A 53,184-nucleotide genomic window follows, 5' to 3' on the forward strand; every position below is an offset into this window, starting at 1 on the left:
CTAGCCGCTCGGTCCCGTACGACAGGGACCAGGTCGTCACCGCGTAGAACACCGCGTATCCGATCGAGAGCGCTCCGGCGGTCAGCAGGACCAGCCGCCAGTGGCCGCGCACCACCTCGGCGAGCGGCACGCGCGCGTGGTCGTCGATTTCGAGGAACTGCGGGCTCTCCGTGAGCGACGAGCGCAGCCACAGCCCCGCCACGGCCAGCACGCCGGCCGCCCAGAACGGCACCCGCCACCCCCAGGCGGCGAACTGGGCCTCCGTCAGGCTCGCCGACAGCGCCAGCATCACACCGTTGGCCAGCAGGAACCCGACCGCGGGTCCGACCTGCGGGAAGCTCGACCACAGCCCGCGCCGCTCGGGCGGCGCGTGCTCCGCCGTCAGCAGCACCGCCCCGCCCCATTCCCCGCCGAGCCCGAGCCCCTGGAGGAAACGCAGCACGAGAAGGAGGACGGGGGCGGTCACCCCGATCGACTCGTACGTGGGTACGAAGCCGACGGCCACGGTCGCTCCCCCGGTCATCAGCAGTGAGGCGACGAGGACCGGTCGCCGGCCGCGCCGGTCCCCGATGTGTCCGAACAGCACCGAGCCGAGCGGCCGCGCCACGAACCCGACCCCGAAGGTCGCGAAGGCCGCGAGGGTGCCCGCCAGCGGCGAGAACGTCGGGAAGAACAGCGGCCCCAGGACGAGGGCCGCCGCCGTCCCGTAGACGAAGAAGTCGTAGAACTCGATGGCCGTCCCGGCGAGCGAGGCGGCCGCGAGCCTCAGCATGGAGGGCTGCTTCACGGTGCGTGCAGGTTGCATGCTGCGTCAACTACCCACGGTGACGGGCGGTTACGGGGGGCGTGCGGAGGCCCGTTCGACGTCAATGTGTCTCAGGAGGCGCGACGCACCTCAGTAGTGCACTGTGATGCGCCGGGCGGGACCGTCCACCCGGATCACGCCCCCGTAGGGGGTCGTTCGGCGGGCCTCAGCTCGTACGGCCCCGACGTGAACAGCGCCGCGCGCAGGGAGTCGGCGGTCATGGGATGCATGGCACCGGGCCTGCCCAACGCGGTCATCACGGTCCCGCCGTGGTAGCCGACGACGCCGCAGTTGTAGAGGAACGCCAGCAGGTTGGTGTTGTCGCTCAGGCCGAAGAACGGCTTGGGGTTGGCCCGCAGCAACCCCCGGTCCAGCAGCGGCAGCACGGTGATCTGGTCGTCGCCGCCGATGGAGGTGAAGACCGCCTTGACGGCCGGGTCGGCGAAGGCCGCGTGGATGTCGTCGGCCCGCTCCCGCGGCGTCGTGCCCATCTTCCGGGTCGTCGGGTACTCGACCGGTTCGAGGCCGTACTCGTCGCGGATCCGTTCCAGGCCCAGTTCGTACGGGCGTGGGAACAGCTCGGGCAGACCGGCGCCGGGTGAGATGACGGCGACGCGGTCGCCGGGGGAGGGCTTGGGAGGGTACGAGGGTGTCGTCATGCGGGGAGGGTACGGCGTCCTGCCCCGCGGTTTCACCGTGATAAACCGGGGTTGAGCAGCGGTCCCGACGGGCCGCCGACCCCGATGGACCGGAGGAACCGTGCCCCGCACCCTGGCCAACGCCCCGATCATGATCCTCAACGGCCCCAACCTGAACCTCCTGGGCCAGCGGCAGCCAGAGATCTACGGCTCCGACACGCTCGCCGACGTCGAGGCGATGTGCGCCAAGGCGGCGGCCGCGCACGGCGGCACGGTGGACTTCCGGCAGTCAAACCACGAGGGCGAACTGGTCGACTGGATCCACGAGGCACGGCTGGGCCACAGCGGGATCGTCATCAATCCCGGCGCCTACTCGCACACCTCCGTCGCGATCCTGGACGCCCTCAACACCTGCGACGGCCTGCCCGTACTGGAGGTCCACATCTCCAACATCCACAAGCGTGAGACGTTCCGGCACCACTCGTACGTCTCGCTGCGTGCCGACGGGGTCATCGCCGGCTGCGGGGTGCAGGGCTATGTGTTCGGCGTGGAGCGGGTCGCCGCGCTGGCCGGGGCGGGGAGGGCGGAGGCGTAAGCCCCGTCGTCCTGGTGCCCGCTCCTTACAGGCGGCCCGCCTCCACGATCCGGCGCAGGAAGCGCCGGGTGCGTTCCCGCTGCGGGTCACCGAAGATCTCCTCGGCGGTTCCGCGCTCCAGGACGACGCCTCCGTCCAGAAAACAAACCTGGTCGGCGACGTCACGGGCGAAGCCCATCTCGTGTGTGGCCAGCACCATCGTCATCCCGTCGGCCTTCAGGTCGCGGACGACGTTCAGGACTTCGCCCACCAGCTCGGGGTCGAGGGCCGCGGTGATCTCGTCGAGCAGCAGCAGCCGGGGCTTCACGGCCAGGGCGCGCACGATCGCCACCCGCTGCTGCTGACCGCCGCTGAGCCGGTCGGGGTACGCGCCCGCCTTCCCGCTCAACCCGAGGCGGTCCAACAACTCGTGGGCCCGCTGCTCGGCCTCCGCGCGCCCCATCCCGTGCACACGGCGCGGGGCCAGGGTGATGTTCTCCAACACCGTCATGTGCGGGAAAAGGTTGTACGACTGGAAGACCACGCCGATCCGCCGCCGTACCGCGTCCTGGTCGGCGCGTGGATCGGTGATCTCCTCGCCGTCCAGCCAGATCGCCCCGTCGTCGATGTCCTCCAGGAGGTTGGCGCAGCGCAGCAGCGTCGACTTGCCCGAACCGGAGGCGCCGATCAGGGCGGTCACGGTGTGCGGGGCGACCTCCAGCCCGACGTCCCGCAGGACGACGGAGCCGCCGAAGGTCTTGCGGACGGACTCCATCCGCAGCACCGGTGCGTCGCTCATATGGTCCCTCCCTGCGCCCGCTGACGGTCCATCCGCGCCGTCACCCAGTCCGTGAAGCGGGTCATCGGGATGGTCAGCGCCACGAACACCAGGCCCGCGACGATGTACGGCGTGTAGTTCAGGCTGCGGCCGGCGATGATGTCGGCGGCCCTGACGGCGTCGATCGCGCCGCCGATCGACACGAGCCCGGTGTCCTTCTGCAGGGACACCAGGTCGTTCAGCAAGGGCGGCACCTGGCGGCGGACCGCCTGTGGCAGCACCACGTGGCGCAGTGCCTGGCGGTTGGTGAGGCCCAGCGAGCGGGCCGCCGCGCGCTGCGAGGGGTGCACGGACTCGATGCCCGCGCGGAACACCTCGGCGACGTACGCCGAGTACGTGAGCGTCAGCGCGGTGCCGCCCAGAAGGACCGGGTCGACGGTCACCCCCTGGAGCCTGAGCGCCGGGACTCCCAGGACCACGATCATCAGGTTGATGATCAGCGGCAGCCCGCGGAAGAAGTCGGTGTACGCGGCGGCCAGCGCCCGCAGCGGAAAGAACACCGGGCCGCGCAGGGTCCGCGCGACGGCGATGAGCATGCCGAGGACGAGGACGGCGACGCCACACACCAGCAGCAGCCGGACGTTGAGCCAGAGCCCTTCGAGAACCTTGGGGAACGCCTCGCGCGCGTACTCCGCGCTGAAGAACGTCTCCTTGGTGCGCGGCCAGCCGGGCGCGTTGACGACGACGAGGTAGAGGACGATGCCCGTGGCCAGCGTCGACAGGGCGGCGATGCCCGTCGCGCGGCGGGCCCGGTCGCGCTTGTAGCGCTCCCGGTCGAGCCGTCGTCGTGAGGGGACGTAGCCGTCGTCCGCGCCGGGCAGGTCGCCGTTGTCGTCCGCGTCCTCCCGGCCGGACTCCTCCTTGGCGACCGTCACGTGAGCACCGGGGCGTCGACGGCGTCGGAGAGCCACTCCTGCTCGATCCTGGCCAGCGTGCCGTCCTCGCGCAGGGCGTCCACGGCGGCCGTCACACATGACGTGAGGGCGCTGCTCTTGTCGAGGACGAGTCCGAACTGCTCAGGCGTACCGCCCTGGTTCTCGAACTGACCGACGATCTCGGCTTCCGTCACCTCGGCCGAGGTGATGTAGAAGGCGGTCGGCAGGTCGACCACGATCGCGTCGATCTGGCCGTTCTTCAGCGCGGACTTGGCCTGGTCGTTCTTCGAGTACGCGGCGGCCTCCTGGGTCGGCTTCACCACGTCGTCGATGTAGTTCAGGCTGGTGGTGCCGACCTGGGCGCCCAGGTGCAGCTTCCGGAGGTCCGCGACGCTCGTCGCCTTCGCGGCCTCGGAGCCCTTGAGCGCGATGACGGCCTGGCGCACGTCGTAGTAGCCCGAGGAGAAGTCCACGGCCTTCTTGCGCTCGTCGCTGATCGACACCTGGTTGAGGTCGAAGTCGAAGGTCTTCACACCCGGTGCGAAGGCCTTGTTGAAGGGCACGCTCTGCCAGACGACATCCGCCTTGTCATAGCCGAGCTGCTTCGCCACCGCGTACGCGACCGCCGACTCGAAACCCTCGCCGTTCTTGGGGTCGTCGTCCTTGAACCAGGGCTCGTACGCCGGGGTGTCGGTGGCTATCGTCAGCTTGCCGGCGGCCTCCGTGTCCAACTCGCCCTTGGCGCAGGACGCCCCGGACGCCGAGGCGGAGGCCGAGTCGGAGGCGTCCTCCTCCGGCTGCGGGGCGCAGCCCACCGCGACGGTGGCGAGCAGGGCGGCAGTGGCTGCGGAAGCGGCACGGCGCACGGAGCGCGAGGTTCCAAGGGCAAGGCGCATGGCGTGAGATTGACAGCGCGACGTCCTGTTTGTCGAGGTCACAGGGGCAATTGTCCGCATACTGGGAACGCGTGTTGCATTTCTGTGAACCCTCGATCCGTGGCCCCTGTGGAGGTTCGCCGAGCAGTTCGGCAGGGGCCCGCAGGAGAGTGCGGGCGGGGCCGCCGGCCGAGGGCGGGGTTGGAGAGGCCGGCGGCCCATCCGCACAGAAGCCGTCATCCCGTGCGGATCCACTTCCAGTGGACTACGCCACGGCGTGCGCCGGGAGCGCGCGCGGGGCACCAGCGTGTGCGTTCGATTCACACGGGGCGTGTGAGGGCGGGCCCGCGAGCCCGCCCGGCCACCTCACCGACTGCCGTACGGCGCAGGGGAGTTCACCAGCCCCGACCTCACCAGCCCCGCGCGTGCCACTCCGGCAGGTGCGGGCGCTCCGCGCCGAGCGTCGTGTCGTTGCCGTGGCCCGGGTAGACCCAGGTCTCGTCGGGCAGCACGTCGAAGATCTTCGTCTCCACGTCGTGGATCAGACTGGCGAACGCCTCGGGATCCTTGCGGGTGTTGCCGACTCCGCCCGGGAAGAGGCAGTCCCCGGTGAACACATGCGGATGCCCGTGCGGGTCGTCGTAGACCAGGGCGATCGACCCCGGCGTGTGCCCGACCAGGTGGCGCGCGGTGAGCTCCACGCGCCCCACCCGGATCGTGTCCCCGTCGGCGACGGGCACATCGGTCGCCACCGGGATGCCCTCGGCGTCGTCCCGGCCCGCGTACGTACGGGCGCCGGTGGCCGCCACGACCTCGGCGAGCGCCTGCCAGTGGTCGCCGTGCTGATGGGTGGTGACGACGGACGCGATCCCGTCGTCGCCGATCAGCGTGAGCAGCGTGCCGGCGTCGTTCGCCGCGTCGATCAGCAGCTGCTCGTCGGTGGCCCGGCAGCGCAGCAGATACGCGTTGTTGTTCATCGGGCCGACCGCGACCTTGGAGATCATCAGGTCCGGCAGCTCGTGCACATCCGCAGGACCGCCGACCTTCACCGCTCCGCTGTACGTCATGACGGCAGCCTATAGCGGCGGCAGCGAGGGGAGCGCCCCTCCTTCGACGTGCAGGGCGGAGCCCTCGCGGCGGCCGAGGAGCCAGCCGAGGATGTCGGCCCGGCCGCCGCTGACGGTGAGGTCGGGAAGCGGTGGCCGGTAGCCGGCGTCGAGCTGCTCCCCGGTGACGCGCTCGACGACTCCGGTGGGGATCATGCGCCCGTCGTCCTGTCTGATCAGCAGTGCGGGGACGCCGGGGTGGTTACGGAACCGGTCGGAGAGGAAGTTGATCTCGCGCTGCGCGAACTCCTCCGGCAGATCCTCCAGCTCGTATCCGATCCCGAGGTCCACGTGGTGGATCTCCACCTCGATCCAGCGCCGGAACGGCACCCGGGACGCGGAGTCCGTCACGCCGTTGCGGAGCTCGACCGTGCGGGACCAGTCCCCGGCCATCGAGGCGGCGTCCTGGAAGCGGTCGGCGCTGCCGCGTACGTCGGCGAGCTGGACCTCCAGGGGCCGCGGCGCGTCCCGCTCGATGTCGGCGTCCCTGGCCTGCCCGGAGGCGTACATGGGGTGTCCTTCGAGGACGTTCACGAGCGCGTCCGCGTTGCGGGCGAGGTGGGCGAGGACGTGGCCGCGGGTCCAGCCCGGCAGCCGTGACGGTTGGGTCACAGCGGCGTTGTCCAGCCCGGCGGCTGCGGTGAGGAGCCGGTCCGTCGCTTCACGTACAGAGACCAGGTCACGCGCGTGATCCATCATGACGCCGACCCTAGCCCCGCCACACCTTCGGGTGAAGGTGGCTGACCAGGGCCGTAAATCGAATGCACGTGCTATAAGGTCGGCGGTGGCGTCGGGCATGCTGGAAGGGCCCGGGATTGTTGTGGAACGGGGAAACAGGACCGGCGCTGTCAGTGGCTCCCCCTAGTCTGTGGAAGACGGGGGCTCCGGCCCCTGTCACTTCACTCAAGAAAGGTGCGGACCGGCGTGGCCGACCGTCTCATCGTCCGTGGCGCGCGCGAGCACAACCTGAAGAACGTCTCGCTCGACCTGCCACGCGACTCGCTCATCGTCTTCACGGGCCTGTCGGGGTCGGGCAAGTCCTCGCTGGCCTTCGACACGATCTTCGCCGAGGGGCAGCGCCGGTACGTCGAGTCGCTCTCCTCCTACGCCCGGCAGTTCCTCGGACAGATGGACAAGCCGGACGTCGACTTCATCGAGGGCCTGTCCCCGGCGGTCTCCATCGACCAGAAGTCGACCTCGCGCAACCCGCGCTCGACGGTCGGCACCATCACCGAGGTCTACGACTACCTGCGCCTGCTCTTCGCGCGCATCGGCAAGCCGCACTGCCCCCAGTGCGGCCGGCCGATCTCCCGCCAGTCGCCGCAGGCCATCGTCGACCGGGTGCTCGAACTGCCGGAGGGCAGCCGCTTCCAGGTGCTGTCACCGCTGGTGCGTGAGCGCAAGGGCGAGTTCGTCGACCTCTTCGCGGACCTCCAGACCAAGGGTTACAGCCGCGCGCGGGTCGACGGCGAGACCGTCCAGCTTTCCAACCCGCCCACCCTGAAGAAGCAGGAGAAGCACACCATCGAGGTGGTCGTCGACCGCCTCACGGTGAAGGACACCGCCAAGCGCCGCCTCACCGACTCCGTGGAGACCGCCCTCGGCCTCTCCGGCGGCATGGTCGTGCTCGACTTCGTCGACCTCCCCGAGGACGACCCCGAGCGCGAGCGCATGTTCTCGGAGCACCTGTACTGCACGTACGACGACCTGTCCTTCGAGGAGCTGGAGCCCCGTTCCTTCTCCTTCAACTCGCCCTTCGGCGCCTGCCCCGACTGCACCGGCATCGGCACGCGCATGGAGGTCGACCCCGAGCTGATCGTCCCGGACGAGGACAAGTCACTCGACGAGGGTGCCATCCATCCCTGGTCGCACGGACACACCAAGGACTACTTCGGGCGTCTCATCGGCGCACTCGCGGACGCGCTGGGATTCCGGACCGACATCCCCTTCGCCGGTCTCCCGCAGCGCGCCAAGAAGGCCCTCCTGCACGGCCACAAGACCCAGATCGAGGTCCGCTACCGCAACCGGTACGGGCGCGAGCGGGTCTACACCACGGCCTTCGAAGGCGCTGTCCCCTTCGTGAAGCGGCGGCACAGCGAGGCCGAGAGCGACGCCAGCCGTGAGCGCTTCGAGGGCTATATGCGCGAGGTGCCCTGTCCCACCTGCCAGGGCACCCGGCTCAAGCCGATCGTCCTCGCGGTCACGATCATGGAGAAGTCGATCGCCGAGGTCGCCGCCATGTCGATCAGCGACTGCGCGGACTTCCTGGGCGAGCTGAAGCTCAACGCCCGCGACAAGCAGATCGCCGAGCGTGTGCTGAAGGAGGTCAACGAACGGCTGCGGTTCCTGGTCGACGTCGGCCTGGACTACCTCTCGCTGAACCGCGCGGCCGGCACGCTCTCCGGCGGCGAGGCCCAGCGCATCCGCCTGGCCACCCAGATCGGCTCCGGCCTCGTAGGCGTCCTCTACGTCCTCGACGAGCCCTCCATCGGCCTCCACCAGCGCGACAACCACCGGCTCATCGAGACCCTGGTCCGGCTGCGCGACATGGGCAACACGCTCATCGTCGTCGAGCACGACGAGGACACCATCAAGATCGCCGACTGGATCGTCGACATCGGCCCCGGCGCCGGCGAGCACGGCGGCAAGGTCGTGCACAGCGGCTCCCTGAAGGAGCTGCTCGACAACGCCGAGTCGCAGACCGGGCAGTACCTCTCGGGCAAGAAGGCCATCCCGCTGCCCGACATCCGCCGCCCGCTCGACCCGACCCGGCAGCTCACGGTGCACGGCGCTCGGGAGAACAACCTCCAGGACATCGACGTGTCCTTCCCGCTCGGCGTCTTCACGGCCGTCACCGGCGTGTCCGGCTCCGGCAAGTCCACACTCGTCAACGACATCCTGTACACGCACCTGGCCCGCGAGCTGAACGGCGCGAGGAGCGTACCGGGGCGGCACACGCGCGTGGACGGCGACGACCTCGTCGACAAGGTCGTGCACGTCGACCAGTCGCCCATCGGCCGCACCCCCCGCTCCAACCCGGCGACGTACACCGGTGTCTTCGACCATGTCCGCAAGCTGTTCGCCGAGACCACCGAGGCGAAGGTCCGCGGCTATCTGCCCGGCCGCTTCTCCTTCAACGTCAAGGGCGGCCGGTGCGAGAACTGCGCGGGCGACGGCACCATCAAGATCGAGATGAACTTCCTCCCGGACGTCTATGTCCCGTGCGAGGTCTGCCACGGTGCCCGGTACAACCGGGAGACCCTGGAGGTCCACTACAAGGGCAAGTCCGTCGCCGACGTGCTGAACATGCCGATCGAGGAGGCCACAGGCTTCTTCGAGGCGGTCCCGGCGATCGCCCGCCACCTCAACACCCTCAAGGACGTCGGCCTCGGCTACGTCCGCCTCGGCCAGGCCGCGACCACCCTGTCCGGTGGCGAGGCGCAGCGCGTGAAGCTTGCCAGCGAGCTGCAGAAGCGCTCCACCGGACGCACGGTCTACGTCCTGGACGAGCCGACCACCGGTCTGCACTTCGAGGACATCAGCAAGCTCCTCACGGTGCTGTCCGGCCTGGTCGACAAGGGCAACACGGTCATCGTCATCGAGCACAACCTCGAAGTCATCAAGACCGCCGACTGGGTCGTCGACATGGGCCCCGAGGGGGGCGGGGGCGGCGGTCTCGTCGTCGCCGAGGGCACGCCCGAGCAGGTGGCCGGGGTCCCGGCCAGCCACACGGGCAAGTTCCTGCGGGAGGTCCTCGGCGCCGACCGGATCAGCGACGCCGAACCGGTGAAGGCGCCGCGCAAGACCGCGGCCAGGAAGACGGTCGCCGCCGCCAGGTCGACGGCGAAGAAGACGACCGCAGCCGTCGGCGGCGCGGCGACCAAGAAGGCGGCGCCCGCGAAGAAGACCACGCGGGCGCGCAAGGCCTGAGGCCCCGGAGCGACAGGCGGTACCGGGTCCGGAAAGAGACGGTGGCTCGCGGGGACTCCCCGCAAGCCACCGTCTCTTCGCCGTCAGTCGCCCTGCCCCCGTGCCTGGATCTCGCCCACCTCCGCCGCGTACGGCGGTTCCGCGCCCGCCCGGGAACAGGTGATCGCCGCCGCGCGGGCGGCGAAGCGCAGGAGGTGGGCCCAGTCGTCGTCGCCGAGGGCCGCGAGGGCCTTCGCGGACAAGGCGTCCCAGGCCGAAAGACCGTGGAGGAGGGCCGCGTTGACCGTGTCGCCGGCGCCGATGGTGTCGACGACTTCGATCTGCTCGCCGGGTACGGAGTGTTCCGCACCGTCGCGGGTGTGGACCGTCAGGCCGTCGCCGCCATGGGTGACGACGACGGCCGAGGGACCGGCGGCCAGCCACAGGCGCGGCGTGCCGCCCAGCCACTCCGCGTCCTCCGCGGAGAGCTTGAGCAACGACACGGACGGCAGCCAGCTGCGGAACCGGGCCCGGTAGGCGTCGGCGTCGGGGATCAGGCCCGGCCGGATGTTCGGGTCGAGGGCGGTGAACACACCCTGGGCGGCCGTGCCGTGCAGCAGCTTCTCGTACGCGCCCGCCCCCGGTTCCAGGACGAGCGAGCAGGTGCCGAAGGATACGGCCCGGGTGCCGTCGGGGAGCCGGTCCGGGGCCTCGAACAGCCGGTCGGCGCTGCCCTCGACGTAGAACGAGTACGCGGCCGAGCCGCCCTCGCCGATCGAGGCCACGGCGAGCGTCGTCGGCTCATACCCGCGCTGCACCGGGGCCACGTCGACACCCGCGTCGCGCAACCCGTCCAGCAGGGCCTCACCGTAGGCGTCGTACGACACCCGGGAGCAGAAGGCGGTGGGGGAGCCGAGGCGGCCGAGCGCCACGGCCGTGTTGTAGGGGCCGCCACCGCGTGCCGGCCGCAGGTCCACGAGTGCGCCCGCGCCCCGGGGGACCAGGTCGATCAGGGCTTCACCGGCGACGACGATCACGAGGCGGGTCCTTTCTCGGGGTCCTCGGCCGGAAGGTACCGCAGACGTCCGCGCCCTGCGATGGGCGGGCCTGCCAGGTCGTGCGTGCTGTGACGGGGGGCTTCTTGGTCCGCGTGCTTGCCGTGACGGGGGCCCCGGGCGCACTGCGGTGACGGAGGGTCCTCCCGGGCGGGCGTCCAGCGACGGAGGGTCGCCCCCGCCGTGCGGGCCGTGAACGTCGGTCCTTCCCGGGCGGGCGTGCCCCGACGGAGGGTCGTCCCCGGGCCGTGCGGGCTCCGACGGAGGGTCCCCCCGGGCCGTGACGGTCGGTCCTTCCCAGGCGGGCGTGCCCCGATGGATGGTGGCCCCCGGTCCGTGCGTGCCGCGCCGGGGGAGGAGACCTCCCTGGGCGGGCGGGCGTCCAGCGACGGGGGGGCGTCCCCGGGGCCCGTGCGTGCCGCGCCCGTCGGTCCTCCCCGGGCGGGCGGCCCGCGACGGACGGCCCCCCTCGTGACCGGCCCTCGTGACCGGCCGCCGCTCACTCCCAGTCCCACCCGATTCCCACGATGCCCGTCCGTACCCGTGGTTCGACGAGATGGACCGACCGGTGGAGGCCGCTCAGGGGGAGGGTCTGTCTGCCGCTGCGGGGTGCGGCCGCCGAGGGCTGGGTGAAGCGGTGGCAGCGGGCCGGCAGGGCCCGTTCGTCGAAGCGCACCTGGAGGGCGTACTGGCCACCCGTGGAGTGGAAGCCGCGGACGTACTCGGTGCAGGCGCCGGCCGTGCCGTCGTCGAAGCCGTAGCGGAAGAGAAACGTGTCGCCGCTGTGCAGCCGGGTGTCGAAGAGGAGTTCGGCGACGAGGACGCCGGTGTCGTGGTCCCACCGCACCCGCCCGCTGCGGCAGTTCTCCAGCGCCCGGACGGCCATCCGCTCCGGGGCGCAGCCCGGGTCGCCGTGGTGGACGGCCACATAGCGGTCCACGCCGTCCTTGTGGGCGCGCACGATGTGCTGGGACTCGCGGCCCAGCAGCTCCCGGCGCGGGCCGACGCGGACCCGCTCGTGGTGGCCGACGGTGTGCACCCCGCCGTCGAGCGGCACCTCGAGTTCGGTGAGGAGCCGTTCCAGAACGCCGGAGGCCTCCACCACGGAACGGTAGGAGCGGCCGACGGGGCGCTCCGGGCCGGCCTGCTCGTCGGCCTCCGCGAGCAGCCGGATCAGCGACTCGTCCGGGAGCTGGAGGATCTCCTCCAGGGCCCGCACCGCGCGCAGCGACTCGGGGCGCTGCGGCCGCCGGGCGCCCTGCTGCCAGTAACTGAGGCTGGTGACACCGACCTTGACCCCGTAGCGCGACAGGTGGTGCTGCACGCGCTGCAGCGGCAGTCCGCGTGCGGCGATCGCGGCGCGCAGCGCGACATGGAAGGGGCCGCCCCGCAGGACCGACTCCAACTCCGCCGTGGCGACGTCTGTGACTGTCGCAACATTCGCAACATTCGCAACATTCGCGATATCCGCGACGCCCGCGTGCTCTGTGGCGTGCCGCATGCAGGGACCTTTCTGTGAGGAGTGCGCGACGGCTGGTCGGACCGCGCGGACCGGTCGGGGCGCCCGGTGAGCGCTCGGGGCGCTCGGCGGCCGTCCGACTTCCCGTCCCCTCCCGTCCCCGTCTGCGCATCCGCCTTCACTTCCGCCTTCACTTCCGCCTTCACTTCCGCCTTCACATTCGTCTTCACATCCGTACGACGGCGTTCCTTGCCCGGAGTTCCCCCGCATTGAAGCGTGTTGACCAAGTCCCGACAACACCTGGTGCGTGACATGGCCGGACACGACCGCCAAGATCCTCACTGTGCCGGGGACCCCGTATCCGGGCCCAGGAGGTCCCGCAACGCCTGTCCGGAGAGCTTCGACTTGTGGAGAAACCCCCGGGCAGGGCTGGCGGCGACCAGTTCCTGGATGTCGTCCAGTGGATGCGTGGAGGTGAGGATGATGACGGAGGAAGCGGTGCGCGCGAGCCTCGGGGCGAGCTCCAGTCCACTCTCACCGTCGAGGTCGATGTCCAACAGGACGAGATCCGGGGCCAGTTCCACGGCCCGCGCGAGAGCCTCCGCACCTGTGGAGGCCACACCGACGACATGGACGCCGTCGCGCTCCAGAACCGTGCGGGCAACCTCCAGGAACCGGGCACTGTCATCGACGAGGAGACAGCGCATGGACATGGTCACAGCCTCCCAACGCGCTCATGGGCCCACATTCCGGCTAGCGGGAAAGTGTCGGCGCCACCGGATTCCCGTTAGCGGGAATGTGCTGAAGTCCTGTGGATCAACGGGTTCGCTCTCACCCAGGGATTCGAACGTGACACGAGGAGTAGCATGTCGCTGCCCTGGGGACCGTGTTGTCCGGTCGAGTGGGGGTGCGCGATGAATACGCCGTACCGGGACCTCGGAAGATGCCGTGTCCGCCGTGCCCTGCTTGCGGGGCTGTCGGCGGCCGTCCTGCTGCTGGCCGGGTGCAGCGCGGGTGGGGACGGCGAGTCGACCGAGGGGGACAAAGCCGCGGGTGACACCACCTGCGACGGGAGGATCGACGGCACCGCCCACATCACGATGTGGTTCCACGCGGGGCAGAGCGGTGAACTGAGCACACTGAAGAGCCAGGTCAAGGAGTTCAACAGGGCCCAGCCGCAGGTGCGGGTCGAGCTGGTCACCCTGCCCGAGCAGCGCCCGTACACCGAACTCGTCCTGTCCGCGGCCGCCAGCGGCGACCTGCCCGACCTGCTCGACTTCGATGGCGCGAACCTCTACAGCTACGCCTGGTCCGGCACGCTCAAACCGATCGACTCCTGCGTACCCGCCAAGGTCCGCGGCGATCTGCTCCCCTCGATCCGCCGACAGGGCACCTATGACAAGCGGTTGTGGGGAGTCGGCACCTTCGACTCCGGGCTCGGCCTGTACGTACGGCCCTCGGTCCTCAAGAAGGCGGGCGTCCGCGTCCCGAAGGGCACCGGCGACGCCTGGACCGCCGACGAGCTGACGGAGATCCTGCGCAAGCTGCGCGCGGATGGCTACGAGGCGCCGCTGGACCTGAACTTCGCCGACTCGGCGCGCCCCGACGAGTGGAACACCTATGCCTACGCACCGGCCGTGTGGTCGGCGGGTGGCGACCTCATCGACCCCGAGGAGTTCCGCACGGCCGACGGGTTCCTCAACGGCCCCGAGTCCGTCGGGGCGCTCACCACCATGCAGAGCTGGGTCGAGGACGGATACGTCGACGAGAGCGTGGACAAGAGCGCGTTCGTGAAGGGCCGCAGCGTCATCTCCTGGATGGGGCACTGGAAGTACGGCGAGTACAGCGAGGCGCACCCAGGCGACGTGGCGATCGTGCCGCTGCCCGACTTCGGCAGGGGTACCGTCACGGGCATGGGTTCCTGGCAGTGGGGCATCCCCTCCGGGGGCGCCGACGGCGACGCGGTGTGGCGTTTCCTGGAGTACCTGTTGCAGCCGGAGCAGGTGGTCAGGATGAGCGAGGCCAACGGCGCCATCCCGGCGACGGAACGCGCGGTGAAGCTCTCCCCGCTGTACGACGAGGACGGCGCGGAGCGGCTGTTCATCGAGCAGCTGCGCAGCGGGGTCGCCCGGCCCCGGCCGCAGACACCGGCGTACCCGGCGGTCACCGATGCCTTCGCGCGCGCGGTCGCCGAGATCGTCTTCGCGGGCGCCCCCGCTCAGCGGACGCTGGACCGGGCGGTCGAGGCCATCGACCAGGACCTGGCCGCCCACGACGGATACCCGAAGAGCGGGCCGTGAGCCGCCCCGCCGAATCCCGGCGGAGCGCTCCGGGATTGCCCGGCCGGTCCACCGTGCCGGCGGCGTTCGGCGGGCCCACCGTGCCGGCGGCGTCCGGCCGGTCCACCGCGCTGGCGACACCCGACCCGCCCACCACTCGGCGAACACCTGATCGACCCACCGCTCCGCGAACACCCGGCCGTACCCTGTCGGCGCATCTGCTGCGCGCGGCCCCGCTCCTCTCGGGCCGCGACGTCGGTGAAGACGGCACCGAGGACACCCGGCGGGCCGCCGACGCGACCTGCGGCGGGCGGATCGACGCCCCCGCGCACCTCACGATGCGGTTCCACACACCGTCAACCCGAGGGGAACCGGCTGCCGTGCGCGCCCAGGTGCGGGCGTTCAACACATCCCAGGACGACGGCGAGGTCAGGCTCGTCAACGGCGGGATACCCGCCACCGGCACCGGGATCGAACGTACCGAGGCGTTCGTCGAGGGCGGCCCCGGGCGCCTCGACGTCGGACAGTCGTGCGGCGAGAGCGCCCGCCTTCGGCCGCAGACCCCCGCCTACGCGGCGATCACCGCGGCCTTCGCGTGGGCGTTCGCACGGGTGTTCTTCGAGATCATGCGGGGAGCCCCCGTCCGGCCCGCCCCGGACGAGGCGGCGCGTGCCGTTGGCCAGGAACTGGCGGACCGCTGCCACTACCCCCCGACCGGACCGTGAGGCCCGGCCGTGCTCCGCCTGCCCTCCCGCCGCCGAGTCCCCGCCCCGCGTCCCGCCGCGGCCGTGGGCTCCGTCCCGTTCCTGTCCCGGCTGCGCGTCGGCCCCAAACTGATGCTGCTCGTCCTGCTGCCCGTCACCGGCCTGCTGGTCGTCACGGCGTTCGCCGCCGTGACCCAGTGGGAGAAGGCGCGGACCCTGCGCGACTTCGACACCGCGATCGTGGTGTCGTTCGCGACCGGCGAGGTCTCCGACGCCGTCGCACGGGAACGGATCGCGGCGGTCGAGGCCCGGCTGAGCGCCGAACCGGAGACGCTGCGCGGGCGGTCCGACGCCCAGCGGACCACCGACAACGCACTGGGGCGGGCCTTCGAGGACGCCGTCGACCGGCCGGGCTCCGACGTCGCCGGGGGCCTCGACGCCGTACGCCGGCAACTGCACGCGCTGCGGGTCCAGACGGGCACCGCCTCGCTGGACGCGCAGACTGTGGCCCAGGGGTACGAGGTCGTCGAGAACACCCTCCTGGACATCGTCGCCGCCCTCGAATCCGGGCGTCCGACGAGGGCCTCGGGCCGCGCGGCCGACGCCCATGTCGCGATGGCGCGGGCCATCGCCGCCGCCGAGAAGGAGCGGGCGGAACTCGCCATCCTGTTCCACGCACCCGCCGACGGACCCCCCACCGCGACCGCGGGCCGCTGGACCGAACTGGAGAAGGCCCAGCTGAGGGCGTTCCGGCAGACCGCCTCGGACGAGTTGGAGGCCGAACTGCACACCGTGATGTTCCGGGCCCCCGGCCGCGCCGTCCGCAAGGCCCGCGACCTGCTCGCCGACACCGACTCCCGGCCCGCCGAATGGCCCTCGTACGACCGCTGGCTGGCCGACTCCGGGGCCTACGTCGACGCCCTGCGCGGCATCCAGGGCCGGGCCGCGCGCGAACTCGCCGAGACCGCCGACCGCGACCTGCGCGCCACCCGGACCCAGGCCGTCACCGAACTGACCGTCTCCCTGGCCGTCCTGGGCCTGGTCACCGTCCTCGCGCTGGCCCTGCGCCGCTCGATCACCCGCCCCCTCGGCCAGGTCTCCGAGGGCGCCCGGGCCCTCTCGGACGGCGATCTCTCGTACGACATCCGCTACGCGGGACGCGACGAACTCGGGGACGTCGCCGACACGTTCCGCGAGCTGCGCGTGACCAGCGAGAGGCTGGCCGGCGAGATCCGGGCCATGAACACGGCGATCGACGCGGGCCGTCTCGAACACCGGGCCGACGTCCACTCCTTCGACGGCACCTGGGCCCAGCTGCTGGGCGGCATGAACGGCACCATGGCGTCCTTCGCCGCCGCCCACGGCCGCCGCCGACGGGCCGAACGGGAACTGGAGGGCATCTTCAACCTCTCCCTGGACCTGCTGTGCATCAGCGGAGTCGACGGCTACTTCAAGCGCGTCAACCCGGCGTTCGAACGCACCCTGGGGTACCCGATCGAGACGCTGACCTCCCGGCCGCTGCTGGACTTCGTCCACGAGGAGGACCGGGACAGCACCCGGGAGGCCATGGCGCGGCTGGCGATCGGCACCCATGTCGCCGAGTTCGTCAACCGGTACATGCGTGCCGACGGCACCGAGTGCTGGCTGCAGTGGAGCGCCCGGCCGGTCCCCGAGGAGGGGCTCGTCTACGCCGCCGCCCGCGACGTCACCGAGAGCCGCCGGGCCGCCCTCGAACAGACCGCGCTGCGCCGGGTCGCCACCGCCGTCGCGCGCGGTGTGCCGCCGTCCGACGTGTTCGCGACGGTGGCGCAGGAGGTGGGGTCCCTGCTGGGCACGGCCGCCGCCGTCCTGCGGTACGAGCCCGACGGCGGGGTCTCGGTCCTCGGCATCGCGCACGCGCGGGCCGACGCGAGCGCCGAGATCGCACAGATGACCCGGCGCGAGGCGGCCCGCACGGCGATCGACGAGGTGGCCAGGACCGGCTGCGCCGCCCGGTCGGACACCGCCGTGGGCGCCCCCATCGTCGTCGAGGGCAGGCTGTGGGGGGTCGTGGTCGCGGCCTCGCTGCTCGACCCGCTGCCCGGCACCGAGTCCCGGCTCGCCGACTTCACCGAACTGATCGCCACCGCGATCGCCAACGCCGACAGCCGCGCCCAGCTGACCGCCTCACGCGCGCGCGTGGTGGCCGCGGGGGACGCCTCCCGACGCCGTATCGAACGCGACCTGCACGACGGCGTCCAGCAGCGCCTGGTCTCCCTCCAGCTGGAGCTGCGGATGACGGAGACCCTGGTCGAGGACGGCTCGTCGGAACTGGCTCAGCAACTCACCCACCTGGGCAAGGGCCTCGACGACACCTTCCAGGACCTGCTCCAGGTGGCCCGGGGCATCCACCCGTCCGTCCTCTCCAAGGGCGGCCTGGGCCCCGCCCTGCGCACCCTGGCCCGCCGCTGCGCCGTCCCCGTGGAACTCGACCTCGGATTCGTCGGCGCCCGCTTCTCGGAACAGGTCGAGGTGGCCGCCTACTACGTCACCTCCGAGTGCCTCACCAACGCGGTGAAGCACGCGCGCGCGAGCGTGGTGACCGTGGCGGCCGAGGAGCACTCGGGCGTACTGGAGCTGGTCATCCGCGACGACGGCGTCGGGGGAGCGGAACCGGACAAGGGTTCGGGGCTGATCGGTTTGATCGACCGGGTCGAGGCGATCGGCGGCCGGCTGACCGTGGCCAGCCCGCCGGGCGGCGGTACGACGCTGCGGGTGCGTCTGCCGCTGACGCCGCCCGCGACGGCGACCGAGGCCGTTCTGCCGCCTGGGTGACCGCCCGGAACGTATGCGGTGAGACCCGATTCAAGGGGGGGAGTACGGGACTCGGTACGGGCGTACGTTCCGGGCGGTCGGGTCGGACGGCGGAGACGGCCGTCCGGCTCGGGGACGGGTCGGACCGGTGACCACCTCTCGATCGAGGCGGTCGGTCCACCCGCGACCGCACCGCTTCGAGGATGACGCCTCGACGTTCCGGTGTCGTCACGGCCCGCCCCCAACTAGGCTTCCAGCTAGCCGTAAGACCCGTGTTCAGGCAGGCTGTCGGGACGAACTGAACAGGGCGGGCGAGGGGGAGGCCGAGACCATGGACGCCGATCAGCATCCGGTGCGCGGGCGGGTGGTGCTCGCGGACGACGACGTGCTTCTGCGGGAGGGGCTGGCGAGCCTCTGTGAGCGCGTCGGCTACGAGGTGGTGGGCCAGGCCGGGGATGCCGGCGGGCTCATGGACCTGGTCGAGAGCGAGTTTCCGGACATCGCGATCGTCGACATCCGGATGCCGCCGACCCAGTCGACCGAGGGCCTGAAAGCGGCCGGCACCATCCGGGAGCGGTATCCCACGGTCGGGATCCTGGTCCTGTCGGCGTTCGTGGAGGTCGAGGACGCCCTGGAACTGCTGGCCGGCGGCCGCAGCATCGGCTATCTGCTCAAGAGCCGGATCACCGTCGTGGACGAGTTCCTGGAGACCCTCGACCGCATCCGCCGGGGCGGCTGCGTCGTCGACCCCTCCCTGGTGCAGGAGCTGGTCGCCGCCCAGCGCCGCGACGACCCGCTGTCCATGCTCAGCAACCGGGAGCGCGAGGTGCTCGGTCTCATGGCCGAGGGCCGCTCCAACGCCGGCATCGGCAGACGCCTGTGGGTCACCGAGGGCACCATCGAGAAGCACGTCCGCAGCATCCTGGGCAAGCTGCGGCTGCCCGAGGAGCCCGACGACCACCGCCGCGTCCTCGCCGTACTGACCTTCCTGGAGACCCGCTAGCGGCCGCCCGGGGGGAGTGCCCCTCTGTCCACAGGGCCGCCGTGATGTCGGTGCCCGCCAGTAGGGTGTGGAACATGGCCGACCCCTCCAGCTACCGCCCCAGTCCGGGCCAGATCCCGGACTCACCCGGGGTGTACAAATTCCGCGACGAGCACCGCCGGGTGATCTACGTCGGGAAGGCGAAAAGCCTGCGCCAGCGCCTGGCCAACTACTTCCAGGACCTGGCAGGCCTCCACCCGCGCACCCGCTCCATGGTCACCACGGCCGCCTCCGTGGAGTGGACCGTGGTGTCCACGGAGGTCGAGGCGCTTCAGCTGGAGTACTCCTGGATCAAGGAGTTCGACCCCCGGTTCAACGTCAAGTACCGCGACGACAAGAGCTACCCCTACCTCGCGGTCACCATGAGCGAGCAGTACCCCCGGGTCCAGGTGATGCGTGGTCACAAGAAGAAGGGCGTGCGCTACTTCGGGCCGTACGCGCACGCGTGGGCGATCCGCGACACCGTCGACCTCCTGCTGCGCGTCTTCCCCGTCCGCACCTGCTCGGCCGGCGTCTTCAAGAACGCGGCCCGCACCGGCCGCCCCTGTCTCCTCGGCTACATCGGCAAGTGCTCGGCCCCCTGCGTCGAGCGGATCTCCGCCGAGGACCATCGCGAACTGGCCGAGGAGTTCAGCGACTTCATGGCCGGCCGGACGGGCACCTACATCCGGCGCCTCGAACAGCGGATGACGGACGCGGCCGAGGAGATGGAGTACGAGCGGGCAGCCCGGCTGCGCGACGACATCGAGGCCCTGAAGAAGGCCATGGAGAAGAACGCGGTCGTGCTCGCCGACGCGACCGACGCCGACCTGATCGCCCTCGCCGAGGACGAGCTGGAGGCGGCCGTCCAGATCTTCCACGTCCGCGGCGGACGCGTCCGCGGCCAGCGCGGCTGGGTCACCGACAAGGTCGAGGCCGTCACCACCGGTGACCTCGTCGAACACGCGCTCCAGCAGCTCTACGGCGAGGAGAGCGGCGACTCCGTTCCCAAGGAGGTCCTCGTCCCGGCGCTGCCCGACCCCGTCGGGCCCGTGCAGGAATGGCTCACCGGGCGCCGCGGGGCCAATGTCTCCCTGCGCATCCCGCAGCGGGGCGACAAGAAGGCCCTCATGGAGACCGTGGAGCGCAACGCCCAGCAGTCGCTCGTCCTGCACAAGACCAGGCGCGCCTCCGACCTCACCACCCGCTCCCGCGCCCTGGAGGAGATCTCCGAGGCCCTCGACCTGGACAGCGCCCCGCTCCGGATCGAGTGCTACGACATCTCCCACCTCCAGGGCGACGACGTCGTGGCCTCCATGGTCGTCTTCGAGGACGGGCTGGCCCGCAAGAGCGAGTACCGCCGCTTCCAGATCAAGGGCCGGGTCGCAGACACCCAGGTCTGGCACGGCGAGGGCCAGGACGACGTCCGCTCCATGCACGAGGTGATCGCCCGCCGCTTCAAGCGGTACCTCGCCGAGAAGGAGAAGACCGGCGAGTGGGCCGAGGGCGAGGACGCTCTCACCGAGGAGGACGGCCGTCCCAAGCGCTTCGCCTACCCGCCCCAGCTCGTCGTCGTCGACGGCGGACAGCCGCAGGTCGCCGCCGCCCGGCGGGCCCTCGACGAACTGGGCATCGACGACATCGCCGTGTGCGGCCTCGCCAAGCGCCTGGAGGAGGTCTGGGTGCCCGGCGAGAGCGACCCGGTGGTCCTGCCCCGCACCAGCGAGGGCCTCTACCTGCTCCAGCGCGTCCGCGACGAGGCCCACCGCTTCGCCATCACCTATCAGCGGACCAAGCGCGCCAAGCGCTTCCGGGCGAGCCCCCTGGACGACGTGCCCGGGCTCGGGGAGGCTCGCAAGCAGGCGCTGCTCAAGCACTTCGGCTCACTGAAGAAGCTGCGTTCCGCGACGATCGACCAGATCCGCGAGGTCCCCGGCATAGGCCGCAAGACGGCCGAGACCATCGCCGCGGCCCTCGCCGGAGCGGCCCCGGCCGTACCCGCCGTGAACACGGCCACTGGAGAGATCATGGAGGAAGAGGAGCCCGACACGACGGTGGACCCCTCTGGGGAGCCCGTGGCCGCGGGCGCCCCGGACCGGCGGCGAGGGCAGGAGACATGACCGAGCACGACGAGCGCCCAGAACCCTCCGAGCGCCCAGAGCGTCCGGAAGAACAGCACCAAGAGCACACAGCGGAGCGCGGGGAAGCGCACAGCGCGGCAGGCGACCATGCCTCCCACCCAGCGCCACAGGAAGACGGAGCACACGTGAGTACGGGCATCGAAACAGCCGGGGTCCCCGAGGCGGCCATCCCCGAGCTGGTCATCATCTCCGGCATGTCCGGCGCCGGACGGTCCACGGCCGCCAAGTGTCTGGAGGACCTCGGCTGGTTCGTCGTCGACAACCTGCCACCCGCCCTGATCCCCACCATGGTGGAGCTCGGCGCCCGCTCCCAGGGCAACGTGGCCCGGATCGCGGTCGTCGTCGACGTCCGAGGCCGCCGCTTCTTCGACAACCTCCGCGACTCCCTCGCCGACCTGGCGACCAAGCACGTCACCCGACGGGTCGTCTTCCTGGAGTCCTCCGACGACGCCCTGGTCCGCCGCTTCGAGTCGGTGCGCCGCCCGCACCCCCTCCAGGGCGACGGCCGCATCGTCGACGGCATCGCCGCCGAGCGGGAACTGCTGCGCGAGCTGCGCGGCGACGCCGACCTGGTGATCGACACCTCCAGCCTGAACGTGCACGAGCTGCGCGCCAAGATGGACGCCCAGTTCGCCGGCGACGAGGAGCCCGAGCTGCGGGCCACCGTCATGTCCTTCGGCTTCAAGTACGGCCTCCCGGTCGACGCCGACCTGGTCGTGGACATGCGCTTCCTGCCCAACCCGCACTGGGTCCCGGAGCTGCGCCCGTACACCGGCCTCAACGAGGAGGTCTCCGCGTACGTCTTCAACCAGCCCGGCGCCAAGGAGTTCCTCGACCGCTACACCGAGCTGCTCCAGATGATCGCCGCCGGCTACCGCCGCGAGGGCAAGCGGTACGTGACCATCGCGGTCGGCTGCACCGGCGGCAAGCACCGTTCGGTCGCCACCTCCGAGAAGCTCGCCGCCCGCCTCGCCTCCCAGGGCGTCGAGACCGTGGTCGTGCACCGGGACATGGGGCGCGAGTGACCGGACGTACCGCTTCGCGGCTGGGCCTGCTGCGTCGGGTCACCCCCGAGGGCCGGAGCGGCAGGCCCGCCGAGGCCCGCGGGGCCAAGCCGCGCCGCCGGGGCGCCCAGCCCAAGGTCGTCGCGCTCGGCGGCGGCATGGGCCTGTCCGCCTCCCTCGCCGCCCTGCGCCGGATCACCGGCGACCTCACGGCCGTCGTCACCGTGGCCGACGACGGCGGCTCCAGCGGGCGCCTCCGCGACGAGCTGGGTGTCCTGCCGCCCGGCGACCTGCGCAAGGCGCTGGCCGCGCTGTGCGGCGACGACGACTGGGGCCAGACCTGGGCCCGCGTCATCCAGCACCGCTTCGAGTCCAAGGGCGACCTGCACGAGCACGCGGTCGGCAATCTGCTGATCGTCGCCCTGTGGGAGCAGCTCGGCGACCACGTCCAGGCCCTCGACCTGGTCGGCAGGCTCCTCGGTGCCCAGGGCCGCGTACTGCCCATGTCGGCCGTGCCTCTGGAGCTCCAGGCCCTGGTCAAGGGCCATGACCCGGCCCGCCCGGACGACGTCGACACCGTACGGGGGCAGGCAACCGTCGCCCTCACCCCCGGCGAGGTGCAGTCCGTGCACCTCGTCCCGCACGACCCGCCCGCCGTGCCCGAGGCGGTGGCGGCGGTCCTGGACGCCGACTGGGTGGTGCTCGGCCCCGGCTCCTGGTTCTCCTCCGTGATCCCCCATCTGCTCGTGCCCGAACTGCTCGACGCCCTCACCGAGACCAAGGCCCGGCTCGTGCTGCCGTTGAACCTCGCTCCGCAACCGGGAGAAACCGATGGCTTCTCCCCGCAGCGTCATTTGGAGGTTTTGGCACGACACGCCCCTAAACTCGCCCTGGACGTGGTGCTGGCCGACGAGGCCGCCGTGCCCGATCGCGATTCCCTGACCGACGCCGCCAAACGGTTCGGTGCCGCGGTCGAGCTGGCGCCGGTGGCTCGGACCGATGGATCTCCGCGACATGATCCGGAGCTGTTGGCCGCCGCGTACGACCGTATTTTTCGGATGCATGGAAGGATCGGCCCATGGCGATGACGGCAGCGGTGAAGGACGAAATCTCCCGGCTACCCGTCACCCGGACCTGCTGCAGAAAGGCGGAGGTCTCGGCGATCCTGCGGTTCGCGGGCGGGCTGCACCTGGTGAGCGGCCGCATCGTGATCGAGGCGGAGCTGGACACGGCGATGGCGGCCCGCCGCCTCAAGCGGGACATCCTGGAGATCTTCGGCCACAGCTCGGAACTGATCGTGATGGCACCCGGCGGACTGCGCCGGGGCTCGCGTTATGTGGTCCGGGTGGTCGCCGGCGGTGACCAGCTGGCCCGCCAGACGGGTCTGGTGGACGGCCGTGGCAGACCCATCCGGGGCCTGCCCCCGCAGGTCGTCTCCGGGGCCACCTGCGACGCGGAGGCGGCCTGGCGTGGCGCGTTCCTGGCGCACGGCTCGCTCACCGAGCCCGGCCGCTCCTCCTCCCTGGAGGTGACCTGCCCGGGCCCGGAGGCCGCCCTCGCGCTGGTCGGCGCCGCCCGCCGGCTGTCGATCGCCGCGAAGGCCCGCGAGGTACGGGGCGTGGACCGGGTCGTCGTACGGGACGGGGACGCGATCGGCGCGCTCCTGACCCGCCTCGGCGCGCATGACTCCGTGCTGGCGTGGGAGGAGCGGCGGATGCGCCGCGAGGTCCGGGCCACGGCGAACCGGCTCGCCAATTTCGACGACGCCAACCTGCGCCGCTCGGCCCGTGCCGCAGTAGCCGCCGGCGCCCGGGTGGGCCGGGCCCTGGAGATCCTCGCCGACGACGTGCCCGAGCATCTCGCGGCCGCCGGCCGGCTGCGCATGGAGCACAAGCAGGCCTCCCTTGAGGAGCTGGGCGCGCTCGCCGACCCGCCGCTCACCAAGGACGCCGTCGCGGGCCGTATCCGGCGGCTTCTTGCCATGGCCGACAAGCGCGCCTCGGACCTCGGCATCCCCAGCACCGAGTCCAGCCTCACCGAGGAGATGGCCGAGAACCTCGTGGGGTGACAGGACGTCAGGAAGGTCCAACTCGCCGGTGCCGACGCCCACTTGGAGGGCGGCGGCACCGGTTTCTTCATTCTGCGTGAAATACGTGAGTGGCCTGTGAGACACCCTTGACTTGACTGAGATCTGACATGAGCCTGGCGTCTGTTCGCCATTGTGGCGAATCACTGCAAGGGGGGCTCATGAGACGAAGAGCGAGAGCGATCCTCGCCACGGGCGCGCTCCTGTTGGGCGGCGGTGCGGGACTCGCACCACTGGCCCAGGCGGCCGAGAACGACGGCTCCGAGGCCGAGGAAGTCAAGGTCTTCCGCGCCGAGGTGACGAAGCAGCAGATTCCCCTGCTGCTCGCGGCCGGGCAGGACGGCCACGAACTCAGTGAGCAAGCGCCGGAGAAGGGCACCGCCTCGGTCGAGGTCTACCTCACCGACAAGCAGGCGGGGGCCCTGGAGGAGCAGGGCGTCGAGCTCGAGGAGCACAAGCTCACCAGCAAGGCTCAGGCCCGCGTGTCCGCCGCCGGTGACGGGGTCTTCCGCCCCTACAGCGGCGCGGGCAACATCAAGGAGGAGATCGTCCGCACGGGCCAGGAGAACCCGTCCCTGACCAAGGTGGTCTCCATCGGCAAGTCCCTGCAGGGGCAGGACATCCTCGCGGTCAAGCTCACCAAGAACGCGAAGAAGACCAAGGACGGCGCCAAGCCGTCCGTGCTGTACATGTCCAACCAGCACGCGCGGGAGTGGATCACGCCGGAGATGACCCGGCGGCTGATGCACCACTACCTGGACAACTACAAGACGGACAAGCGGATCAAGAAGATCGTCGACACCACCGAGCTGTGGTTCGTGATCTCCGCCAACCCGGACGGCTACGACTTCACGCACCGGGACACCGCGGGCCGCCAGTGGCGCAAGAACCTGCGGGACATCAACGGCGACAACGCCATCACGGTCGGCGACGGCGTCGACCTCAACCGCAACTTCGCCTACAAGTGGGGCTACGACGACGAGGGCTCGTCCCCGGCCCCCACCAGCGAGACCTACCGCGGTGGCGGCCCCAACTCGGAGCCCGAGACGAAGGCCCTGGACGCCTTCGAGAAGCGCATCGGCTTCGAGTACGGCATCAACTACCACTCGGCCGCCGAACTCCTCCTCTACGGGGTCGGCTGGCAGGTGGCGAGCCCCACCCCGGACGACGTGCTCTACGAGTCGCTGGCCGGCACACCGGAGAACTCCGCGATCCCCGGCTACCACCCCCAGCTCTCCTCCGAGCTGTACACCACCAACGGTGAGGCGGACGGCCACGCGGCCAACGTCAACGGCACGGCGATGTTCACCCCCGAGATGTCGACGTGCCAGACCGTGTCGAACATCCACCCGGACGACGCCTGGAAGCCCGAGGACTGCGCCTCGGTCTTCACGTTCCCGGACGACGAGAAGCTGATCGAGCAGGAGTTCGAGAAGAACATCCCGTTCGCGCTCTCCGTCGCCGAGTCCGCGGTCAAGCCCGACCAGCCGAAGTCCTCGGTCGGCGTCGACGCCCCCGACTTCACCCCGGCCGGCTTCACCACGTCGTACTCGCGCGGCGCTGACCAGGAGATATCCGTCGTAGCGCGCCGGTCCGTGCGGGACAAGGAACTGAAGTACCGGGTCAACGGCCGCGGCCGTACGTACGACCAGACGCTCAAGGCATGGAAGGGCGGCGAGACGTTCGGCGGCGAGGACAACCTCTACTTCGACGAGTACCGGGCCAAGGTGCAGGACGGCGAACCGGGCGACAAGGTCGAGGTGTGGTTCACCGGTGAGACGAAGGCCGGGAAGCCCACCACCAGCAAGCGCTTCACGTACACGATCGCCGAGCGACCCAAGGCCGACACGCTCGTCGTCGCCGAGGAGGGCGCGACCGCGACCCAGGCGCAGGCCTATGTGGACGCGCTGAAGGCCAACGGCAAGAAGGCGCTCGTCTGGGACGTCGCGACCCTGGGCGCCCCCGACGCGCTCGGCGTACTGAAGCACTTCAAGCAGGCCGTCCACTACACGGGCGCCGTGCGACCCGGCGTCGCCACCCAGCTCGAACTGCGCGCCTACCTCAACGAGGGCGGCAAGCTGATCGAGGCGGGCGAGAGCGCGGGCGGCGCGGTCGACCTCGGCGGCGGCACGCTGTCGAACGACTTCAGCCAGTACTACCTGGGCGCCTACAGCCGTACCTCTCTGCCCGACGCCAAGGCCTTCGCGGGTCTCAGCAAGCTCGGCGGCTTCACGGGCACGCTCGGCGACGCGCCGGGCAACCCGCTGAACACCGCCGGATCCTTCGGCATCACCTCGGACGCCCTGCCCGTGGAGACGTTCCCGCAGTTCGCGAGCGCCGGCGCGGGCCAGTACCCCGGGACCGTGAACCCGTACGGCCCGTACGAGGGCGCGTCCATGGCCGCCGTCACGCACACCGACTACGCCTGGAACCGCCTCACCCGCACCATCGACCTCACCTCGGTGGCCGCGGCCGACAAGCCGACACTGCGCACCCAGCTCCTGTGGAGCACCGAGGAGGGCTACGACCACGCGGTCCTCGAGGCGCACACGGCCGGAGCGGACGACTGGACGACGCTGCCGGAGGCCGGCGGCGCCACCTCCACCGCCGTGCCGGCCGAGTGCGAGGCCGGGTACTTCATCCAGGGCCACCCGGCCCTGAAGCGGTACCTGACCCTGGGCGCGGGCGGCTGCACGCCGAGCGGGACCAGCGGCTCCTGGAACAGCTTCACCGGGGCCTCCGACGGCTGGCAGCAGGTCGAGTTCGACCTGTCCGCGTACGCGGGGAAGACCGTCGAGGTGTCGCTCGGCTACATCACCGACCCCGGCAGCGGCGGTCGCGGCGTCCTCGCCGACAACGCCACCGTCGTCATCGGCGGCGCGGCCGGTGCGACCGAGGGCTTCGAGACGTCGCTCGGTGCCTGGAGCGTCCCCGGCCCGCCCGCGGGCAGCCCGGCGGTCGTGAAGGACTGGGGCCTGTCCGGTGAACTCTTCAAGACGTACGGCGCGGTCACCACGGACGACACCGTGCTGCTGGGCTTCGGCCTGGAGCAGGTCACCGCGGCGGCCGACCGGACGGCGCTGCTCGGCAAGGCGCTGGCGGCTCTGAAGAACTGAGCGCCGACTGTGCCGAACGGCTGATGAGAGGCCCGTGAGCGGCCCTTCCGATCATCTGGAATCAGATGATCGGAGGGCCGCTCAAAAGGTAATCACCTTGCAAAAGCCGGGCGGTCCGTACCCCTACTGGTGAGTACGGACCGCACCGGCATGTATAGGGCATCTCGATGTCACTGGACGGGCCCTTGGGGGGTAGGGTCGGAGGCGGTCGGGGACATCCCATACAGCTCGCCGGCGCTGAGCCGGCGTACCAACGAGGAGATCGGTTCGTGACGATCCGCGTAGGCATCAACGGCTTTGGCCGCATCGGTCGTAACTACTTCCGCGCGCTGCTGGAGCAGGGTGCAGACATCGAGATCGTGGCTGTCAACGACCTGGGTGACACCGCGACCACCGCACACCTCCTGAAGTACGACACCATCCTGGGCCGACTCAAGGCCGAGGTGTCGCACACCGCCGACACGATCACCGTCGACGGCCACACCATCAAGGTGCTCTCCGAGCGCAACCCCGCCGACATCCCGTGGGGCGAGCTCGGCGTCGACATCGTCATCGAGTCGACCGGCATCTTCACCAAGAAGGCCGACGCCGAGAAGCACATCACCGGCGGCGCCAAGAAGGTCCTCATCTCGGCTCCGGCCAAGGACGAGGACATCACCATCGTGATGGGTGTCAACCAGGACAAGTACGACGCGGCCAACCACCACGTCATCTCCAACGCCTCCTGCACCACCAACTGTGTGGCGCCGATGGCCAAGGTCCTCGACGAGAACTTCGGCATCGTCAAGGGCCTGATGACGACGGTCCACGCGTACACGAACGACCAGCGCATCCTGGACTTCCCGCACTCGGACCTGCGCCGCGCCCGCGCCGCCGCCGAGAACATCATCCCGACCACCACCGGTGCCGCGAAGGCCACCGCGCTGGTCCTCCCGCAGCTCAAGGGCAAGCTCGACGGCATCGCGATGCGCGTCCCGGTCCCGACCGGCTCGGCCACCGACCTGGTCGTGACGCTGCAGCGCGAAGTCACCAAGGACGAGGTCAACGCCGCGTTCAAGAAGGCCTCCGAGGACGGCGACCTCAAGGGCTACCTGGCGTACACCGAGGACCCGATCGTCTCCTCGGACATCGTCAGCGACCCGGCCTCCTGCACCTTCGACTCCTCCCTGACCATGGTCCAGGAGGGCAACTCGGTGAAGATCCTCGGCTGGTACGACAATGAGTGGGGCTACTCCAACCGCCTCGTCGACCTCACGGTCTTCGTCGGCGGCCAGCTCTGACCGACAGAGCAGGCACCTCTATGTGAACGCAGGGCTCGGGCGGCGCAGGGACGCGCCGCCCGAGCCCTGCGGCACGTACCGAACGGCCCTCCTACGATCACGAGCACCACAAGTCCTCTTCGGGAGCCCTCTCAATGAAGACGATCGACGAACTCCTCGCCGACGGCGTCGCCGGCAAGCGGGTCTTCGTACGCGCCGACCTCAACGTGCCGCTGGAAAACGGCACCGCTACTGCAAAGATCGCAGACGACGGCCGCATCCGCGCCGTGCTGCCCACCGTGAAGGCGCTGGCCGAGGCAGGCGCCCGGGTCGTCGTCGCCTCCCATCTGGGCCGCCCCAAGGGCGCTCCGGACCCCGCCTTCACCCTCGCCCCGGCCGCCGCCCGCCTCGGTGAACTCCTGGGCGCCGACGTGGCGTTCGCGACGGACACGGTCGGCGACTCCGCCACGGCCACGGTCGCGGGCCTCGCCGACGGCCAGGTCGCGGTCGTGGAGAACCTCCGCTTCAACGCCGGCGAGACGTCCAAGGACGACGCCGAGCGCGCCGCCTTCGCGGACCGGCTGGCCGCCCTCGCCGACGTCTACGTGGGTGACGGCTTCGGCGCCGTCCACCGTAGGCACGCCTCGGTCTTCGACCTCCCGACCCGCCTGCCGCACTATGCGGGCCACCTCATCGCCACCGAGGTCGGCGTCCTGAAGAAGCTGACCGAGGACGTCAAGCGCCCCTACGTGGTCGCGCTCGGCGGCTCCAAGGTCTCCGACAAGCTCGCCGTCATCGACCAGCTGCTCGGCAAGGCCGACCGCATCCTCATCGGCGGCGGCATGGCGTTCACCTTCCTCAAGGCGAAGGGGTACGAGATCGGCGGCTCCCTGGTCCAGGAGGACCAGCTCGCGGCCGTCACCGAGTACCTGGAGCGCGCGGAGAAGACCGGCGTCGAGCTGGTCCTGCCCGTCGACGCCGTGGTCGCCCCCGCGTTCCCGGACCTGAAGAGCAAGGCTCCGGCCCACCCCACCGATGTCGCCGCGGACGCCATCCCGGCCGACCAGATGGGTCTCGACATCGGTCCGGAGACCCACAAGCTGTATGCCTCGAAGATCACCGACGCCGCCACCGTCTTCTGGAACGGCCCGATGGGCGTCTTCGAGCACCCCGATTTCGCCGAGGGCACCAAGGCGGTCGCCCAGGCACTCCTCGACTCCGAGGCCTTCACGGTCGTCGGCGGCGGCGACTCCGCCGCGGCCGTGCGGATCCTGGGCTTCGACGAGAACGCGTTCGGCCACATCTCGACCGGTGGCGGCGCCTCCCTCGAGTACCTGGAGGGCAAGACGCTCCCCGGCCTCGCCGCACTTAAGGACTGACCCTCAATGACTGCTGCTGAAAAAGGCCGCCTGCCGCTGATGGCGGGCAACTGGAAGATGAACCTCAACCACCTCGAGGCCATCGCCCACGTCCAGAAGCTCGCCTTCGCCCTCGCCGACAAGGACTACGAGGCCTGTGAGGTCGCGGTCCTGCCGCCCTTCACCGACCTGCGCTCCGTCCAGACCATGGTCGAAGGCGACAAGCTCAAGATCAAGTACGGCGCCCAGGACGTCTCGGCGCACGACTCCGGCGCCTACACCGGCGAGATCTCCGGCCCGATGCTGACCAAGCTCAAGTGCACCTTCGTGGCGATCGGCCACTCCGAGCGCCGCCAGTACCACAACGAGACCGACGAGCTCGTCAACGCCAAGGTCAAGAACGCCTTCAAGTACGGCCTCACCCCGATCCTGTGCGTCGGCGAGGAGCTGGACGTCCGCGAGGCGGGCAACCACGTCTCCCACACCCTCGCCCAGGTCGAGGGCGGCCTGAAGGACGTCCCGGCCGAGCACGCCGAGACCATCGTGATCGCCTACGAGCCCGTCTGGGCCATCGGCACCGGCAAGGTCTGCGGCGCCGGGGACGCCCAGGAGGTCTGCGCGGCCATCCGCGGCAAGCTCGCCGACCTGTACTCCCAGGAGACCGCCGACCAGATCCGCATCCAGTACGGCGGCTCCGTCAAGGCCGGCAACGTCGCCGAGATCATGGCCCAGCCCGACATCGACGGCGCCCTCGTCGGCGGCGCGTCGCTGGACACGGACGAGTTCGTCAAGATCGTGCGCTTCCGGGACCAGTAAGTAGGCCGTGGGCGCGATACGTCGTACTCTTGCGGGGGTCAGCACCAGGTGCCGGCCCCCGTCGTCCATCAGAATCCGAGGAAGTTGGTCCAGCCGTGGTTATGGGGTTCTCGATCGCCCTGGTCGTCTTCAGCCTGCTGATGATGCTGCTGGTGCTGATGCACAAGGGCAAGGGTGGCGGCCTCTCCGACATGTTCGGTGGCGGTATGCAGTCGTCCGTCGGTGGCTCCTCGGTCGCCGAGCGCAACCTGGACCGGATCACCGTCGTGGTCGGTCTGTTGTGGTTCGCGTGCATTGTCGTACTCGGCATCCTGATGAAGGTCAACAACTGACTGGCGTCACGGACGCACCATTCCGCACGTAAAGCCCCATGCTGGGTACGCGACTTCGAGCGCGGCCTATCATGGGGCTTGCGTCTGTGAGCGGGATGTAACTCCAATCACTGGACGCGCGTTGGGCCTTACGTAGACTGAGGCGCTCGCAGCGAAGCGAAACGCCGACTCGCTTCGCCGCACCATTACGCAGGGAGTTACGACCGTGGCAAGTGGCAACGCGATCCGAGGAAGCCGGGTCGGGGCGGGGCCGATGGGCGAGGCCGAGCGCGGCGAGTCCGCCCCCCGGCTGCGCATCTCCTTCTGGTGCTCCAACGGGCACGAGACCCAGCCCAGCTTCGCCAGCGACGCGCAGGTCCCCGACACCTGGGACTGCCCGCGCTGCGGCTTCCCCGCCGGACAGGACCGGGACAACCCGCCGGACCCACCGCGCACCGAGCCCTACAAGACGCACCTCGCCTATGTGCGGGAGCGGCGCAGCGACGCGGACGGCGAGGCGATCCTCGCCGAGGCGCTCGCCAAACTGCGGGGTGAGATCTAGGAGTTGACACCGGCCGGGCACCCAGGGTGCCTGGCCGGACGCGTTCGGGGCGGGGCCGGACGCGGTAGGAGCCGGGTGGCTCACGATTCCCGCGTTTTTCATTTCTCCGCTGGTCAGATCGATTGCCAGGCGTATTGCCAGGTTGCTGGTCAGGTCGATTGTCAGTGGTGCCCTCTACGGTTTGTGCATCGACGAATCGTGCGGGGGGACACGTGACCATGACCGGGGGTTTCGGGCGGCTGCGGAGTGCCGCGGTGTTGTCGAGCTTCGGGGACGCACTGCGTACGGCCGCGCTGCCGCTGCTCGCGGTGACGCTGACGGATGAGCCGCTGCTCGTCGCGGCGGTCACGGCCTGCGGTTATCTGCCATGGCTGGTGTTCGGGCTGCTCGGCGGGGCCGTCGCCGACCGGGTGGACCAGCGGCGGGCCATGTGGGTCGTGGACGTTGGGCGCGGTCTGCTGGTGGCGGGCTTCGCGGTCGCCGTGGCGCTCGGCCATGCCTCGATCGGCCTGCTGATCGCGCTGGCCTTCGCACTGACCACACTCCAGACGCTCTTCGACAACGCGGCGACGGCACTGCTGCCCGCCGTGGTGGACCGCGACGCGCTGGGCGGCGCCAACGCCCGGCTGCTGACCGGGCAGCGGATGGCCGGAGGTCTGGTCGCCGGGCCCCTCGTCCCGCTGCTCCTCGCCGCCGGGGCCGCCGTCCCCTTCGCGGCCGACGCCGTGACCTTTCTGGTGGCCGCCGCGCTGGTGGCGTCGCTGAAGGTCGCCCTGCCCGAGCGGGAGCCGAGACCTGAGGGCAGCACCGTGCGCGCGGAGATCGCCGCCGGGTTGCGGGCGCTGTGGCGGGACCTGCCCCTGCGCGGGCTGTGCGCCGCGACCGCGCTGTGCAATGTGGGCATGGGCGCCCTCATCGCCACGCTGGTCCTAATGGTGACCGACTGGCTGGACGCGGGCACCACCGGGTTCGCGGCGGCGATGACCGCGTACACGGTCGGCAGCCTCGCCGGGGGAGTGGTGAACGGGCGGCTGGTGGCCCGCGCCGGGCGGGTGCGTGCCGTGCTGCTGGCCGGTGTGGTGCAGATCGGGGCGCTGGTCGTGATGGGCTCGGTGCGCGGTCTGGCGGCGCTGGTGGCGAGCCTGGCCGTCTTCGGCGCCATGGGGATGGTGTGGAACATCAACACCACGACCCTGATGCAGCAGCGGACCCCCGCCGAGCTGCTCGGCCGGGTCAGCTCCGCCTTCCGGACCCTCGGGGTGGCCGGGGCGCCCCTGGGCGCACTGCTGGGCGGCGGCGTCGTCACGGCCTGGGGGCCGAACACCCCGGCCCTGCTCGCCGCCGCTTTCTTCGCCCTGTCCGTCGCCGCGCTGATACCGGCGCTCAAAGTGGACGTATCTGTTGTTGAGCCGGACGACGACCCGACGACAGCTCGTGTTCCGTTGTGATCAATTAGGTTGGACCGGCAGCGGGGCAAGGTACAGGCAGGACCAGGTAGGAAAGAAGGCTGAAGTCCCAGATGAACGCAGAAAGCCGTACCAGGCTCAACCAGACTCCCGAGTGGACCGCGCTGGCCGAGCACCGGGAGCAGCTGGGCGAGGTGCAGTTGCGCGAACTGTTCGCGTCCGACCCGGGGCGCGGCGCCGGGTACACGCTGGAGGTCGGCGATCTGCACGTCGACTACTCCAAGCACCTGATCACCGACGACACGCTGCGGCTGCTGCGCGAGCTGGCCGCCGCGACCGACGTGTTCGGGCTGCGGGACGCCATGTTCCGCGGCGAGAAGATCAACACCACCGAGGACCGCGCCGTCCTGCACACCGCACTGCGCGCCCCGCGCGACGCGATGATCGAGGTCGACGGCGAGAACGTCGTGCCGGCTGTGCACGCCGTCCTCGACAAGATGACCGCCTTCGCCGAGCGGGTCCGCTCCGGCGCGTGGACCGGTCACACCGGCCGGCGCATCAAGAACATCGTCAACATCGGCATCGGCGGCTCCGACCTGGGCCCGGCGATGGCGTACGAGGTGCTGCGGTCCTACACCGACCGCGATCTGACCGTCCGTTTCGTGTCGAACGTGGACGGGGCCGACCTGCACGAGGCGGTACGGGATCTGGACGCGGCGGAGACGCTGTTCGTCATCGCCTCGAAGACGTTCACCACGATCGAGACGATCAGCAACGCGACCTCGGCGCGGGACTGGCTGCTCACGGAGCTGAAGGCCGGCTCCGACGCCGTCGCCAAGCACTTCGTCGCGCTGTCCACGAACGCCGGGAAGGTCTCGGACTTCGGCATCGACACGACCAACATGTTCGAGTTCTGGGACTGGGTCGGCGGGCGGTACTCCTACGACTCGGCGATCGGTCTGTCGCTGATGATCGCGATCGGTCCGGACCGCTTCCGGGAGATGCTCGACGGGTTCCACATCGTCGACGAGCACTTCCGTACGGCGCCCGCCGAGTCCAATGTGCCGCTCCTGCTGGGCCTGTTGGGCATCTGGTACGGCAACTTCCACGACGCGCAGTCGCACGCGGTGCTGCCGTACAGCCACTACCTGTCCAAGTTCACGGCGTACTTGCAGCAGCTGGACATGGAGTCCAACGGCAAGTATGTGGGCCGGGACGGGGTGCCGGTGGAGTGGCAGACGGGGCCGGTGGTGTGGGGCACGCCGGGGACCAACGGGCAGCACGCGTACTACCAGCTGATCCACCAGGGCACGAAGCTGATCCCGGCGGACTTCATCGGCTTCGCCGAGCCGGTCGCCGAGCTCGGTGAACAGCTCAAGGCCCAGCACGATCTGCTGATGGCCAACTTCTTCGCCCAGACCCAGGCGCTGGCCTTCGGCAAGACGCCGGACGAGGTACGGGCCGAGGGCGTGCCGGAGGAGCTGGTGCCGCACAAGACGTTCCAGGGCAACCACCCGACGACCACGATCCTGTCCAAGGAGCTGACCCCGTCGGTCCTCGGGCAGCTGATCGCGCTGTACGAGCACAAGGTGTTCGTCCAGGGCGCGGTCTGGAACATCGACTCCTTCGACCAGTGGGGTGTCGAGCTGGGCAAGGTCCTCGCCAAGCGGGTGGAGCCGGCGCTGACGGAGGGGGCCGAGGTACCGGGGCTCGACGGGTCCACGAAGGCGCTGGTCGCCAAGTACCGGGAGCTGCGCGGCAGGCGGTAGCCGGGTGGTCAGTGGCCCAGGCCGGCGCCGCCGTCGACCGGGATCACGGCGCCGCGTATGTAGCCCGCGTCGGCGAGGAAGGCCACCGCGTCGGCGACCTCCTCGGGGCGGCCGAGGCGTCCGGCGGGGGTGGTCCGCAGGAGGTCCCGGCGCTGTTCGGGGGTGAGGGCGCGGCTCATGTCGGTCTCGGTGAGGCCGGGGGCGACGACGTTGCAGGTGATGTCGCGGGCGCCGAGTTCCTGGGTCAGGGAACGGGCGAAGCCGACCAGGCCGGCCTTGGCCGCCGCGTAGTTGGTCTGGCCGGGGGCGCCGTGCAGGGCGGCCGTGGAGGAGATCAGGACGATCCGGCCGTGGCCCGCCCGGAGCATGCCGCGCACCGCGCGCTGGGCGACACGGAAGGCTCCGGTGAGGTTGGTGTCGATGACGGAGGTGAAGTCCGCCTCGGTCATCCGCACCAGCAGCCGGTCGTGGGCGGCGCCCGCGTTGGCGACCAGGACGGTCACCGGACCGTGCGCCGCCTCGGCCTCCTTGAAGGCCCGGTCGACCTGTTGACTGTCCGTCACATCGCACCGTACGGCGAGGAGTCCCTCGGACGCGGGTGGCTCATCGCCCCGATAGGTCACCGTGACCTGGTCACCGGCGGCGGCGAAACGGCGGGCTATGGCCAGTCCGATGCCCCTGTTCCCGCCGGTGACGAAGACCGAACGGGCTGTCGGCTGTGTCATCGGGCTTCCCTCTCCTTGCTTCCGGTCTCCACCGGCCGGGTGTCCTGTGGTGGTGGCGCCGCCCGGGTGCGCAGGCCCACGACTGCCACGGCGAAACCGACCAGGGCGAGGGCCGCGACGGTGAGGGTGGCGGCGTACATCGCGTCGAGGAAGGCGCGGTCGGCCGTGGCCGCCAGTTCGGGCAGGCGCAGGGAATCGGCCAGGGCACGGGCGCCCTCGGCGGAGGTACGGGCCTGGTCCTCGGCGGCCCGCGACAGGCCCCGTGCGGTGCCGGGCAGTTCGGCGGCGGCCATTCGGTCGCGGTAGACGCCGGAGAGGATCGAACCGGCCGACGCGACGCCCAGGGTGCCGCCGACCTGCCGGGTGACGCTGTTGACGGCGGAGCCGGCGCCCACGAGCTGCGGGGGCACCCCGCGCATCATCACCGCCGTGACCGGCGTGCCGACCAGGCCCATCCCGAAGCCCTGGACCCACAGCAGCACGGCGACCACCCAGATCGGGGTCCGCCCGTCGAGCCACGCGTAGGCGACATAGGTGGCGGCGGTGGCCAGGACTCCGGACGCGACCGTCCAGCGGGCGGTCAGCCGGCGGCTCAGCGCCGGGGAGGCCTGGCTGCCCAGGACGATGCCGACCGCGGCGGCGATCATGACCATGCCGGCGTCGGCGGGGGAGAGCCCCCGGGGGCCCTGGAGGTAGAAGGCCGCGTAGAACAGGTGACCGGCCAGTGCCATGAAGGCGATCAGCAGCACCACGCTGCCGGCCGTGAAGCCGGGCTGCCGGAAGAGCCGCAGGTCCAGGCTGGGCGCCGGGGACCGGCGCTGGCCGGCGACGAAGACGGCCAGCAGGACGCCGCCCAGCAGCAGGGGCAGGAGCACGTGGGGGCCGTACCAGGTCCGGCCGTTGCCGAGTTCGATGATGCCGTAGACCACGCCGCCCAGGCCGAGCACCGACAGGGCGAGACCCGGTAGGTCGAGGACGCGGCGGCGGGAACCGCCCAGGTCGGGGACGACGGCCACGACCGCCAGCAGGCACAGGGCGACGATCGGCACGTTGACCAGGAACACCGAACCCCACCAGAAGTGACTGAGCAGCGCCCCGCCCGCGACCGGGCCGACGGCCACGCCGAGACCGCTCGACGAGCTCCAGATCGCGATCGCCCGGGTGCGTTTCTCCTCCGGAGTGCTCTGCACGATGACCGTCAGCGTCGCGGGCATCAGCAGACCGCTGCCCGCGCCCATGAAGGCGCGCGCCACGATCAGCCACGCCGGACTGTCCACGAACGCGCCCGCGCCGGAGGCCACGCCGATCAGCGCGAGCCCGGCGAGGAGCGTGTTCCGGGGGCCGAACCGGTCGGCCAGCGCGCCGCCCGCGAAGAGGGTGCCGGCGACGACCAGGGTGTAGGCGCTCGCCACCCATTCCAGTTCGCCGGGGGTCGCGCCCAGACCGTCCACCGGGTCGGCGAGCGTGGTGACGGCGACATTGAGGATCGAGGTGTCCAGCCAGATCAGCATCTGCGCGCAGACCACGACCACGAGGACGGGCCAGGAACGGGACGGCGTCGCCGCCGGGTTCTCCGTCGTCCGGCTCACGGTGCTCACAGGGTGCCTCCGTTGCTCTCGCGACCGCGCGGGTCTTCGTGTCCGTGCAGGGCCCATCTGTGCAGGGCCCGGTCGATCAATGCCTCGGCCGCGCCCGTGTAGCGGGCCGGGTCGAGCAGGTCCGACAGGTGGGCGGGGGTGAACCGGGCGGACAGTTCGGGGTCGGCGGACAGGATGTTTCCGAGGGGGCGGCCGGTGTCGGCGGCCTCGGCGGAGGCGGCGGTCAGCAGCTTCTTCGCGCGGACCTTGCCGAGCACCGGAGCCGGCATCACGGCCAGCCGTTCGGCGACGACGGCACCGCCGGTCAGGTCGAGGTCGGCCCGCATGCGTTCCGGCTGGACGATCAGGCCCTCCGCGAGTTCGACGGCGGTGTGCGAGGCCCCGCCCGCCAGCCGCAGCGCCTCCCGCAGCGGCTGCCACTCGGCGTGCCACGCCCCGGCGGGCCGTTCGTCCTCGGCGAGCAGACACTGGGCCAGTACGAGGGCGTGTGCGGGGACCTGCCGGGCGGCCGACACGATCAGTGTGGCCAGCGCCGGGTTCCGCTTCTGCGGCATGGCGGAGGAGGCACCGAGCCCGGCGCCCGCCGGCTCGGACACCTCACCCAACTCCGTACGGGACAGCGTCTGCACATCGAGTGCGAACTTCCCGAGCGCCCCGGTGACCAGCTGGAGCACGGCTCCGAGTTCGGCGACGGGCGTACGGACGGTGTGCCAGGGCAGGGTGGGTTCGGCGAGGCCGAGGGCCGCCGCGAACGGGGCGAGCAGCTCGACCCCGCCCTCGTCGCTCCGGTCGCCGCTTCCGGCCGCCTGCCGGCTCCCGCGGTCCAAGATCCCGTACTCCCGGTACGCGGCCAGCGTCCCCGCCGCTCCCCCCAGTTGGGCGGGAAGCGCCGACGCCACCGCCCGCACCCGGACCGACGCGTCGAGGACCAGCTCCAGCCACCCCGCGGCCTTCAGACCGAAGGTCGTCGGCACCGCGTGCTGGGCCAGGGTGCGCCCGGCCAGGACGGTGGCGCGATGGGTGTCGGCCAAGGCGGCGAAGGCCGCGGCGACCCGTGCCAGATCCCCGGCGATCAGGCCGAGCACCCGGCGGGCGATCAGCATGGCCGCCGAGTCGAGGATGTCCTGGCTGGTGGAGCCCCGGTGGACGTACTCGGCGGCGGTCGGGTCCTCGGCGCCGACGACCTCGGTGAAGGCGGTCACCAGGGCGACCACCGGGTTGGCGGCGGCCCGGGCCGCGTGGGCCAGGGCGACCAGGTCCAGCCGTGCCACCCGGGCCGTCGAGCGAATCGTCTCCACGGCGGCGGCCGGCGTCAGCCCGACGGCGTGCTGGGCGCGGGCCAGCGCCACTTCGACGTCCAGCATGGCCTGCAGCCAGGCCTCGTCGGTCACCTCGGCCGCCACGGGCGTGCCCGCCCACGTGGGTGCGAGCAGCCCCGCGTCGGTACCCACGGACATCACGTTCACGTTCCTCGACTCCCTGAGCGACTCCTTGTGCGACTCCCTGTGCGAATCCCTGCGCCTGATGTCTGCCGCGCCACCGCACCGGCGGCGGCCTCAGAGCCCTCGCCCTCCGGCCCCGCCACCCCGGTCAGCCCCAGCGCCCCCCGCGCGATCGCGTCCGAGTCCTCCAGCGTCACCGAGCCGACGCCCGGCCGGATGCCGACCGCGGTCACCCAGCGCACGCCCTCCGCCGGCACCCCGAAGGCGAACCGGCGTGGATGGGCCCGGCCCGTCGCGTCCACCAGCCGGGGCGGACCGTCGGTCACCGCCAGCCCGCCCGGCTCGTAACCGCCCAGCCGGTACGGTCGACACGCGCCGGCCGCGAGCAGCCCGCCCAGCAGCGGGTCGGCGCTCCGCCGCAGGTCGACGGCGGGCAGCCGCGCCTCGACCAGCGCGTCGACCCGGACCGGGGGCTCCTCCACCAGCTCCGCGTCCACGAGGAAACCCCCCTCCCCGGCGTCACCTTCATGGGCCCGTACCCGCATCCCCGGGCCGACCACATGCAGCACGTCCGCCTCGATCAGCGCGATCAGCTGTTCGATGCGGAAGGCGGGCGGGCCGATCGAGGTGAAGGCGTTCAACGGGGTGTACCAGCCGTCGAGTTCGGTGCGGTACGAGTCGCCGGAGACACCGCCGTGGTCGACGACGAGCCGGATCTCGTTGCGCAGGTCCCGCAGCGCGTCCAGCGCGGCCTTCAGCGGTCCGTTCACATTGCCGAGCCGGGCCTCGGCGACATCCCGTCGCAGATAGGCCAGCAGCCAGTGCCGGAAACCGACGCGGCCGGTGAACTTCCGCTCGCCGTAGGGGCGTTCGATCCGCGCCCAGTCCCACCGCTCGGCGGCCGGGACGCCGTGCCGGTCGAGCAGGGCCGCCTCCCCGTCCCGGTCCGCCGGACACGACCGTAGGAACTCCCCGGCGGCCCCGGGCCCTTGGGCGGCCCGGATCCACGCCTCGTAGTAGACGGTCCGCACCTCGCGGTCGATGAGCGGCCAGAGGTCGTGACGGAAGTGGACGGGGCGCCCGTCGGCCACCCGTCGGCGCAGGCCGGCGATGACGTCCGGGGTCAGGAACCGTGGCTCGTGGCGGCCGAGCGCGCCCTTCTCGTTCTCGCCCCGCGCGTGGTACGGCACCCCGCGCCGCGAACCGGCGTACAGCACCGGCTCGTTGCCGCTCGGCAGGTAGACGAGACCCGACTGCCCCTCCTTGAACGTGCCGCCGCGGCCCTCGGTGAGGAGGGCCAGGCAGTCGAAGAAGTTCAGGCCCAGCCCGCGCAGGGCGACCGGTGCGCCCGCCGCGATCCCGCTCAGGTCGGCGTCGGCCGGGTTGACGGGTGCCACATAGGTCAGGCCGTGACGGTCGGCGAAGGAGCGCAGCCGGCGCTCCTCCGGGATCGGGGTCAGGGGGCCGTGGCCGAGGGCGAGCACCACCGCGTCCATCCCGGCCAGCCGGTCACCGTTCTCCAGCGTCACCCGCTGCCGCCCGCTCGCGGCGGCCTCGTCCAGCGCGACCGCCGTCGAGGGGTGGGTGCGGACCGTCACTTGGGGCGGGGCGGTGCGTAAGAGGTGCCGGAACACCCACTCCAGGTAGTGGCCGTGGAACGCGCGGGTCGGATAGGTGTCGGGGCCGAGCCGCCGTGCCTCGTCCAGGGCCCACGGCGGAAGGTCCTCGTCGATGGCCTCGTCGCGGATCAGGCACGCCCACTCATACAGGCTGGGCCCCGGCACCGACGGCCCCGCGCAGGCCACGCTGTCGTCGGTGAACAAGGTCACCTGGGAGGCGACCGTGTTCATCAGCAGCTCGCCCGGCTGGTCGGTGCGCCAGACCGCGCCGGCGCCGGGCGGGTGCGGATCGACCAGGTGGACCTCGACCGGCCCTACGATCCCCCCGGCATTGGCGCAGATCCGCTCCAGGACCGAGAGGCCGCGCGGACCGGCGCCGATCACACAGACGGTGAGGGTGTCATCGGCAGTGGTCATTCCCGGCCCAGCCCGTCGCGCCAGCTCGGTCTCGTCGGCTTCCAGCCGAGGGCCGTACGGGCCCGGTCGTTGGCGGCGCCGTGCGCGGACGTGAGCTGGTGGGTCATGAACCAGCCGAGGAGCCGGGGCGCGAGGGCCGTCGGAACCGAGCGGGGGGAGGGTCCGGCGAGCATCCGGGCGAGGTGGGGCAGCCACTGCGCGGCGGGGGCGGGATCGTCGTCCGTCACATGGAACACCCCGGTGGCGTCCGCCTCGACGGCCGCCACAGCCGCCCCCACGGCGTCCTCGACGTGCAGGAACGACATGATCCCGGACCCGTCGCCGGGCAGCGGGAGCCGTCCGGCCAGCACGGACCGCGCGGTCGCGCCGGTCCGGGCGTACGCGGTGCGGGGGCCGTACAGCGTGCCGTAGCGCAGCACCACGCCTGCCAGGCCGCTGCTCGACACCTGCCGTTCCAGCTCGGCGACGGCCCGTACCGTCAAGGCCCAGCCGGGGTCGGGGGCGTCCACGTACAGCGGCGCGTCCTCGTCGAGCACGGGGTCGCCGGCCGGGGCGGCGGCGAAGGCGATGGACTGTGCGACCAGCCGTCGCGCGCCGGCCGCGCGGGCCGCGTCGATCAGGTTGGCGGTGCCCTCGGTGCGCAGCCGCGCGGTACGGGCGAAGGCCTCCGGCGGGTCGTCGCGCAGCAGCCGCAGGGCCGACATCTGGTGGACGACCACCTCGGGGCGGGCGGCCCGCACCGCCGGCAGCAGGGCGTCACGGTCCAGGGCGTCGGCGACCACGACCTCGTCCGCCTCGGGGGCCCGGCCCCCGGACCCCTCCCGCACCAGCGCGATCACCTCGTGGCCCCGCGCCCGCAGTACGCCCACCAGCGGATACCCGACGACTCCGGTAGCCCCGGCGACCAGTACGCGCACGCCTCAGCCCTCCGAACCGGCGGCGACAGGGGTGGCGATCCGCATGAGCAGACGGCACGCCTTGTCGCCGTCCCGCAGACAGCTCTCGGCCCTGTTCTCCGTGAGGCTCACACCGAGCCCCTCGGACCAGCCGGCGTGGATGGCGGTGCACGGGCAGCGGTAGCCCTCCAGCGAACCGGCCATCCGGACCATGGTGATCGCGAAGTTCCGCCTCAGCGTCAGCACGATCAGGTCGTCGTCCTCGATCTCCGTGGAGGCGTTGCGCAGCTCCGGCGGGAACATCCGGTCACCGCAGTCGTCGTAGCGGCGGCGCAGCTCCTCCAGGTCCTTGCGCTGGTCGCCGGTGCCCGGGATCGGCCCGTACAGCCGGGCGACACGCTGCCCGACGTGCCGGGCGACCTTCCCCATCGCCTCCGCGTTGATCTCGTTCGCCGTCTCCTGTCCGAACCGCGCGGCCACCCCCTGGTACCAGTTGGCGTCGTGCTGCCACCACAGCCGGTACGCCTCACTCGCCCGGGCGCGGTGATTGACGCCGTCGGCGTCGGTGTGCGTGCTCATGCGTGCTGCTCCTTGGTGGCGAACCGGTCGCGCATCACTCGTTTGAGAACCTTGCCGGTGGCGCCCTTGGCCACGTCGTCGGGCTTCATCCGCAGGGCCCGGCTCACCGGGGGGAACCCGGCCGCCGTCAATACGGTGTTGACCCGCCCGGTCCACACCTCGTCGCCGTCGCCGCTCTCCTCGGTTCCGTCTTCGTCCGCGAGTTGGAGCAGCGCGTACGCGTCGGCCTCGCCGTCGCCGTCCCAGTCCGCGCGTACGCCGTCGGGGGCGACGCCGACGACCGTGCAGTCGGCGATGCCGGGCAGCTCGGCCAGGAGCAACTCCTCGGTGCGGGTGCTGAAGACGATGCCGGCGCGGGTGCGGATGGCGTCCGGGACCCGGTCGAGGTGGTAGAAGTTGCCCTCCTCGTCCTGGTGCGCGAGGTCGCCGGTGAGCCAGTAGCCGCCGAGCCGCATCCGGTTCCAGGTCAGCGAGTCGTTCCAGTAACCGGGTGTGAGTGTGGGCGACTTGAGCCCCAGACGGCCGATCCGGCCGGCCGGCAGCGGGGTGCCGTCCTCGGCCAGCACGGCGGCCTCGGCGAAGCTGATCGGCTTGCCGACGCGGCGCGAGTAGGCCGACGTGTCCTTGGTGTGCCGGTTGTGGAAGACCGAGTAGCCGGCCTCCGACGAACCGAGCCCGTCCACGAAGACCGAGCCCTCGACCCGGGTACGGCTCAGATCCCGCCCGATCTCGATATGGCCGCCGTGCCGCACGAGCGCCCGGATGTGCGCCTCGTGCGCCGCGTCCCCGGTGTTGAACCACACCTGCACGCTGGACAGATCACGTGCCGTCAGGTCCTCCGCCGCCATCTCACCGAAGGTCCCGGCGAACGCCAGCACCGCCGTCGGCCGGAACTCCTCGACCGCGTCCAGCACCTCCGTGCCGCGCTGGCTGGAGAGCAGCTTGATGTCCGTGCGCAGCAGCAGGCAGTACAGCAGCGTCGCCACCATCGCGTTGTGCGCGCCCGGCAGCCCCACCAGCGTGCGCTCCATGTCGATGCCGGTGGAGAAACGCAGCCGGTGCAACTGCGCGTACATCAGCGTCCGGTGGGTGTGCGGCACCCCCTTCGGCAGGCCGGTGGTGCCGGAGGAGTGCGAGATGAGCACCGGGTCGGTCGGGTCGTGCCGGTACGGGTACGACAGCGGAAGCGCGGCGCGGTGCTCCGGCCGGACGTCGTCGGCGGTCACGACGAAACCGAGCCCGGACGCGTCCCCCGACAGCACCCCGTGGTGCGCCGCGTCCGTGAAGGCGCCCACCGCGCCCTGCCGGCGCACGTACTCCCGGGCGGTCTCCGGGGACAGATTGCCGTTGACGAACGAGGGGATGGCGCCGAGCGACGTCAGCGCCAGGAAGTTCACCGCGAACTCGGCCGCCGAGGACGAGTGGACGGCCACCGGGTCGCGGGGCCGCACACCCAGGGCCGCGTACCGGCCCGCGTACGTCTCGACCACCTCGTACAGCTGTCCGAGCGTCAGCGCCTCGGGGTGGCTGCCGTCCGGGGCCCGCCAGGTGCCGTCGGTCCGCAGCACCGGCTCGTCGAGCGGGCGTTCGTACGCTCGCAGTCGCTGGAGGATGTTGCCGGCGCCGAGTTCGGTGTCGGAGCAGATCCGCGCCCGCTCCTGTCTACTGATGAGCATGGGTCTCCGTCTCGTTTCCATCGGGGAGCTGTTCGGCACTGAGGCGGAACGCGGTCGTCCGGGGTGCGGTGACCAGGACGTGGGTGCCGCCGTCCCGCAGCAGCCGCCGGTGGGCGACGGCCAGGTCGAACAAGGCCTGGACGCTTCCGGGGTGCGCGGCGGGGGCCGCCTGCGCGGCGTCGTACGTCCGCGTCGACCGGACGGTCACCGGCGCCCCGGTGCCGGGGCGGCCGAGCAGGACCGCCACCGCCAGGGCGGCGGACGCGGGGAGGTCCGGGACCGGGCCGCCGCTGACGGCGGACAGTTCGCGGTACGCGGCGGCGAGGCGCTCCCCGCCGCCCAGCTCCACGCCGACCACCAGGACCTGGTCCAGCTCCGGGTCCTCCAGGAGCAGGTCGGCCATGGCCAGCAGTTCGGTCACCGGGTCGTCGAGGGTGGAGAGGCTGAACATCTGCCCGGTGATCCCGAACTCCCGGCTGATGTGCCCCAGCACGGAGTTGGCGGTGGCCTGCATGAAGAGCAGCGGGTTGTGGACCCGCCCGGACACCATCCGCCGGCTCGCCAGATCCGCGGTGGTGGTGTCACCCATCAGGCTCGCCAGCGCGACGGCCGTACGCGAGCCGTCCACGGCCCGCTCTCCGTTCCGTTCCCCGCCCCGTTCCCCGCCCCGTTCCCCGTCCCGTTCCCCGTCCCGTTCCCCGTCCCGTTCCCCGTCCCGTTCCCCGTCCCGTTCCCCGTCCCGCTCGGACAGGCACCGCGACGCGACCTCGTACGCCAGCGGGCTGAACGCCGACTCCACGAACCCGGGCAGCCGGGGCAGCGGGATGTCGTCGTCCCGCCCGGTGCCGTGGGTCGCGGTTGCGGTGGTGAGGACGCCGAGCGGTGAGCGGAGCGGTGTCTTCTCGGCCACCGTGGCTCGTTTCGTGTTCTCCGTCTTCGTGTTCTCCGTCGTCGTCACGGCCGCTCCAGGACGAGTGCGGTGTTGGCGCCTCCGAAGGCGGCGTTGATGGTGAGCGCCCGGCGCAGGTCGGCCTGGCGGGGCCGGTTGGGCACGTAGTCGAGGTCGCACTCCGGGTCCGCCCGGGTGAAACCGGCGGTGGGCGGCAGTACGCCGTCGGTCAGGGCCAGCAGCGTGATCACGAACTCCACGACCCCGGCCGCCTCCAGGAGATGGCCGGTCGTGCTCTTGGTGGAGCTGACCGGTATCGACTCGGCCCGCTCCGGGAGGGCGGCGCGCAGCCCCCGGGTCTCGGCACCGTCGTTGTACTTGGTGCCGGTGCCATGGGCGTTGACATAGCCGAGGGCCGCCCCGCCCGGGTCCCCGGCGAGCCGCAGCGCCTGCCGGGCGGCGAGGGCCAGGCCGATGCCCTCCGGGTGCGGCTGCGAGATGTGGTGGGCGTCGGTGGCGGCGCCCCAGCCGACCACGCTCGCCAGCGGCCGGGCACCGCGCCGCCGGGCATGCTCGGCGGATTCCAGTACGACCGCCGCGACCCCGTCGCCGAGCAGCAGCCCGCTCCGGTCGGCGCTGAACGGCCGCACCATGCCGTCACGGGACAACGCCCGCCCGGAGTCGAACTTCCCGAACGTCTCCTCCTCCACGAGGTAGCCGCCGGCGCAGACCGCCACGTCGATCCGGCCGGAGGAGATCAGCCGGCACGCGTGGATGATCGCGGCGGCCGAGGCGACACACGCGTTGGTGAACGTCATCCGGGGGCCGGTCAGCCCAAGGCCTCCGGCCAGCGTCTCGGCAAGGTGGGCGGGGACGGCGTCGGCGAGCCGCGCAGCCGTATCCACCGCGCCCGCAGCCCTGCCTTCCCCGGCCCCGCCGTTCCCGCCGTTCCTGGCACCCCCGCTGTCCTTGCCGTCCCCGCCGGATTCCGGCGTCGCCGCCGCGTCCCGCCAGTACCGCGTGATGCTCGTGCAGTCGCCCGCGATGCCCAGCAGCACCGCCGCGTCCGTGCCCCGGGGCAGGTCCGCCATGTCGAGGGCGTCCGCGCCGCACCGGGCGAGGGCGTGCCGCAGGGCCCACTCCGCGACCGCGTCGGGGCCGTCGGGAGCGGCGCCGGCCATCGGCGTACGGTACGGGCCGGTGTCGAACCTGGTGGTGGGGGCGAAGGAGGGAAGGCCCGCGAAGACCCCGCGCCTCAGGGCGTCCGCGCCCGTGCCGAACGCGGTGCGTACGCCGAACCCGGTCACCGTCACATCACCGGTCAACGCGGTCACCTCCTTCCACCGAGTCCGTTTCCGCGGTGCTCAGGAACTCCGTGAGCCGCCGCAGCGAAGTGAGCCGGGCGATGTCCTCGTCGCCGGGCTCCACGACCAGGCCGAACCGCTCCTCCACCACATGCAGCAGCCAGACCAGCCCGAGGGAGTCGAGGACCAGTTCGGCGTCCTCGGCGAGGTCGTCGGGGACGCCGGGGAAGATCTTGCGGTCGGCGAGCAGCTCCCGGACGGTGTCGGTGGTGAGGACGGACGGCGCGGAGGCTTCCGCGCTCATGCCTTCGCCCCGCGCCCGACGACCTCGGTGACGAGCCCGCCGAGGGTCAGGGAGGCCAGGGGCTCGATGTCGGTGTCCGGGATCTCCACGCCGAACCGCGATTCGAGCCGCAGCGTGAGCTCGATCAGGCTCAGGGAGTCCAGCTCCAGCCCGCCGACGGTCACCGGACTCTCGTCCGAGATGCCGTCGCGGCTCAGCAGGATGTTCATCTCGTCGATGACCGTGGTCAGGACGAACTCACGGATCTCGTTGTCCAAGGTGGATGTGCTCATGATCGCCGTCTCCATGGGGAATGTCGTGCGAAAGTCATGTGAAAGGCCGTACGAGAGGCCGTACGAGAGGCCGTACGAGAGGCCGTACGAGAGGCCGTAGGAGAGGTGTCTCTCGGGCCGTGCCCAGGCCCCGGCACGGGCTGTGGCCTAGGTGCCGCTCGCCGCCGCCTGCAAGGTCGCCGCCTGGCGGACCAGCTTCCCGTTGGACGTCCGGGGCAGGGACTCCAGCAGCCGGATCACGCGGGGCAGCTTGTAGTCGGCCAGCCGCTCCCGGCACCAGCGCAGCAGCTCCTCCGCCGACGGGCTCGCCGCCCCGTCGGTGACCGACACGTACGCCTCGGTCACGGCCTCGTGGACCAGGACCGCCTGCTCGACGGCCGGGTGCTCGCGCAGCACGTGCTCGACCTCGGTGAGGTCGACCTTGAGGCCGCCGATGACGACGAGGGAGTCGGCCCGGCCGCGCACGGTGACCGCCCCGCCCGCGTCCACACCGGCCCGGTCGCGGGTGTGCAGCCAGCCGTCCGTGTACTGGGTGCCGCCCGAGTCGAAGAGATACGGCGACTCTTCGAGCGCGACGTCCAGTTCACCCTTGTACGCCCGGACCACCACCCCCGGCGCCGGGCGGCCGACCGACGGCCGCAGGGTGCCGCCGACGTCGATGGCGACGATGCCGGTCTCCGTGGTGCCGTAGGCCTCGCCGACCGCGACGCCGTACCGTTCGGCGAACCGCGCGGCGACCTCGGGGGGCATCAGCTCACCGCCGGAGACGGCGGTGCGCAGTTCGGGCAGGCCCGGCGGATCGAGGGCGGCGGCGAGCAGTTCGAAGTGCGTCGGCACCCCGAACAGCGCGTTGATCCGGTGCTCCACCGAGGTGCGCAGGATGTCGCGGGCCGAGACCCGGGGCGCGAAGACGACGGAGACGCCGGCCGCCAGCGAGTGCAGCAGCCCGCCGAGCAGTCCGAAGCTGTGGGCCGTCGAGCTGAGCAGCAGCAGCCGGTCGTCCTCGACCGGCATGCCGGGGACCGAGGCGAACGACTCGATCTCGGCGGCGATCGACCCGGCGGTCCGGCCGATCACCTTGGGGCGCCCGGTGGAGCCCGAGCTGAACTGCACGAGCCGGTGCGCGCCCGTGGCCGGCCGCCCGGCCCTGCGGCACTCGGTGGCGACCTCGTACTCGGGCCGGAAGCCGAACGCCGCCCGGACGTTGGAGCCGGCCCGGACCATGAACTGCGGCCGGCAGGTGGCGCCGAGCGCGTCCACCTCGGCGGGTTTCAGCCGGAAGTCGAAGAGCATCACCTGCGCGCCCAGCCGCCACAGCGCGAGCAGCACCTCGACCTGGGTGAAGCTGGGCGGGGTCTGCAGGCCCACCGTGGAGCCGGGCCCGATGTCATAACCGGCGAACACGGCGGCCTGCTTGGCCACCCGCTCCCGTAACTCCCTGCGGGTGACGGTCTCCTGCCGATGCGTCAGATACGGCAGGCCGTCGTCCCGCGCGTCGAACAGCCGCTGGATCAGGGCGCCCATCCCGTCCTGGCCGCCCGCGGCCGCCACGAGTTGGCCCATGGGGTCTCAGACCTCCTTGCAGAACTCGCCGATGGGCAGGCCCACATGGCGCTTGTCCTGGGCCAGATAGCCGAGCAGCTCGTCGCCGGTCCGCAACTCGGTGACATTGAGGACCTTGCCGCCCGGACCGAGCACCCGTACATGCCAGTCGTCCTGCACGGTGAGGCTGACCAGCCGCCCGTCCTCGGCGTGGGTGCGGATCTCGAGGAGCGGCCGCGACTCCAGCTTGGCCCGGCCGACCACCACCCGCCGGGTGCGGCCGTCGGCGCCGACCGCCAGCAGGGCGCTGCCGGAGCCCACCTCGCTGAGGTAGCTGGTGCGGTTCTCGGGGCCCAGCGTGTACGAGTGCAGGGCACCGGCGTTGACCCGGAACGGCCTGGTCGGCATGTACGGCAGCGGGTGCGTCTCGCTGCAGCAGAGCACGAACCCGGAGGAGTACGAGCCGACGAGGATGCCCTCGTCCTCCTCGAAGTGCGAGCAGGTGTCCACACAGACCCGGTCGCCGAGCCCGACGTGCCGGATGCTCTCGACGGTCAGCGTGGACAGCTCCAGCTGCGGAGTCGTCGCCTCCAGCAGCCGGGCCAGCGCGAACACCTCGTCGGCGCTGCGGGGCCCGTACAGGATGCCGTCCGAGCCGCGTTCGAGGACGTCGAAGACGATGGCCGCCTCCTCCAGGTCACCGACGACGGTCACCAGCTTGCCCTCGGCCGACTCGGCCGCGGCGAGCACGATCTCCAGCGGGATCTTCGTCGGGTCGGCGAAGTGGATGACCGTGTACGGCAGCGCCATCGCGCCCACGCACGACAGCTGAAGGGTGCGGTCGTCCCGTACGTCGACGAAGCCGGCGACGGGCGGGCCGGTGACCGGCGTACCGGTGACGGCACGGTTCTCCGCGGCGAGGGCGTCCAGCTCGTCCTGGATGGCGAACTTCCGCAGCAGGAGGTCGATTCCGGCGCCGGCCGACGACTTGGCGTCGGCAGCGGCCTTCGCGTCCCTGTCGCCCTTGTCGTCCCTGGCGCTCTTCTCGCTCTTGTCGGCGGGCTTGTCGCCGGCCTTCTTCGCGATCGCCGGGGCCGGTCCGCCGGGAGCCAGCACCCGGGTCACGGTCGGCGGCAGCGTCGCGAGCAGCTCGGCGTCGGCGGAGATGACCCCGGCCATCCGGGCGTGGACGGCCGCGTCCACCACCGCCTGGAGCTGCGGACGGGGGACTTCACGGAGATCGATCCACGCGAACCTCATGCGACACCTGCCACGATCGTCGAGTAATGGGTAGAGGAAGTCATGCTCATGTCATCGGAGATCCCGACGGTGTCGCCGGGGCCGCCCGTACCGCCGGTGCCGTCGTGCACCACGGCGGCCAGCCGGGACACCAGGGCGGCGGGGGAGGGGGCCGAGAAGACCCGGCGGCCGACGGCCAGTCCCCGGCAGCCGGCCGCCATCACGGCGGTGCCGTACTCGATCAGGTCGGAGCCGTCCGGTGGGCCGCCGGCCGCGAGGACCGGGATGGGGCTGTGGGCCACCACCTCGGCCATCCGGCTGAGCGGCAGGGCGACGGAGGTCTTCACCAGGTCGGCGCCCAGATCGGCGGCGACGTTCACGATGTGGGCGAGGAGGTCCGGATCGTGCGGGTTCTCGATCCGAGGGCCGCGCGGGTAGACCATCGCGATCAGCGGCATGCCCCAGGTGTCACAGGATCGGGCCACCGCCCCCAGGTCGGCGAGCTGGCGCCCCTCGGTGTCCGAGCCGATGTTCACATGGACGCTGACCGCGTCCGCGCCGAGCGCCACCGCCTCCTCGACATCGCCCACCAGCACCTTGGCGTCGACATCGGCGGAGCAGGCCGTACTGGCGCTCAGATGCACCACCAGCGCGCAGTCCTTGAGGATGTCCGGGGCGAGGGCGCGGGCCCGTCCTTTGTGGACGATGATCCCGTCGGCGCCCCCGACCACCAGGGCTCTCAACAGGTCTTCCCATTGTCCCGGCGGAGCGACAGGGCCGTCCGAAACGCTGTGGTCGAGCGGTATGAGCAAGTGCCGGTCATCGCCGGCCAGCGAAAGTCTTCTCAAACGTAATGGCTTGCCAGTTTTCAGCATGGTAAAGCGCCTCTCCGGCTCTGAGGCCGCATTTCAGAAAGTCGAACAGTGGTATCCCGTTGCGGTCCCCATGTCCGACTCCATGTCCGAAAAACGATGGTCGTAGAACTTTCAATTTCCGCCGGATCTCAGCATTCCGTGCGTGATCGGGTGTTGGCAAGGCGTGATCATCGGCAAATTTTTATGCGGAAATCGACATGAATATTTGACAGCGGTTTGACAGGAACCCTGGGTTGACGGCACCGGAGGGTGGTGTTCGTGGGTTGTTATGCGGCAAGTGGTGAGGTGGCGGGTGTGCGGTGCTCTGGGTGAATTTTGCCGACCGGCCCTTATTTTTCCGTGCGCTCTTCCATGTACTCTTTCGTGCGCGCACGCACCGAACCCCGACCGGTTTATCGGTCGAAGGACTTCCTTGTGGAAATCGAATTTCCCGGCTTAGGGTGACAGCCGCACTCCGGTTCGTGTTACATGCGTGGCCGTCCCCATCTGGGCCCGGACCATTTGTATCCGGGCGTACCGGAAATGAGCCCCCCATGCCCGAATCCCCGTCCAAGACCGTCGCCGAGGCCGTGGGCCCGAGACCGGCCCCCTTACCCTCGTCGCCGGCCGGGTCGAGCAACGCGCCCAAGGTCGCCGCCGCGAGTCTCATCGGCACCACGATCGAGTACTACGACTTCGCCGTGTACGGCACGGCCTCCGCGCTCGTCCTCGGCCCCGCCTTCTTCCCCTCGGGCAACGCCACCGTCTCCTCGCTCGCCGCGTTCCTCACCTTCGCCGCGGCCTTCCTCTCCCGCCCCCTCGGCGTCGTGCTCTTCGGCACGATCGGCGACCGGCTGGGCCGCCGCAACGCCCTGGTCGCGTCCCTCCTGTTGATGGGCGTCGCCACGATCGGCGTCGGCCTGCTGCCGACCTACGAGACCGCCGGACTCCTCGCCCCCGTACTCCTGGTGACCCTCCGGCTGCTGCAAGGCATCAGCATGGGCGGCGAGTGGGGCGGCGCGGTACTGCTGGCCGCCGAGCACGCCCCGCCGGGACGCCGGGCGCTGTACGCCGCCGTCCCGAACATCGGCCCCTCGCTCGGCTTCCTGCTGTCCAGCGCCGTCATCCTGCCCACCCTCAACATCGTGGGCCGCGACGGCTTCACGGAGTGGGCCTGGCGGGTGCCGTTCCTGCTCAGCACCGTGCTCGTCGTGGTCGGGCTGTGGGTGCGTACGACGGTGTCGGAGTCGCCGGTCTTCAAGGCGGAGGCCCGCCGCTCGACGACAACGGAGCCGGCGCCGGAGTCCCGCTTCCCCCTCGGCACGCTCATCGCCCGGTATCCCCGGCGGCTGCTGCTCGGCACCGGTGCGGCGATCGGCGGCTCGGCCGTCTACTACCTGACGATCGTCTACAGCCTCTCCTACGGGCCGAAGTCGCTCGGTATCCCGCAGAACACCATGCTCACCGCGGCCAGTGTCGGGGCCGCGGCCGGGATCGCCATCACCCTGCCCGTCGCCCGGCTCGCCGACCGGCTCGGGCGCCGTCCGATCATGCTGACGGGTGCGGCCGGCTGTGTCGTCTGGGCCGTCCCCATGTACGCGTCCCTCAGCTCGGGCAACGCCTTCGTCATCACCGGGGCGTACACCGTCGGGCTCATGTTGCTCGCCCTGATGTTCTCCCCGGTGGCGGCGTTCCTCGCGGAGCTGTTCCCGGCGCGGCTCCGCTACACGGGGGCTTCGGCGGCGTTCATCCTCGCCAACACGCTGGGCGGCGGCTTCGCTCCGCTCGTCGCCACGTGGCTCAACAGCCAGTGGTCGTCGCCGCTGGTGCTCGGCTTCTACACGGGTGGGCTGTGCCTGGTCAGTCTGCTGTGCCTGTTGGCTCTGCCGGAGACCCGCGAGGACGAGTTCGCGGCCTGAGAGAGGATCGCCCCCGCCGCCCCTACCCGTCCCATCCCGTCCCTGGGGGCTGCGCCCCCAGACCCCCGCTGAAAATCAGCCCCTCCGGCGTTTGAGGAGCGGGGTCCGGGGCGGAGCCCCAGGGGACGGGAATGGGTCGGGGCGGCGGGGGCGGAAAACCACCCCGTCAAGCCGAAGCCGGCGGATAGAGCGACCGCGGCAGCTGCGAAGCCGCCGCCGCGTCCAGCAACCACAGGGTCCGAGACCTCCCGTACGCCCCGGCGGCCGGCGCCTGAATCTCACCCGCACCGGAGAGCGCGATGGCCGCCGCCCGCGCCTTGTCCTCCCCGGCCGCGAGCAACCACACCTCCCGCGCCGCCCGAATCGCCGGCAACGTCAGCGTCACCCGCACCGGCGGCGGCTTGGGCGCACCCCGCACCCCCACCACCGTCCGCTCGGTCTCCCGCACCGCGGGCAACTCCGGGAACAGCGAGGCCACATGGGTATCGGGCCCGACCCCCAGCATCAGCACATCGAACGTCGGCACCGGCCCATGGTTCTCCGGTCCCGCCGCCCGCCGCAGCTCCTCCGCGTACGCCGCCGCGGCCGTATCCACATCGGCACCCCACACCCCGTCCGACGCGGGCATGGCATGCACCCGCTTCGGATCGAGCGGCACCGAGTCGAGGAGCGCCTCCCCGGCCTGGGTCACATTGCGCTCGGGGTCGCCCTCGGGCAGGAACCGCTCGTCACCCCACCACAGATCCAGCCGGCCCCAGTCGATCGCGTCCCGGGCGGGCGCGGCCGCCAGCGCGGCGAGCAGACCGTTGCCGTTGCGGCCGCCGGTCAGGACCACCGAGGCGTAGCCGCGCGAGGCCTGCGCGTCCACGACCTTGGTGATCAGCCGAGCCGCCGCGGCCTGAGCCATCAGCTCCTTGTCGCGGTGCACGACCAACTGCGGAGTACTCACGGAGCGGCCGCCTTCTTCACAGGCGGCATCTGCGCGGGAGTCGGCCGATCGGAGTCACCGTCACCGGCCGAGTCCGCGGACGGAGCGGCCGGCGGCAACGCCGGAGCGGCAGCCGGAGCAGAACCCGAGGCACCCGCAGAACCCGAGGCACCCGCAGAACCAGCGGAACCAGCGGAACCCGCGGAACCCGCGGAACCAGCG

The 53,184-nt window shown here is 71.3% G+C and carries 43 protein-coding genes and 1 pseudogene; 19 read left to right on the plus strand and 25 right to left on the minus strand.

The annotated features are described in order from the left end of the window. On the minus strand, window positions 1-805 hold an 805-nt coding region (locus I8N67_RS28825; RefSeq protein WP_200307145.1), incomplete at its 3' end, for an MFS transporter. 152 nt (window positions 806-957) lie between these two features. Next, a pseudogene (locus I8N67_RS28830) lies at window positions 958-1,464 on the minus strand (LD-carboxypeptidase); the annotation flags it as partial. Between the two features lie 100 nt (window positions 1,465-1,564). On the opposite strand from I8N67_RS28830, the gene aroQ reads away from it, so the two are divergent. Then, window positions 1,565-2,038 carry a type II 3-dehydroquinate dehydratase gene (gene aroQ, locus I8N67_RS28835; protein ID WP_200307146.1) on the plus strand — a complete coding sequence of 158 codons (474 nt, stop codon included), beginning with the start codon at window positions 1,565-1,567 and terminating at the stop codon, window positions 2,036-2,038. A gap of 25 nt (window positions 2,039-2,063) precedes the next feature. Here the strand turns inward: aroQ and I8N67_RS28840 are convergent, their stop codons facing one another. From I8N67_RS28840 to I8N67_RS28860, 5 genes are all read right to left on the minus strand, one after another. Further along, window positions 2,064-2,816 (minus strand): amino acid ABC transporter ATP-binding protein, encoded by a 753-nt coding sequence (locus tag I8N67_RS28840; protein ID WP_200307147.1) that lies wholly within the window; start codon window positions 2,814-2,816, stop codon window positions 2,064-2,066. Then, complete coding sequence (locus tag I8N67_RS28845) at window positions 2,813-3,730, minus strand: amino acid ABC transporter permease (RefSeq protein ID WP_200307148.1); 918 nt, start codon at window positions 3,728-3,730, stop codon at window positions 2,813-2,815. Before I8N67_RS28845 ends, I8N67_RS28840 begins: the two co-directional genes overlap by 4 nt. Then, complete coding sequence (locus I8N67_RS28850) at window positions 3,727-4,626, minus strand: ABC transporter substrate-binding protein (RefSeq protein WP_200307149.1); 900 nt, start codon at window positions 4,624-4,626, stop codon at window positions 3,727-3,729. Before I8N67_RS28850 ends, I8N67_RS28845 begins: the two co-directional genes overlap by 4 nt. A 389-nt stretch (window positions 4,627-5,015) precedes the next feature. Next, window positions 5,016-5,672 (minus strand): MBL fold metallo-hydrolase, encoded by a 657-nt coding sequence (locus tag I8N67_RS28855; RefSeq protein WP_200307150.1) that lies wholly within the window; start codon window positions 5,670-5,672, stop codon window positions 5,016-5,018. 9 nt (window positions 5,673-5,681) lie between these two features. After that, on the minus strand, window positions 5,682-6,410 hold the full coding sequence (locus tag I8N67_RS28860) for a maleylpyruvate isomerase family mycothiol-dependent enzyme (RefSeq protein ID WP_200307151.1): 729 nt from the start codon (window positions 6,408-6,410) through the stop codon (window positions 5,682-5,684). Window positions 6,411-6,635: 225 nt separating this feature from the next. Here I8N67_RS28860 and uvrA point away from each other — a divergent pair, with 225 nt between their 5' ends. Further along, window positions 6,636-9,641, plus strand: a complete 3,006-nt coding sequence (uvrA, locus tag I8N67_RS28865) for an excinuclease ABC subunit UvrA (protein ID WP_200307152.1) — start codon at window positions 6,636-6,638, stop codon at window positions 9,639-9,641. A gap of 83 nt (window positions 9,642-9,724) precedes the next feature. On the opposite strand, the gene I8N67_RS28870 is transcribed toward uvrA, so the two are convergent. From I8N67_RS28870 to I8N67_RS28880, 3 genes are all read right to left on the minus strand, one after another. Next, window positions 9,725-10,657 carry a carbohydrate kinase family protein gene (locus I8N67_RS28870; protein ID WP_200307153.1) on the minus strand — a complete coding sequence of 311 codons (933 nt, stop codon included), beginning with the start codon at window positions 10,655-10,657 and terminating at the stop codon, window positions 9,725-9,727. A gap of 517 nt (window positions 10,658-11,174) precedes the next feature. Further along, a complete protein-coding gene (locus I8N67_RS28875; protein ID WP_200307154.1) occupies window positions 11,175-12,176 on the minus strand; it encodes a hypothetical protein in 1,002 nt (333 codons plus the stop codon). 296 nt (window positions 12,177-12,472) lie between these two features. Continuing rightward, entirely contained in the window at window positions 12,473-12,847 is a 375-nt protein-coding gene (locus tag I8N67_RS28880; protein ID WP_200307155.1) for a response regulator, read from the minus strand. 201 nt (window positions 12,848-13,048) lie between these two features. On the opposite strand from I8N67_RS28880, the gene I8N67_RS28885 reads away from it, so the two are divergent. The 16 genes from I8N67_RS28885 to pgi all read left to right on the plus strand — a co-directional run bounded on the left by I8N67_RS28885 (window position 13,049) and on the right by pgi (window position 34,759). Next, entirely contained in the window at window positions 13,049-14,434 is a 1,386-nt protein-coding gene (locus I8N67_RS28885; RefSeq protein WP_234046455.1) for an ABC transporter substrate-binding protein, read from the plus strand. Window positions 14,435-14,469: 35 nt separating this feature from the next. Next, window positions 14,470-15,138: a hypothetical protein gene (locus I8N67_RS28890; protein WP_234046456.1), complete on the plus strand. Its 669-nt coding sequence runs from the start codon at window positions 14,470-14,472 to the stop codon at window positions 15,136-15,138. A gap of 111 nt (window positions 15,139-15,249) precedes the next feature. Beyond that, entirely contained in the window at window positions 15,250-17,931 is a 2,682-nt protein-coding gene (locus tag I8N67_RS28895) for a PAS domain S-box protein (RefSeq protein WP_200307183.1), read from the plus strand. Between the two features lie 310 nt (window positions 17,932-18,241). Beyond that, window positions 18,242-18,913, plus strand: coding sequence for a response regulator transcription factor (locus tag I8N67_RS28900; RefSeq protein WP_200307157.1), 672 nt, complete (start codon window positions 18,242-18,244; stop codon window positions 18,911-18,913). Between the two features lie 74 nt (window positions 18,914-18,987). Continuing rightward, window positions 18,988-21,051, plus strand: coding sequence for an excinuclease ABC subunit UvrC (gene uvrC / locus I8N67_RS28905; protein ID WP_200307158.1), 2,064 nt, complete (start codon window positions 18,988-18,990; stop codon window positions 21,049-21,051). Beyond that, entirely contained in the window at window positions 21,048-22,097 is a 1,050-nt protein-coding gene (rapZ, locus tag I8N67_RS28910; protein WP_200307159.1) for an RNase adapter RapZ, read from the plus strand. The genes uvrC and rapZ overlap by 4 nt, the downstream gene beginning before the upstream one ends. Further along, the gene (locus I8N67_RS28915; protein ID WP_200307160.1) at window positions 22,094-23,164 is read left to right on the plus strand and encodes a gluconeogenesis factor YvcK family protein; all 1,071 of its coding nucleotides are present in this window, start codon (window positions 22,094-22,096) and stop codon (window positions 23,162-23,164) included. The genes rapZ and I8N67_RS28915 overlap by 4 nt, the downstream gene beginning before the upstream one ends. Next, window positions 23,155-24,144, plus strand: a complete 990-nt coding sequence (gene whiA / locus I8N67_RS28920; protein WP_200307161.1) for a DNA-binding protein WhiA — start codon at window positions 23,155-23,157, stop codon at window positions 24,142-24,144. Before I8N67_RS28915 ends, whiA begins: the two co-directional genes overlap by 10 nt. A 179-nt stretch (window positions 24,145-24,323) precedes the next feature. Continuing rightward, window positions 24,324-27,278: a M14 family metallopeptidase gene (locus I8N67_RS28925; RefSeq protein ID WP_200307162.1), complete on the plus strand. Its 2,955-nt coding sequence runs from the start codon at window positions 24,324-24,326 to the stop codon at window positions 27,276-27,278. Between the two features lie 269 nt (window positions 27,279-27,547). Next, entirely contained in the window at window positions 27,548-28,558 is a 1,011-nt protein-coding gene (gap, locus tag I8N67_RS28930) for a type I glyceraldehyde-3-phosphate dehydrogenase (protein ID WP_200307163.1), read from the plus strand. Between the two features lie 134 nt (window positions 28,559-28,692). Beyond that, complete coding sequence (locus I8N67_RS28935) at window positions 28,693-29,916, plus strand: phosphoglycerate kinase (RefSeq protein WP_200307164.1); 1,224 nt, start codon at window positions 28,693-28,695, stop codon at window positions 29,914-29,916. Window positions 29,917-29,955: 39 nt separating this feature from the next. Beyond that, window positions 29,956-30,711 (plus strand): triose-phosphate isomerase, encoded by a 756-nt coding sequence (gene tpiA, locus I8N67_RS28940; protein WP_234046463.1) that lies wholly within the window; start codon window positions 29,956-29,958, stop codon window positions 30,709-30,711. Between the two features lie 101 nt (window positions 30,712-30,812). Beyond that, window positions 30,813-31,043, plus strand: a complete 231-nt coding sequence (gene secG, locus I8N67_RS28945; RefSeq protein WP_200307184.1) for a preprotein translocase subunit SecG — start codon at window positions 30,813-30,815, stop codon at window positions 31,041-31,043. Between the two features lie 205 nt (window positions 31,044-31,248). Then, window positions 31,249-31,584, plus strand: coding sequence for an RNA polymerase-binding protein RbpA (locus I8N67_RS28950; protein ID WP_003957010.1), 336 nt, complete (start codon window positions 31,249-31,251; stop codon window positions 31,582-31,584). A gap of 218 nt (window positions 31,585-31,802) precedes the next feature. Further along, window positions 31,803-33,032, plus strand: coding sequence for an MFS transporter (locus I8N67_RS28955; protein WP_200307166.1), 1,230 nt, complete (start codon window positions 31,803-31,805; stop codon window positions 33,030-33,032). Window positions 33,033-33,103: 71 nt separating this feature from the next. Next, complete coding sequence (pgi, locus tag I8N67_RS28960; RefSeq protein WP_200307167.1) at window positions 33,104-34,759, plus strand: glucose-6-phosphate isomerase; 1,656 nt, start codon at window positions 33,104-33,106, stop codon at window positions 34,757-34,759. Window positions 34,760-34,767: 8 nt separating this feature from the next. On the opposite strand, the gene fabG is transcribed toward pgi, so the two are convergent. From fabG to I8N67_RS29030, 14 genes are all read right to left on the minus strand, one after another. Continuing rightward, the gene (fabG, locus tag I8N67_RS28965) at window positions 34,768-35,484 is read right to left on the minus strand and encodes a 3-oxoacyl-ACP reductase FabG (RefSeq protein WP_200307168.1); all 717 of its coding nucleotides are present in this window, start codon (window positions 35,482-35,484) and stop codon (window positions 34,768-34,770) included. Further along, the gene (locus I8N67_RS28970) at window positions 35,481-37,082 is read right to left on the minus strand and encodes an MFS transporter (protein WP_200307169.1); all 1,602 of its coding nucleotides are present in this window, start codon (window positions 37,080-37,082) and stop codon (window positions 35,481-35,483) included. Before I8N67_RS28970 ends, fabG begins: the two co-directional genes overlap by 4 nt. Continuing rightward, window positions 37,079-38,539: a class-II fumarase/aspartase family protein gene (locus I8N67_RS28975; RefSeq protein ID WP_200307170.1), complete on the minus strand. Its 1,461-nt coding sequence runs from the start codon at window positions 38,537-38,539 to the stop codon at window positions 37,079-37,081. Before I8N67_RS28975 ends, I8N67_RS28970 begins: the two co-directional genes overlap by 4 nt. A gap of 5 nt (window positions 38,540-38,544) precedes the next feature. Next, window positions 38,545-40,560, minus strand: coding sequence for an FAD/NAD(P)-binding protein (locus I8N67_RS28980; RefSeq protein WP_200307171.1), 2,016 nt, complete (start codon window positions 40,558-40,560; stop codon window positions 38,545-38,547). Further along, the gene (avaA7, locus tag I8N67_RS28985; RefSeq protein WP_200307172.1) at window positions 40,557-41,477 is read right to left on the minus strand and encodes a 3-diazoavenalumate denitrifying reductase; all 921 of its coding nucleotides are present in this window, start codon (window positions 41,475-41,477) and stop codon (window positions 40,557-40,559) included. Before avaA7 ends, I8N67_RS28980 begins: the two co-directional genes overlap by 4 nt. A gap of 3 nt (window positions 41,478-41,480) precedes the next feature. Then, window positions 41,481-42,035 (minus strand): hypothetical protein, encoded by a 555-nt coding sequence (locus I8N67_RS28990; RefSeq protein ID WP_200307173.1) that lies wholly within the window; start codon window positions 42,033-42,035, stop codon window positions 41,481-41,483. Then, the gene (gene avaA6 / locus I8N67_RS28995; RefSeq protein ID WP_200307174.1) at window positions 42,032-43,711 is read right to left on the minus strand and encodes a 3-aminoavenalumate diazotase; all 1,680 of its coding nucleotides are present in this window, start codon (window positions 43,709-43,711) and stop codon (window positions 42,032-42,034) included. The genes I8N67_RS28990 and avaA6 overlap by 4 nt, the downstream gene beginning before the upstream one ends. Next, window positions 43,698-44,669 carry a beta-ketoacyl synthase N-terminal-like domain-containing protein gene (locus I8N67_RS29000; RefSeq protein ID WP_372443817.1) on the minus strand — a complete coding sequence of 324 codons (972 nt, stop codon included), beginning with the start codon at window positions 44,667-44,669 and terminating at the stop codon, window positions 43,698-43,700. Before I8N67_RS29000 ends, avaA6 begins: the two co-directional genes overlap by 14 nt. Then, a complete protein-coding gene (locus I8N67_RS29005; RefSeq protein ID WP_200307186.1) occupies window positions 44,666-45,925 on the minus strand; it encodes a beta-ketoacyl-[acyl-carrier-protein] synthase family protein in 1,260 nt (419 codons plus the stop codon). Before I8N67_RS29005 ends, I8N67_RS29000 begins: the two co-directional genes overlap by 4 nt. After that, the gene (locus I8N67_RS29010; RefSeq protein WP_200307175.1) at window positions 45,915-46,208 is read right to left on the minus strand and encodes an acyl carrier protein; all 294 of its coding nucleotides are present in this window, start codon (window positions 46,206-46,208) and stop codon (window positions 45,915-45,917) included. Before I8N67_RS29010 ends, I8N67_RS29005 begins: the two co-directional genes overlap by 11 nt. After that, window positions 46,205-46,495: an acyl carrier protein gene (locus I8N67_RS29015; RefSeq protein WP_200307176.1), complete on the minus strand. Its 291-nt coding sequence runs from the start codon at window positions 46,493-46,495 to the stop codon at window positions 46,205-46,207. Before I8N67_RS29015 ends, I8N67_RS29010 begins: the two co-directional genes overlap by 4 nt. 132 nt (window positions 46,496-46,627) lie before the next feature. Continuing rightward, entirely contained in the window at window positions 46,628-48,043 is a 1,416-nt protein-coding gene (locus tag I8N67_RS29020) for a class I adenylate-forming enzyme family protein (protein WP_200307177.1), read from the minus strand. Between the two features lie 6 nt (window positions 48,044-48,049). Further along, window positions 48,050-49,282 (minus strand): 3-dehydroquinate synthase II family protein, encoded by a 1,233-nt coding sequence (locus tag I8N67_RS29025; protein WP_200307178.1) that lies wholly within the window; start codon window positions 49,280-49,282, stop codon window positions 48,050-48,052. Further along, window positions 49,279-50,136, minus strand: a complete 858-nt coding sequence (locus I8N67_RS29030; RefSeq protein WP_200307179.1) for a class I fructose-bisphosphate aldolase family protein — start codon at window positions 50,134-50,136, stop codon at window positions 49,279-49,281. The genes I8N67_RS29025 and I8N67_RS29030 overlap by 4 nt, the downstream gene beginning before the upstream one ends. 533 nt (window positions 50,137-50,669) lie before the next feature. Here I8N67_RS29030 and I8N67_RS29035 point away from each other — a divergent pair. Then, complete coding sequence (locus tag I8N67_RS29035) at window positions 50,670-52,034, plus strand: MFS transporter (RefSeq protein WP_200307180.1); 1,365 nt, start codon at window positions 50,670-50,672, stop codon at window positions 52,032-52,034. Between the two features lie 166 nt (window positions 52,035-52,200). Here I8N67_RS29035 and pgl read toward each other — a convergent pair whose 3' ends face one another. Then, on the minus strand, window positions 52,201-52,983 hold the full coding sequence (gene pgl, locus I8N67_RS29040) for a 6-phosphogluconolactonase (RefSeq protein WP_200307181.1): 783 nt from the start codon (window positions 52,981-52,983) through the stop codon (window positions 52,201-52,203). Window positions 52,984-53,184 lie beyond the last annotated feature (201 nt).

The sequence above is a fragment of the Streptomyces adelaidensis genome (genome assembly GCF_016598475.1).
In the GTDB taxonomy this organism is placed as follows: Bacteria; Actinomycetota; Actinomycetes; order Streptomycetales; family Streptomycetaceae; genus Streptomyces; species Streptomyces adelaidensis.

Coding starts and splice junctions, on each gene's coding strand:
- I8N67_RS28840 (WP_200307147.1), bottom strand. CDS start 2,816: ATGAGCGACGCACCGGTGCTGCGGATGGAGTCCGTCCGCAAGACCTTC.
- I8N67_RS28850 (WP_200307149.1), bottom strand. CDS start 4,626: ATGCGCCTTGCCCTTGGAACCTCGCGCTCCGTGCGCCGTGCCGCTTCC.
- I8N67_RS28855 (WP_200307150.1), bottom strand. CDS start 5,672: ATGACGTACAGCGGAGCGGTGAAGGTCGGCGGTCCTGCGGATGTGCAC.
- I8N67_RS28860 (WP_200307151.1), bottom strand. CDS start 6,410: ATGATGGATCACGCGCGTGACCTGGTCTCTGTACGTGAAGCGACGGAC.
- I8N67_RS28875 (WP_200307154.1), bottom strand. CDS start 12,176: ATGCGGCACGCCACAGAGCACGCGGGCGTCGCGGATATCGCGAATGTT.
- I8N67_RS28880 (WP_200307155.1), bottom strand. CDS start 12,847: ATGTCCATGCGCTGTCTCCTCGTCGATGACAGTGCCCGGTTCCTGGAG.
- I8N67_RS28885 (WP_234046455.1), top strand. CDS start 13,049: ATGAATACGCCGTACCGGGACCTCGGAAGATGCCGTGTCCGCCGTGCC.
- I8N67_RS28895 (WP_200307183.1), top strand. CDS start 15,250: ATGCTGCTCGTCCTGCTGCCCGTCACCGGCCTGCTGGTCGTCACGGCG.
- I8N67_RS28900 (WP_200307157.1), top strand. CDS start 18,242: ATGGACGCCGATCAGCATCCGGTGCGCGGGCGGGTGGTGCTCGCGGAC.
- uvrC (WP_200307158.1), top strand. CDS start 18,988: ATGGCCGACCCCTCCAGCTACCGCCCCAGTCCGGGCCAGATCCCGGAC.
- rapZ (WP_200307159.1), top strand. CDS start 21,048: ATGACCGAGCACGACGAGCGCCCAGAACCCTCCGAGCGCCCAGAGCGT.
- whiA (WP_200307161.1), top strand. CDS start 23,155: ATGGCGATGACGGCAGCGGTGAAGGACGAAATCTCCCGGCTACCCGTC.
- I8N67_RS28925 (WP_200307162.1), top strand. CDS start 24,324: ATGAGACGAAGAGCGAGAGCGATCCTCGCCACGGGCGCGCTCCTGTTG.
- I8N67_RS28935 (WP_200307164.1), top strand. CDS start 28,693: ATGAAGACGATCGACGAACTCCTCGCCGACGGCGTCGCCGGCAAGCGG.
- tpiA (WP_234046463.1), top strand. CDS start 29,956: ATGGCGGGCAACTGGAAGATGAACCTCAACCACCTCGAGGCCATCGCC.
- secG (WP_200307184.1), top strand. CDS start 30,813: ATGGGGTTCTCGATCGCCCTGGTCGTCTTCAGCCTGCTGATGATGCTG.
- I8N67_RS28955 (WP_200307166.1), top strand. CDS start 31,803: ATGACCGGGGGTTTCGGGCGGCTGCGGAGTGCCGCGGTGTTGTCGAGC.
- pgi (WP_200307167.1), top strand. CDS start 33,104: ATGAACGCAGAAAGCCGTACCAGGCTCAACCAGACTCCCGAGTGGACC.
- fabG (WP_200307168.1), bottom strand. CDS start 35,484: ATGACACAGCCGACAGCCCGTTCGGTCTTCGTCACCGGCGGGAACAGG.
- I8N67_RS28975 (WP_200307170.1), bottom strand. CDS start 38,539: ATGTCCGTGGGTACCGACGCGGGGCTGCTCGCACCCACGTGGGCGGGC.
- I8N67_RS28980 (WP_200307171.1), bottom strand. CDS start 40,560: ATGACCACTGCCGATGACACCCTCACCGTCTGTGTGATCGGCGCCGGT.
- I8N67_RS28990 (WP_200307173.1), bottom strand. CDS start 42,035: ATGAGCACGCACACCGACGCCGACGGCGTCAATCACCGCGCCCGGGCG.
- avaA6 (WP_200307174.1), bottom strand. CDS start 43,711: ATGCTCATCAGTAGACAGGAGCGGGCGCGGATCTGCTCCGACACCGAA.
- I8N67_RS29010 (WP_200307175.1), bottom strand. CDS start 46,208: ATGAGCGCGGAAGCCTCCGCGCCGTCCGTCCTCACCACCGACACCGTC.
- I8N67_RS29015 (WP_200307176.1), bottom strand. CDS start 46,495: ATGGAGACGGCGATCATGAGCACATCCACCTTGGACAACGAGATCCGT.
- I8N67_RS29020 (WP_200307177.1), bottom strand. CDS start 48,043: ATGGGCCAACTCGTGGCGGCCGCGGGCGGCCAGGACGGGATGGGCGCC.
- I8N67_RS29025 (WP_200307178.1), bottom strand. CDS start 49,282: ATGAGGTTCGCGTGGATCGATCTCCGTGAAGTCCCCCGTCCGCAGCTC.
- I8N67_RS29030 (WP_200307179.1), bottom strand. CDS start 50,136: ATGCTGAAAACTGGCAAGCCATTACGTTTGAGAAGACTTTCGCTGGCC.
- I8N67_RS29035 (WP_200307180.1), top strand. CDS start 50,670: ATGCCCGAATCCCCGTCCAAGACCGTCGCCGAGGCCGTGGGCCCGAGA.